Origin of the sequence: Nocardia coubleae NBRC 108252 (genome assembly GCF_001612805.1) — a bacterium.
Lineage (GTDB): Bacteria > Actinomycetota > Actinomycetes > Mycobacteriales > Mycobacteriaceae > Nocardia > Nocardia coubleae.
Genome location: NZ_BDBD01000011.1, coordinates 56,304 through 113,400 on the forward strand (window position 1 = coordinate 56,304; position 57,097 = coordinate 113,400).

At 66.7% G+C, this 57,097-nt stretch carries 54 protein-coding genes, 1 pseudogene and 1 riboswitch (2 of these 56 only partly in view); of the genes and pseudogenes, 24 read left to right on the forward strand and 31 right to left on the reverse strand.

Going from position 1 to position 57,097, the window contains the following annotated elements:
- Positions 1-307, reverse strand: the start of a protein-coding gene (locus tag NCO8_RS09260; protein ID WP_067638135.1) for a TetR/AcrR family transcriptional regulator. The gene continues 395 nt to the left of window position 1, outside the view; 307 of the gene's 702 nt are visible here — the first part of the coding sequence; its start codon is at positions 305-307; the stop codon falls past the left edge of the window.
- A 91-nt stretch (positions 308-398) separates the two neighbouring features.
- Here NCO8_RS09260 and NCO8_RS09265 point away from each other — a divergent pair, with 91 nt between their 5' ends.
- The 4 genes from NCO8_RS09265 (at position 399) to NCO8_RS09280 (ending at position 6,895) form a co-directional block, all read left to right on the forward strand.
- Entirely contained in the window at positions 399-1,829 is a 1,431-nt protein-coding gene (locus tag NCO8_RS09265; RefSeq protein ID WP_245655290.1) for an MFS transporter, read from the forward strand.
- A 79-nt stretch (positions 1,830-1,908) separates the two neighbouring features.
- A riboswitch (cobalamin riboswitch) is annotated at positions 1,909-2,087 on the forward strand.
- A gap of 17 nt (positions 2,088-2,104) precedes the next feature.
- The gene (locus tag NCO8_RS09270) at positions 2,105-3,697 is read left to right on the forward strand and encodes an ABC transporter substrate-binding protein (protein ID WP_067638138.1); all 1,593 of its coding nucleotides are present in this window, start codon (positions 2,105-2,107) and stop codon (positions 3,695-3,697) included.
- A 10-nt stretch (positions 3,698-3,707) separates the two neighbouring features.
- On the forward strand, positions 3,708-4,682 hold the full coding sequence (locus NCO8_RS09275) for an ABC transporter permease (RefSeq protein WP_245655291.1): 975 nt from the start codon (positions 3,708-3,710) through the stop codon (positions 4,680-4,682).
- A gap of 23 nt (positions 4,683-4,705) precedes the next feature.
- A complete protein-coding gene (locus NCO8_RS09280; RefSeq protein WP_067638140.1) occupies positions 4,706-6,895 on the forward strand; it encodes an ABC transporter ATP-binding protein/permease in 2,190 nt (729 codons plus the stop codon).
- A 136-nt stretch (positions 6,896-7,031) separates the two neighbouring features.
- On the opposite strand, the gene NCO8_RS09285 is transcribed toward NCO8_RS09280, so the two are convergent.
- From NCO8_RS09285 to NCO8_RS09295, 3 genes are all read right to left on the reverse strand, one after another.
- Positions 7,032-7,430: a hypothetical protein gene (locus NCO8_RS09285; protein WP_067638142.1), complete on the reverse strand. Its 399-nt coding sequence runs from the start codon at positions 7,428-7,430 to the stop codon at positions 7,032-7,034.
- A 3-nt stretch (positions 7,431-7,433) separates the two neighbouring features.
- Complete coding sequence (locus NCO8_RS09290; protein ID WP_157104848.1) at positions 7,434-8,090, reverse strand: hypothetical protein; 657 nt, start codon at positions 8,088-8,090, stop codon at positions 7,434-7,436.
- Between the two features lie 346 nt (positions 8,091-8,436).
- Positions 8,437-8,994 carry a CGNR zinc finger domain-containing protein gene (locus NCO8_RS09295; protein ID WP_167353260.1) on the reverse strand — a complete coding sequence of 186 codons (558 nt, stop codon included), beginning with the start codon at positions 8,992-8,994 and terminating at the stop codon, positions 8,437-8,439.
- A gap of 87 nt (positions 8,995-9,081) precedes the next feature.
- On the opposite strand from NCO8_RS09295, the gene NCO8_RS09300 reads away from it, so the two are divergent.
- Together NCO8_RS09300 and NCO8_RS09305 are read left to right on the forward strand one after the other, a co-directional pair.
- A complete protein-coding gene (locus tag NCO8_RS09300) occupies positions 9,082-10,536 on the forward strand; it encodes an MFS transporter (RefSeq protein WP_084456821.1) in 1,455 nt (484 codons plus the stop codon).
- Positions 10,537-10,574: 38 nt separating this feature from the next.
- Positions 10,575-10,904 (forward strand): carboxymuconolactone decarboxylase family protein, encoded by a 330-nt coding sequence (locus tag NCO8_RS09305; RefSeq protein ID WP_157104850.1) that lies wholly within the window; start codon positions 10,575-10,577, stop codon positions 10,902-10,904.
- 457 nt (positions 10,905-11,361) lie between these two features.
- Here NCO8_RS09305 and NCO8_RS09310 read toward each other — a convergent pair whose 3' ends face one another.
- Together NCO8_RS09310 and NCO8_RS09315 are read right to left on the reverse strand one after the other, a co-directional pair.
- Entirely contained in the window at positions 11,362-11,796 is a 435-nt protein-coding gene (locus NCO8_RS09310; protein ID WP_067638149.1) for a DUF4189 domain-containing protein, read from the reverse strand.
- A gap of 177 nt (positions 11,797-11,973) precedes the next feature.
- Positions 11,974-13,131 carry an MFS transporter gene (locus tag NCO8_RS09315; protein ID WP_067639901.1) on the reverse strand — a complete coding sequence of 386 codons (1,158 nt, stop codon included), beginning with the start codon at positions 13,129-13,131 and terminating at the stop codon, positions 11,974-11,976.
- Positions 13,132-13,188: 57 nt separating this feature from the next.
- On the opposite strand from NCO8_RS09315, the gene NCO8_RS09320 reads away from it, so the two are divergent.
- Positions 13,189-13,926: a helix-turn-helix transcriptional regulator gene (locus NCO8_RS09320; protein WP_067638151.1), complete on the forward strand. Its 738-nt coding sequence runs from the start codon at positions 13,189-13,191 to the stop codon at positions 13,924-13,926.
- Positions 13,927-14,214: 288 nt separating this feature from the next.
- Here the strand turns inward: NCO8_RS09320 and NCO8_RS09325 are convergent, their stop codons facing one another.
- From NCO8_RS09325 to NCO8_RS09350, 6 genes are all read right to left on the reverse strand, one after another.
- Complete coding sequence (locus NCO8_RS09325; protein WP_067638153.1) at positions 14,215-14,592, reverse strand: hypothetical protein; 378 nt, start codon at positions 14,590-14,592, stop codon at positions 14,215-14,217.
- Between the two features lie 855 nt (positions 14,593-15,447).
- A complete protein-coding gene (locus NCO8_RS09330) occupies positions 15,448-16,671 on the reverse strand; it encodes a Dyp-type peroxidase (protein ID WP_067638155.1) in 1,224 nt (407 codons plus the stop codon).
- Entirely contained in the window at positions 16,634-17,152 is a 519-nt protein-coding gene (locus tag NCO8_RS09335) for a copper chaperone PCu(A)C (RefSeq protein ID WP_245655292.1), read from the reverse strand. The genes NCO8_RS09330 and NCO8_RS09335 overlap by 38 nt, the downstream gene beginning before the upstream one ends.
- Before the next feature lie 98 nt (positions 17,153-17,250).
- A complete protein-coding gene (locus NCO8_RS09340) occupies positions 17,251-17,802 on the reverse strand; it encodes a hypothetical protein (RefSeq protein WP_067638158.1) in 552 nt (183 codons plus the stop codon).
- Positions 17,803-18,075: 273 nt separating this feature from the next.
- Entirely contained in the window at positions 18,076-18,828 is a 753-nt protein-coding gene (locus NCO8_RS09345) for a nucleotidyltransferase domain-containing protein (RefSeq protein ID WP_067638160.1), read from the reverse strand.
- Between the two features lie 167 nt (positions 18,829-18,995).
- Positions 18,996-20,246, reverse strand: a complete 1,251-nt coding sequence (locus tag NCO8_RS09350) for a flavin-containing monooxygenase (RefSeq protein ID WP_067638162.1) — start codon at positions 20,244-20,246, stop codon at positions 18,996-18,998.
- Positions 20,247-20,486: 240 nt separating this feature from the next.
- Between NCO8_RS09350 and NCO8_RS09355 the strand changes: the two genes are divergently transcribed.
- The 5 genes from NCO8_RS09355 to NCO8_RS09375 all read left to right on the forward strand — a co-directional run bounded on the left by NCO8_RS09355 (position 20,487) and on the right by NCO8_RS09375 (position 25,223).
- Positions 20,487-20,921 carry a RidA family protein gene (locus NCO8_RS09355; protein WP_245655293.1) on the forward strand — a complete coding sequence of 145 codons (435 nt, stop codon included), beginning with the start codon at positions 20,487-20,489 and terminating at the stop codon, positions 20,919-20,921.
- Positions 20,918-21,586, forward strand: coding sequence for a DUF1028 domain-containing protein (locus NCO8_RS09360; protein ID WP_067638164.1), 669 nt, complete (start codon positions 20,918-20,920; stop codon positions 21,584-21,586). The genes NCO8_RS09355 and NCO8_RS09360 overlap by 4 nt, the downstream gene beginning before the upstream one ends.
- A 4-nt stretch (positions 21,587-21,590) precedes the next feature.
- Positions 21,591-22,763, forward strand: a complete 1,173-nt coding sequence (locus tag NCO8_RS09365) for a M20 family metallopeptidase (RefSeq protein ID WP_067638166.1) — start codon at positions 21,591-21,593, stop codon at positions 22,761-22,763.
- On the forward strand, positions 22,760-24,214 hold the full coding sequence (locus tag NCO8_RS09370) for an aspartate ammonia-lyase (protein WP_067638168.1): 1,455 nt from the start codon (positions 22,760-22,762) through the stop codon (positions 24,212-24,214). Before NCO8_RS09365 ends, NCO8_RS09370 begins: the two co-directional genes overlap by 4 nt.
- 91 nt (positions 24,215-24,305) lie before the next feature.
- A complete protein-coding gene (locus NCO8_RS09375; RefSeq protein ID WP_067639905.1) occupies positions 24,306-25,223 on the forward strand; it encodes a LysR family transcriptional regulator in 918 nt (305 codons plus the stop codon).
- Between the two features lie 3 nt (positions 25,224-25,226).
- Here the strand turns inward: NCO8_RS09375 and NCO8_RS09380 are convergent, their stop codons facing one another.
- Together NCO8_RS09380 and NCO8_RS09385 are read right to left on the reverse strand one after the other, a co-directional pair.
- The gene (locus tag NCO8_RS09380) at positions 25,227-26,660 is read right to left on the reverse strand and encodes a purine-cytosine permease family protein (protein WP_067639907.1); all 1,434 of its coding nucleotides are present in this window, start codon (positions 26,658-26,660) and stop codon (positions 25,227-25,229) included.
- A 232-nt stretch (positions 26,661-26,892) separates the two neighbouring features.
- Positions 26,893-27,531: a TetR/AcrR family transcriptional regulator gene (locus NCO8_RS09385; RefSeq protein ID WP_067638170.1), complete on the reverse strand. Its 639-nt coding sequence runs from the start codon at positions 27,529-27,531 to the stop codon at positions 26,893-26,895.
- A 100-nt stretch (positions 27,532-27,631) separates the two neighbouring features.
- Here NCO8_RS09385 and NCO8_RS09390 point away from each other — a divergent pair, with 100 nt between their 5' ends.
- Both NCO8_RS09390 and NCO8_RS09395 read left to right on the forward strand, forming a co-directional pair.
- Entirely contained in the window at positions 27,632-29,116 is a 1,485-nt protein-coding gene (locus tag NCO8_RS09390) for an aldehyde dehydrogenase family protein (protein ID WP_067638172.1), read from the forward strand.
- Positions 29,117-29,161: 45 nt separating this feature from the next.
- Positions 29,162-31,237 carry an oxidoreductase gene (locus NCO8_RS09395; protein WP_067638174.1) on the forward strand — a complete coding sequence of 692 codons (2,076 nt, stop codon included), beginning with the start codon at positions 29,162-29,164 and terminating at the stop codon, positions 31,235-31,237.
- Positions 31,238-31,496: 259 nt separating this feature from the next.
- On the opposite strand, the gene NCO8_RS31195 is transcribed toward NCO8_RS09395, so the two are convergent.
- Positions 31,497-31,781 carry a transposase gene (locus NCO8_RS31195; RefSeq protein WP_167353263.1) on the reverse strand — a complete coding sequence of 95 codons (285 nt, stop codon included), beginning with the start codon at positions 31,779-31,781 and terminating at the stop codon, positions 31,497-31,499.
- A 153-nt stretch (positions 31,782-31,934) separates the two neighbouring features.
- Positions 31,935-32,813, reverse strand: a complete 879-nt coding sequence (locus NCO8_RS09405; protein ID WP_245655294.1) for a class I SAM-dependent methyltransferase — start codon at positions 32,811-32,813, stop codon at positions 31,935-31,937.
- A gap of 259 nt (positions 32,814-33,072) precedes the next feature.
- On the opposite strand from NCO8_RS09405, the gene NCO8_RS31805 reads away from it, so the two are divergent.
- The gene (locus NCO8_RS31805; protein ID WP_167353264.1) at positions 33,073-33,213 is read left to right on the forward strand and encodes a hypothetical protein; all 141 of its coding nucleotides are present in this window, start codon (positions 33,073-33,075) and stop codon (positions 33,211-33,213) included.
- A 177-nt stretch (positions 33,214-33,390) separates the two neighbouring features.
- Here the strand turns inward: NCO8_RS31805 and NCO8_RS09410 are convergent, their stop codons facing one another.
- Together NCO8_RS09410 and NCO8_RS09415 are read right to left on the reverse strand one after the other, a co-directional pair.
- Positions 33,391-33,582 (reverse strand): DUF6011 domain-containing protein, encoded by a 192-nt coding sequence (locus NCO8_RS09410; protein ID WP_067638178.1) that lies wholly within the window; start codon positions 33,580-33,582, stop codon positions 33,391-33,393.
- A 62-nt stretch (positions 33,583-33,644) separates the two neighbouring features.
- Positions 33,645-33,839, reverse strand: coding sequence for a hypothetical protein (locus NCO8_RS09415; RefSeq protein WP_067638180.1), 195 nt, complete (start codon positions 33,837-33,839; stop codon positions 33,645-33,647).
- 399 nt (positions 33,840-34,238) lie between these two features.
- Between NCO8_RS09415 and NCO8_RS32025 the strand changes: the two genes are divergently transcribed.
- On the forward strand, positions 34,239-35,234 hold the full coding sequence (locus NCO8_RS32025; protein ID WP_174550312.1) for a hypothetical protein: 996 nt from the start codon (positions 34,239-34,241) through the stop codon (positions 35,232-35,234).
- A 192-nt stretch (positions 35,235-35,426) separates the two neighbouring features.
- Here NCO8_RS32025 and NCO8_RS09425 read toward each other — a convergent pair whose 3' ends face one another.
- From NCO8_RS09425 to NCO8_RS09450, 5 genes are all read right to left on the reverse strand, one after another.
- Complete coding sequence (locus NCO8_RS09425; protein WP_084456823.1) at positions 35,427-36,305, reverse strand: MEDS domain-containing protein; 879 nt, start codon at positions 36,303-36,305, stop codon at positions 35,427-35,429.
- Between the two features lie 3 nt (positions 36,306-36,308).
- Positions 36,309-37,301 carry an MEDS domain-containing protein gene (locus NCO8_RS09430; RefSeq protein ID WP_084456825.1) on the reverse strand — a complete coding sequence of 331 codons (993 nt, stop codon included), beginning with the start codon at positions 37,299-37,301 and terminating at the stop codon, positions 36,309-36,311.
- 1,098 nt (positions 37,302-38,399) lie between these two features.
- Positions 38,400-38,822, reverse strand: a complete 423-nt coding sequence (locus tag NCO8_RS32405) for a hypothetical protein (protein ID WP_067638190.1) — start codon at positions 38,820-38,822, stop codon at positions 38,400-38,402.
- Positions 38,823-39,119: 297 nt separating this feature from the next.
- Positions 39,120-39,623 (reverse strand): hypothetical protein, encoded by a 504-nt coding sequence (locus tag NCO8_RS31810; protein WP_067638191.1) that lies wholly within the window; start codon positions 39,621-39,623, stop codon positions 39,120-39,122.
- A 701-nt stretch (positions 39,624-40,324) separates the two neighbouring features.
- On the reverse strand, positions 40,325-40,753 hold the full coding sequence (locus NCO8_RS09450) for a DUF6892 domain-containing protein (protein WP_067638193.1): 429 nt from the start codon (positions 40,751-40,753) through the stop codon (positions 40,325-40,327).
- Between the two features lie 675 nt (positions 40,754-41,428).
- Between NCO8_RS09450 and NCO8_RS09455 the strand changes: the two genes are divergently transcribed.
- The 3 genes from NCO8_RS09455 to NCO8_RS09465 all read left to right on the forward strand — a co-directional run bounded on the left by NCO8_RS09455 (position 41,429) and on the right by NCO8_RS09465 (position 45,021).
- Positions 41,429-41,647, forward strand: coding sequence for a hypothetical protein (locus NCO8_RS09455; protein ID WP_067638194.1), 219 nt, complete (start codon positions 41,429-41,431; stop codon positions 41,645-41,647).
- 141 nt (positions 41,648-41,788) lie between these two features.
- Positions 41,789-42,475 (forward strand): PAS and ANTAR domain-containing protein, encoded by a 687-nt coding sequence (locus NCO8_RS09460; RefSeq protein ID WP_067638196.1) that lies wholly within the window; start codon positions 41,789-41,791, stop codon positions 42,473-42,475.
- Between the two features lie 956 nt (positions 42,476-43,431).
- On the forward strand, positions 43,432-45,021 hold the full coding sequence (locus tag NCO8_RS09465; protein WP_067638198.1) for an ABC-F family ATP-binding cassette domain-containing protein: 1,590 nt from the start codon (positions 43,432-43,434) through the stop codon (positions 45,019-45,021).
- A 37-nt stretch (positions 45,022-45,058) separates the two neighbouring features.
- Here the strand turns inward: NCO8_RS09465 and NCO8_RS32415 are convergent.
- A pseudogene (locus NCO8_RS32415) lies at positions 45,059-45,246 on the reverse strand (alpha/beta hydrolase); the annotation flags it as partial.
- A gap of 210 nt (positions 45,247-45,456) precedes the next feature.
- Here NCO8_RS32415 and NCO8_RS09470 point away from each other — a divergent pair.
- The gene (locus NCO8_RS09470; protein WP_084456829.1) at positions 45,457-46,332 is read left to right on the forward strand and encodes a nitrilase-related carbon-nitrogen hydrolase; all 876 of its coding nucleotides are present in this window, start codon (positions 45,457-45,459) and stop codon (positions 46,330-46,332) included.
- A gap of 300 nt (positions 46,333-46,632) precedes the next feature.
- On the opposite strand, the gene NCO8_RS09475 is transcribed toward NCO8_RS09470, so the two are convergent.
- Positions 46,633-47,097 (reverse strand): pyridoxamine 5'-phosphate oxidase family protein, encoded by a 465-nt coding sequence (locus NCO8_RS09475; RefSeq protein WP_067638202.1) that lies wholly within the window; start codon positions 47,095-47,097, stop codon positions 46,633-46,635.
- A 403-nt stretch (positions 47,098-47,500) separates the two neighbouring features.
- Between NCO8_RS09475 and NCO8_RS09480 the strand changes: the two genes are divergently transcribed.
- Together NCO8_RS09480 and NCO8_RS09485 are read left to right on the forward strand one after the other, a co-directional pair.
- Positions 47,501-48,247: a helix-turn-helix domain-containing protein gene (locus NCO8_RS09480; protein ID WP_067638204.1), complete on the forward strand. Its 747-nt coding sequence runs from the start codon at positions 47,501-47,503 to the stop codon at positions 48,245-48,247.
- A 56-nt stretch (positions 48,248-48,303) separates the two neighbouring features.
- Positions 48,304-48,726, forward strand: a complete 423-nt coding sequence (locus NCO8_RS09485) for a VOC family protein (protein ID WP_067638206.1) — start codon at positions 48,304-48,306, stop codon at positions 48,724-48,726.
- 150 nt (positions 48,727-48,876) lie between these two features.
- Here NCO8_RS09485 and NCO8_RS09490 read toward each other — a convergent pair whose 3' ends face one another.
- From NCO8_RS09490 to NCO8_RS09500, 3 genes are read right to left on the reverse strand one after another with little or no spacing between them, the layout of a single operon-like run.
- On the reverse strand, positions 48,877-49,368 hold the full coding sequence (locus tag NCO8_RS09490) for a pyridoxamine 5'-phosphate oxidase family protein (RefSeq protein WP_067638209.1): 492 nt from the start codon (positions 49,366-49,368) through the stop codon (positions 48,877-48,879).
- The gene (locus tag NCO8_RS09495) at positions 49,365-50,939 is read right to left on the reverse strand and encodes an MFS transporter (RefSeq protein WP_067638211.1); all 1,575 of its coding nucleotides are present in this window, start codon (positions 50,937-50,939) and stop codon (positions 49,365-49,367) included. The genes NCO8_RS09490 and NCO8_RS09495 overlap by 4 nt, the downstream gene beginning before the upstream one ends.
- 26 nt (positions 50,940-50,965) lie before the next feature.
- On the reverse strand, positions 50,966-51,460 hold the full coding sequence (locus tag NCO8_RS09500) for an NADPH-dependent FMN reductase (protein WP_084457105.1): 495 nt from the start codon (positions 51,458-51,460) through the stop codon (positions 50,966-50,968).
- 76 nt (positions 51,461-51,536) lie between these two features.
- On the opposite strand from NCO8_RS09500, the gene NCO8_RS09505 reads away from it, so the two are divergent.
- Positions 51,537-54,581: an AfsR/SARP family transcriptional regulator gene (locus NCO8_RS09505; protein ID WP_067638215.1), complete on the forward strand. Its 3,045-nt coding sequence runs from the start codon at positions 51,537-51,539 to the stop codon at positions 54,579-54,581.
- 77 nt (positions 54,582-54,658) lie between these two features.
- On the opposite strand, the gene NCO8_RS09510 is transcribed toward NCO8_RS09505, so the two are convergent.
- Both NCO8_RS09510 and NCO8_RS09515 read right to left on the reverse strand, forming a co-directional pair.
- Positions 54,659-54,967, reverse strand: a complete 309-nt coding sequence (locus NCO8_RS09510; protein WP_210739942.1) for a transcriptional regulator — start codon at positions 54,965-54,967, stop codon at positions 54,659-54,661.
- A gap of 5 nt (positions 54,968-54,972) precedes the next feature.
- On the reverse strand, positions 54,973-55,428 hold the full coding sequence (locus NCO8_RS09515) for a hypothetical protein (protein WP_167353265.1): 456 nt from the start codon (positions 55,426-55,428) through the stop codon (positions 54,973-54,975).
- Between the two features lie 400 nt (positions 55,429-55,828).
- Here NCO8_RS09515 and NCO8_RS09520 point away from each other — a divergent pair, with 400 nt between their 5' ends.
- Positions 55,829-56,713, forward strand: a complete 885-nt coding sequence (locus NCO8_RS09520; RefSeq protein WP_210739943.1) for a zinc-dependent alcohol dehydrogenase family protein — start codon at positions 55,829-55,831, stop codon at positions 56,711-56,713.
- A gap of 127 nt (positions 56,714-56,840) precedes the next feature.
- Here NCO8_RS09520 and NCO8_RS09525 read toward each other — a convergent pair whose 3' ends face one another.
- A protein-coding gene (locus NCO8_RS09525; protein ID WP_067638224.1) for a DUF6196 family protein crosses the window boundary here: on the reverse strand, positions 56,841-57,097 show its 3' portion. It continues 178 nt past the right edge of the window; only the last 257 of its 435 coding nucleotides appear in the window; its start codon lies off the right edge, out of view — the gene reads right to left on this strand; its stop codon occupies positions 56,841-56,843.

Sequence of the window (57,097 nt, forward strand, 5' to 3'; positions counted from 1 at the left end):
ACGGCAATTGGTCCAGGGTGTCGACGAGGTAGCAGACGATGGCGATCAGGCGGTCCCTGGGTGCATCGGGGAGTTCGGGGCGCTGCAGTTCGTCGGCGAGCGCGCCGAGTATCACGGTGAAAAGGGCTGCCTTGGTGGGGAAGTGATGGTAGATCGCGGCGGTGCTTGTCCCGAGTTCATCGGCCAGCCGACGCATGCTGAAGGCTTCCGCGCCGCCCGTGGCGAGCAGCCGGGTGGCAGCGGTGACGACCGTCTCGCGCGGTAGCCGGATCGGGCGTCCACGTCGGGGGCTCGGGATGTCGGGCATAGCGGTGATTCTTCGCGCGACGACTCTCGACATTCGGGTAAGGGTGTGCTTACCTGATTAAAAATACGCGTTACTAAATAGGAGGCACGTGGTGTCCGAACCGCCGACCACACACCGAGGCGCCACATCGGCCGTCGTGTTCTTGACGATGTTCCTGGTTTCACTCGACCTGTCGATCGTCAATGTCGCGCTACCGGCCATGGACGCCGCACTCGATCTGGGAACTGCAGGCCTGGCCTGGGTGATCAACGCCTTTCTGCTGCCTTATGCGGGATTGTTGCTGCTGGGCGGCAGGCTCGCCGACCTCGTCGGGCGTCGCACGCTGCTCCTCGGCTCGCTCGGTGTCTTCGCCGTGGCCAGCTTGTTCGGTGGTGCCGCACAGCAGGGTTGGCAGCTCATCGCGGGTCGCGGTCTGCAAGGTGTCGCCGCCGCGGTGCTCACGCCGATGTCACTGGCGCTGGTGACCTCGGAATTCGAGGAAGGCCCTGCCCGCAACAAGGCGATGGCCGTCTGGGGTGGCGCGGGTGCGGCGGGTGGCGCACTCGGGGTGGTGCTGAGCGGGCTGCTCACCGACCATCTGAACTGGCGTTGGGTGATGTGGGTCAACGTCTTGTTCGTGGTCGCTGCGATGGTCGCGGTGCTGCGCGGTGTGGACAACCGGGTACCTGCGCGTCATCGACGGCCCGACATCCTCGGTGGCCTGCTCGTCACCGCGGGTGTCACAGCCTTGGTGATGGGTGTGATCGAGACCAGTGAGCGTGGCTGGGGTGCACCGCAGGTATCGGGTTGGTTCGGCGCGGGTGTAGTCGCGCTGCTGGTCTTCGTGGTCGTGGAAGCTCGCGTCGCGGATCCGCTGGTACCGTTGGCATTTCTGCGACGGCGTTCACTGATCGGTGCTTCGGTCTTCGGGTTCCTGCTCACCTCTGCCCAGATCGCCAGCTTCTTCTTCGTCTCCCAGATCATGCAGCGCGTCTTGGGCTACAGCCCTACCGAGACCGGCCTGTCCTTCCTACCGTTCTGTGTCGGCATCATGATCGGGCTGCGTGCCGCCCAGGTCGTGGCCCGCGACCTCGGCCCCCGGCCGGTGCTGCTCGCCGGCGGTCTACTCGGCGCGTTGGGGCTGTTCTGGTTCGGATTCGCCGGGCCGACAAGCGGTTTCGTCACCGCGATCCTGGGGCCGTCGCTGGTCTGCAGTATCGGCGTCGGAGCCGCGATGGTGGCGATGGGCTCGGCTGCTTCCTCGGGTGTGCCCGTCGAACAGGCCGGGCTCGCTTCGGGAATCCTCAGCAGTGCTCGCCAGCTCGGTGGTGCGTTGGGCTTGGCGGTCCTGGTCACCGTGGCCAGTTCGGTCACCGGCGGCGGGACAACGCCGGACGCGCTGTCCGACGGTTTCGCCACGGCCCTGTGGGTGGCTGCGGGCCTGCTCGCCCTCGGAGCTGTCGCGGCGACCGTGATCGTTCCGGCCTCCCGCCCGAAACCGCCGGTATCGGAGGTCGACGGGGCATTGCCGCATATCGCCTGAGTAGCCGGATGGTCGCGACACGTGGCCGGCGCTCGCGCGATCCGGCGTAAAGCCCGAGACCAGCGGTATTCGGTGCGGGACGAGATCGTTGTAGGGTCGTATCCGGCGTAGGGAACACCGGTGTGAATCCGGGGCTGTCCCGCAACTGTCACCGGGGAGCAATCCGCCGATTAGTGGTCACGACCTACCCAGGTTGGAAGGCCGGCGGAGGTGCGTCGATCCGGGAGCCAGGATACCTGCGCCCGAAGTATCGGGATCCACCCACGAGGATGGCAATGAACAACTACACATCGGATCGGCCCGGGCTCGGCCGCCGGAAATTTCTGCTGGGCAGCGCGGGAGCGTTCGGCGCTGTCGTGCTGGGCGCGGCCATGACGGGCTGCGGCTCGGAAGCCGGCCAGGCGGGTTCGCAGCTGGGACCGTCACGGCCGGGCGGACGTTTGCGTTCGGTGATCGCCGGAAGGTCGGCGAGCGCGGATGTCCTCGACCCGCACGAGGCCGGTAGCTCGGCGGGTGGCGCGGTGTCGAAGAACGTCTGGGACAAACTGGTTGCCTACAACAATGATCTGACCCTGCGCTACCGGCTCGCGCAGTCGCTGGAGCCGAACGCGGACGGCAGCCAGTGGCGTATCAATCTGCGCCCGGGGGTGGTGTTCAGTGATGGAACCCCGCTGACCGCGCGGGATGTGCTGTGGAGCTTCGAGCGGATGCTCGATCCGACGAGGAACTCCTCCGGTGATCTCTCGATGGTCGATATGTCGCGCACCCGTGCCGACGGTGATCTCGGTGTCGTGGTGGCGATGAAATCTCCGCTGGCGGACTTCGGTTCGGTGCTGGCGGGCTGGTACTGCTACATCGTCAAGGCGGGCACCGGCGTCATCGACGGGTCGGCGCTCCCGGTGGGCACCGGTCCGTTCGCGTTGGCCCGCTGGTCACCAGGTGACCGAACCCTGTTGCGTCGTAACGAGCGGTACTGGGACGGACCGGTACCGCTCGATGAAGTGGAGATCATCCAGATCGCCGAGACCGAAGCGCGTATCAATGCCTTCCTTTCCGGGGAAGCCGATGTGGCGCACGAGATCTCGTACCTGCAGGCGCGGACGCTTTCCAGTGATCCGAACACCACGGTTGTGGTGCCGCCCGCCGGGTTGATGGGTGCGTTCCAGATGCGGGTCGACACCGCGCCTTTCGACGATCCGCGGGTGCGGCAGGCCATGCGGTTGGCGGTGGACCGCCAAGCCATGGTCGATGCGGTGTACTACGGCTACGCCGAGGTGGGCAACGACATCTACGGCAAGGGCGCACCGTTCTATCACGGCGATCTGCCGCAGCGGTCCTACGATCCGCAGCACGCGCGAGAACTGTTGCGCGAGGCCGGAAAAGAGAACTTGACGGTGACCCTGCCCACGGCGGACGGGATGCCCGGCATGCTAGAGGCCGCGACCTTGTTCGCTGAGCACGCCAGAGCCGCGGGCATCACGATCAAGCTGGAATCGGTCCCTGCGGACACCTACTTCTCCCAGGTCAGCGGTAAGGCGCCGCTGTCCCACGTGGGCTGGTGGAACTACAGTCTCGACTACTTCTACGGCCAGACCATGACCAGTTCGTCGCCAAGCAACGGCACCGGCTGGCGACGACCCGGCTGGGATGCCGCCTTCGCCCAGGCCCGCGCCGCGATGGATCCGCAGCGACGGAGCGAGCTGTATCGCCAACTGCAGGAAGAACTCTGGAACGACGGCGGCTACATCCTGCACAGCTTCGCCAAACGCCCCGACGCGGCGAAGAACTATGTGGGTGGAGTGCGAAACGGCGTGTCCGGCACCGACGACTGGGCCAACTACGCGACCACCTGGCTCGCCGAGCAGTGACCCGCCGCTCGTGATCGCCTACGTCGCGCGGCGCATCGGCGGCGGCCTCGCAGTGCTGCTCGCCGTCGCGCTGGTCGTCTTCATGCTGTTCGAGACACTGGACTCCGATGCGGCCACGGTCATCCTGTCACGTACCGGTGGTGGCGACCCCACCCCCGAGCAACTGGCGGCACTGCGTGCCCAACTCGGTCTGGATCGGCCCGCGCTCGTGCGCTTCGAGGACTGGCTGATCGCCTTCATCCAGGGCGATTTCGGGCATTCGCTGATATCCGGTCGGCCGGTCGGCGATGTGCTGCTCGGACGCGCCACCAACAGTGTCGCGCTCGCGCTGATCACCGCCACGCTGCTCGTACCCGCGTCGCTCGCGCTCGGTCTCCTTGCCGGTGCCCGTGCGGGGTCGCGGACCGACCGGGTCATCAGCGTCGGTGCGTTGGCGGCGGAATCGGTGCCCTCGTTCGTTTTCGGCGTCCTGCTGGTGGCGACGGTGTCGTTGTCGCTGCGCCTGCTGCCCGCTGTCTCGCTGCTGCCGACCGGCGCGAGCGTGTGGGACCGCCCGGAAATCCTGGTCCTGCCGGTGACGTGCCTGCTGATCGGGTTGGCGCCGCATCCGGTACGGATGGTGCGCGCGCAAACCGCCGAGGTCATGGCCAGTCCGTACATAAAGACGGCGCGGCTCAACGGGATCGCGGGTGCGCGCCTGATGCTGCGACAGGTCGCGCCCAATGCGGTATCGGCGTCGATCCATCCGCTCGCGGGCTCGGTGGTCGGGCTGATCGGCGGTGTCGCGGTGGTGGAGACACTGTTCTCCTATCCGGGTCTGTCGCAGGAGTTGTTGCGGGCCATCGAATCCCGTGATTTTCCGTTCGTCCAATCGGCCGCGGTGCTGCTGGCGGCGGTCGGGATCGGCATCTATCTGCTCGCCGATCTGCTCACGCTGCTGGTGAGCCCGCGTGCGCGGCAGGTAGCGATGGGAGGCCGGAGATGAGGAACCGCGGCAGGATTCGATCCGTGTGGCTCGTGGTCACCGTCGCTGTGCTGCTGCTGGTGGCACTGGGTCCGCTCCTCGCGCCCTACTCACCGACCGCAGTGACGGCACCGCCGTTCCAACCGCCGTCGGCGCGGCACCTCCTCGGTACCGATGTGGTCGGACGGGATGTGGCCTCGCGAGTGCTGCACGGCGGTCTGCCGTTGCTGTCGATCGCCGGGCCGGCGCTGATCGTCGCCTATGCGTTGGGGCTGAGCCTCGGCCTCCTCGCCGGGTTGCGCCGCGAATGGGACCACTGGGTCATGCGGCCGGTCGACGCCATCACCGTGGTGCCGTGGTTTCTGCTGCTCGCGGTGATCGCCACCGCGATGGGGGCGGGGCCCGCGGCGATCATGGTGACCGCGGCACTGGCATCGGTGCCCTGGATCATCCGCACCGTTCGCACTGGTGTGCTCGAACTCGCGTCGACCGGTTATGTCGAATCCGCCCGAGCTCGAGGGGAACCGCTGTGGCGGCTGGGGCTGGTCGAGGTGCTGCCGAACCTGCGGGCCGTGGTGCTCGCCGACGCGGGTGTTCGGATGTCGGAGACCATTTCGCTGGTTGCGGTGAGTGGATTCCTCGGGTTGGGACTGCGCCCGCCCGCGCCCGACTGGGCGTTGATGATCACCGAGAACCGACCCGGATTCGCTCTGCAACCGTGGTCGGTGCTCGCGCCGGCGCTTGTGATCATGGTGTTGGTGGTTTCGGTCAATATGGTCACCGACCGAGCCTTCGGCACCGATCAGCCCAGCGCGGCGCATCAGCCGGTGCGGGATTCCGAAGCGGGACCGGGCATCGCGGTGAATGGTCTCTCCGTCCGGAATTCGAGCGGAGACCTTGTACTGGAGGACATTTCGCTCCATGTGCCGCCCGGCAGCGGCATGGCCGTGGTCGGAGCGTCCGGTGCCGGAAAGACAACGCTGGCGCTGGCGGTGCTCGGCGCGCTACCGCCCGAACTGACCGCCGTCGGCTCGGTCGGCATCGGCCGATCCGCTGGTCGCCGCACGGTCGGCTACGTCCCGCAGGACCCGGCGACCGGGCTCAACCCAGCGCTACGCATCGGCACCGCCCTGCGTGAAATCGCCAGGCGGTATGACGCATTCGGGGTCGGCAACGGTGTAGCGGAGGCATTGCGGCGGGTCGACCTGCCCGATGATCGCCGATTCCGACGCCGATTCCCGCACGAGCTGTCCGGCGGCCAGCAGCAACGGGTATTGCTGGCCATGGCGCTCCTCGGTGATCCGGCACTGCTGGTTCTCGACGAGCCGACCACCGGACTCGACGCGCACACCCGAGACCGACTGGTGCGGACACTGCGCCGGATCCGGTCGGACAACTCCACCACGCTGCTCGTGATCACCCACGACTCGGCGGCGCTGGAACCGCTGGTGGATCACGTGCTCACCCTGGACCGGGGCCGGGTCGAATCGATAGCTGCCCCCCGAACATCGAGGGCGACACCGGTTGCGGGGGTGTCCCGCATCGAGACCGCGACCTCGCCGATACTCAGGGTCGAGAACCTGTCGATGACACACCGGCGTGGCCGCAACCCCGAGCCAGTCGTCGACGGGTTGTCGTTCAGCCTGCACCCCGGTGAATGTCTCGCCATCACAGGCAGATCCGGGGCGGGCAAGACCACGCTGGCACGCGCCCTCTCCGGCCTGCACGCGCCGATGGGCGGCATTATCGAACTGGACGGCACAGCACTGCATCCGCGCGTGGACCGGCGCCCGCCGGCGCACCGCCGCGCCATCCAACTGATACCGCAGAATCCCGCGACCTCACTCAACCCGTCCTATCGCATCGGCGGCCAGATCAGCCGACCGCTGCGCCACCTACACGGCATGAACAGCGCCGCCGCCTCGGCACGGACCCGAAGCCTGCTCGACGGGGTAGGCCTCGATTCCGAACTGGCGACACGGCGTCCCGACCAGCTGTCCGGCGGCCAGCAACAGCGCGCCGCCATCGCCCGGGCCCTCGCCGCCGCACCCCGCATCCTGATCTGCGACGAAATCACCACCGCGCTCGACCCGAATTCCCAGAACATGGTGCTCGACCTGCTCGAAGACCTGCGCCGAAACGGAATGGCGCTCATCGTGATCAGCCATCAGGACGCCGTAATCAACCGTCTCGCCGACCGGGTGCTAGGACTTTCGAGCAGGATGCGGCAATGAGCTGGAAGAGCAGGCAACCGGGGGTCATAGCCTTATGATCCGGTCGGATCACGCAGGCCAGGCGGCGCGGCCCTGGTCCGCACGTGTGGCGCGGTCGGCCTGCCGGGCTGAACTCCTTCGCCCATTTCCATGAGAATCAGCTGTCGCTCGTGCCCGTTGGTGCGACCGTTCCGTCCTGCGGGCGTAAGGATCTGACCGGTGCGCGCCGGTCGCGTGACCGGCCGATCAGCGCGGTCGACAGCACTATCACCGCGAGTATCGCCAAGTGCCCGGCGAACAGGGTCAGCAGCGGCAGGGCGAAGCCCTCGTCGGTGAGTTCACCGCGCTCGCCTACGCAGTAGAGCGTGTAGTTGATCGAGGTTCCCTCGCCGTCGTAGAACTTGTCCGCGACGACCAGGGGATCGGTGGCCGGGGCAGAACAGAACAGGGGTGCGGTGAGTTTCGCTTCACCGGGCCATACGCCGACGGTCAGGGCCAGGGTGAGGAAGGCGGCGCCCACGGCGGTCGACACCGCGGCGATCATGAATGCGCGCATTGTCTAGACCTGCCGCACCCGCAGGAAGGCGCCGGTGCGGTCGAATTCGACGACCGTCTCCGCGCGTGGTGACAGCACGTTGGCGACCATACGGATGTCGGGGCCGAAACGGCTCACCACCAGCACGGTGAGCTGGCCGTCGGGAAGGTCGCTGCGCACGAGGGCGGTGTCGACGATGTCCTCGAGGCGCGACAGGCCGGGCACCTCGCTGACGGAGAAGTTCTCGCCGTCGAGATCGTGGCGAGCCGACACGCGCACCGGGCGGGGTGCGCTGAGGTCACCGAGGGTGAACGAGTAGTCGTCGAGTTGGCGGGGTCGGTCCGGTGGACGGACTCGCAAGTGGACGGTGGGCGTCCGCGCTGACAAGTCGTGGTCGGTGGTCATCATCCTGGTGACCTGGTCGGGTTGGTCGACCAAGGTGAGCCGGAACTGTGTGGTGTTCGGCGGGGAGACGACGATGACATTCGCCTCGACGTCGGTGGCGCCGATACGCCGACCGAGCGCGGCGACCGCTTCGAGAGGCAGTGCGCTCACCAGCCCGCCGCCGCGGGAACGCACCTGGCTCTCGAAATCGGGGCGATCCACCGCACCGAGGCATCCACTCGTACTGCCGAGCACGGCACAACACACCATGACTCGAAGCCATCCACCGCGGCGCATGCCCGAATGCTAAGGGCCGCGCGGCGATCGTGCTCATCACCACCCGCGCCGGTGAGTATCAGTGCCCGCGGGGTCTGCGAGATCCAGGTCTTCAATGGCCTTGATGAGCCGGTCGAAGGTCGCACGTACATACGGCTGGGCCGTGGACGCGGCGGGTGCTCGCCGGACCGCTAGTGAACGGCGCGGCTCGCCCCCTCCCAATGCGGTGCGCGAAGGTCGCGTTTGAGGACCTTGCCCGCCCCGGAAACCGGTAGCGGCATCGACAGGCGACGCTCTCGGCGTCGCCCGTGCCCTGGACGGCCACATGCCGCGAGTCGGCGGCTGGTGCTTCGCGAGTGCATCGGGTCTATTTCCCGGCTTTGTGGCGCTGGTAGTGCCGGGCCACGCGCATGCGGTTGCCGCACAGCGCGGCCGAGCACCAGCGTCGGCGTGGGTTGGTGGGCAGGAACCAGATCACGCAGTCGTGGGCGTCGCATTGCCGGATGGTGGTGACCGCGGGATCGGCCAGCAGGTGGGCGGTGGCCTCGGCGAGTTCGGCGGCCAGACGCTGTCCGGGGGTGCCCGTGCGCTGACGGGCGGCGGTCACGCCTGAGTCTTCCCACCTCAGTCGGGTGATTGCGGGGGCGCCACGTTGGGCGTCTTCGAGTGCGTGTAGGTCGAGTTGGCGTGGGCGTTGCCCGCGGTGGGCGCGTTCGAGGGCAGACGCGATGTGGGCGCGGATCGCGCGAACAGCGCTGACGTCGGCCACGTCGATATCAGCGCCGAGTTCGGGGAGCCGGTGAGCCTGAGCGGTGCACCAGGCGCGCAGGTCGTCGGGGGTCTGTAGCAGATCGCCGAGTGACGGGGCGGTGTTGATCAGATCCAGTGGCAACGGCTCGCCGAGCAAGGGGAAACGTCCGGGCACAGCACCTAATGCTACACACTGGATTGACACATTAGCCTGGCGTATATACCTTACGGGGGTACCGAATAGTGGAGGAGGGGTTGTTCCATGCCCGAGGTAGTCGGCGCCGAGGCAGACGAGGGCGCGAAACCGTCGCCCGCGTTGGTGGCTTCGTTGTTCACGATCGCGACCGCCCAGTTGATGCTGGTGCTCGACGACTCGGTGGTGAATGTCGCGCTGCCGAGCATCCAGCGAGAATTGCACGTGAGCCCGGTGCATTTGTCGTGGGTGGTCAATGCCTACATCTTGGCGTTCGGTGCGTTGCTGATGCTCGGAGGCCGGATCGGGGACCTGTGGGGTCGGCGCCGCACCGTGCAGGTCGGTTTGATCGTGTTCGTGGTCGCCTCGCTCGCCGGTGGTTTGGGGCAGACGGCGGGCATGCTGATCGGGGCGCGCGGGCTGCAAGGGCTGGGCGCGGCCCTCATAGCACCGAACGTGCTCGCCCTGATCACCACAACCTTCGCCGAGCGGAAGCTACGTGACACCGCGTTGTCGCTCTACGGTGCGATGTCGGGTCTGGGCATCGTGATCGGCCTGCTGGTGGGCGGTGTGCTGACCGGCACGCTCGGGTGGCGCTGGGTCTTCTTCGTCAACGTCCCGATCGGGCTGCTCGTACTGCTGGGTACCCGAACGCTGATCGCGCCGCAGCCGCATCGCGGACAGCTCGGAACCATCGGGGCGGTGCTCGGCACGGCGGGCACGTTCGCCCTCGTCTTCGCGATCACCCGCTTCGGTGAGGACGGCTTCACCGATTCGGTCGCATTGATCGCCGTGGTGGTGGCCATCGTTGTTCTGGCGGGTTTCGTGCGCACCCAGGCACGCAGCCGCAACCCACTGATCCCGCTGAGCCTGTTCCGGGACAGAAACCGCACCGGCGCTTACCTGACCATGCTGCTGTTGGCGGTGGGACCGATGGGGTCGCTGTACGTGCTGACCCTCTACCTGCAGCGGGTGCGTGACTATTCGCCGATCATGACCGGTCTGGCGTGGCTGCCGTTCGCGGTCGGCATCATTCTCGGTGCGGGCCTGGCACCGAAACTGCTGTTGGCCGTCGCCCCGCGCCTCGTCGCCGGTGTCGGTGCTCTGCTCAGTGCGCTTGCGGCACTGTGGTTCTCCACGATCACCACGACCAGCGGTTACTGGACGCATCTGGCACCACCCATGCTGGTGTCGGCACTCGGCTTCGGTCTCGGAGTCATGGCACTGACGCAGGCGGCGGTCTACCACGTCGACAGCGACAAAGCCGGTATCGCCTCCGCGCTGCTCAACTCCGCCCAGCAGATCGGTGTCGCGCTCGGTATTGCGGTCCTGGCTGGTGTCGCCGCCACTATCACCAGCCATTCGTCCGAGGCCGAACCCGCCGCCCTCACCGACGGCTACAGCGGCGCCCTGCTGGTGGCGTTCGCGATGCTGCTGACCGCCGCCGTGGTCGCTGTGTTGTTCCTGCGCGGCAACACACAAGAGCCGAAGCCCACGGGCCGGTCCGCCGACGCCCTGCACTGAACACCCCCGCTTGCCGGGGCCGACTCAAAGGATCAACGATGCACTCGCACAACGACGAAGCGAAGTTCATGGCCGACATCAAGGAAGCCGCACCGGAAATGGTCTCGGCCTTCTTCGGATTCGACAAAGCCGTATTCGACAAGAACACCGGGAACCTGGACCTGGCCACCCGCGAACTGATCGCGGTCGGCGTCGCCGTGACCACACAGTGCCCGTTCTGCATCGAAGACCACGCCAAGCGCGCCGTCAAGGCGGGCGCGTCCAAGGCCGATGTCGCCGAAGCGGTCATGGTCGCCGCCGCCCTGCGCGCCGGCGGCGGCATCACCCACGGATGGAAGGCGATGAAGAGCATCGCCGACGGCGAGTAATCCGACCGACAGATCGTTCACCAGCGGAAGTACTCCCCTGGGAAGGTCCGAGCACGCGCACGATCCGAACACCTTTCCAACCGGTCCGGCGGGCCTTGCCGCAGCCACCCCGACGAAGTCCTGCACCCGCAAGATGGTGACGAGATCGAAATCCCCTCCAGCCCATCACGTGCCGAACACCGCCGCCGTAGCGGCGTGTTCGGCCACGGCACATGCAGTGCTACGAGCAGTGCCCCCGATAATGAGCTCCAGTCGCTCACCGAAGCCGTCGCCCACTTGAGTGCTGCTCGCGCGAGTGGCGAGCAGTCCACACTCTTGTTGAAGCCGGGGTGCCGATGATGTGTTCCCCGCGTGAGCGGGGATCCTCGGCTGCTGCCCCACCTGGAGCCGAACCGGAACCTCTACACACCAGGGCCCGGACCCACGCGAGGATCCGGGCCCGAGTGGTAGGCGGTGATCAGCGCGCGTTGGCCGTGCAGACCACGTCGATGACCTTGGTGCCGCTGAGATCGGACGACCCGAAGTTGGCCAGCTGTGCGACCGGAACGCCCTCGGCCAGCTTGTCGATAGCCCTGCGCACAGCCTCGCTGCGGTTGGCTGCCGCCGCGGCGGCGACCCAACCTTGGTCGTTCCAGACCAATGCCCCGCAGCCGTTCGCCCACGTGACCATCACCTCGCAGTCCTGCCCGCCGCCACAGTTCTCGATCGCGCGATCGCGCGCCTGCTCCTCGCTGGAGTGGTTCGCGGTGGTGAAGCCATACCATTGCGGCACGCTGAACACGATCGCTCCCCACTGGTCGTCCGCAGCGTCTGCCGGACCTGCGCCGAACACCGACCCAGCCGCAAGACCGAGCGCCGCAACGGCGAAGCCGGCCTTACCCATGAAACTCATTCGAAAGATCTCCTCTGGAAACTGATTCCGGAAGTCCGGAACGTTCCAGATAATCACCGAAGACCGGTCACAGCCAACTCCACAGGAAAACGTCATACCGGATTGGTCACCCGCGACGAAAAGCTGTGTGTGGCAGTGCTACTGGGATAGGTAGCGGCGGTGGCGGTCACGGCGGGATCAGCTCTGGCACCGCCCGCCGAATCCGGCAGGATCGCGCAGGGTGCCGAACAGCAGCCAGCTGAGCACCGGCATGAGCACCAACGGGATCAGTGCGATCTGCAAGGTGGTGGCGTCGGCGAGCGAGCCGAGCAGCGGGCCGGCCAGACCGCCGATGCTGACGGTGAGCCCCAGGGTAACGCCACTGGCGGTGCCGACCCGGGTGGGCAGGTAGTCCTGGCCGAGGGTGACCTGCAGGGAGAACGGCACGTAGAGCCCGATCGAGGTCAGTGCGACGAACGCGTACACCGCCGGTCCGGGGGTCCACACCACACCGGCGATCGCGGCCGCGGCCACCAGGTAGGACCGACGTGAGACCAGCACCCGGTCAAAGCGCTCGGCCAGCGATCCACCGAGCACCGACCCGATGACCCCGCCCAGGTAGAGCACGAACAGCGCGACCGTGCCTGCGGTGGTGCTGCCGCCCAGGCGCTGGGTGATATAGAGGGAGATGAAGGTGCTCAGCCCGACGAAGGCGATCGAACGGAAGATCACCGCTGCCGACAGCCGCAGGAACGAGGTCATGTCGTCGGGACCGGGCGGGGTGAACCCGCTGTCTCCGGCCGCCTGGCGCTGCGCCAGGGCGCGCAGCACCGGCAGCGTCAGCGCGGCACCGGCCAGGGCGGGCAGCACCAGCAGCGGGGTCCAGTCCAGCCCGCCGACCGATACGGTGGCAGCGACCAGCAGCGGCGCCAGCGCGAAACCGATGTTGCCGCCGGTGGAGAAGTAGGCCATCCGGGTGTGGCTGCCGCCGCCGACCGCCCGCGCGATCCGCGCGGACTCCGGATGGTAGGCCGCCACTCCGATCCCCGAGATCGCCACGAACACCAATGTCAGCGCGTAGGAGCTGCTCAACCCGCTCATCGCGATCCCCGCACCGCCGACCACGGTGGCCACCGGCAGCAGCCACGGCATCGGCCACCGGTCGGTCAACGCCCCGAACAACGGCTGTACCACCGCTGACAGCAGCGACGCCGCGAGCACGATCCCCGAGGCCGCGGCGTAGGTGTAGTCGCGCTCGGCGACGAAGAACGGCACGAGTGCGGCCACCGCGCCCTGGTAGACGTCGACGCATGCGTGTCCGGTCGACAGCAGCAGGGTTGAGGTATTCCGTCGCATCCAACGATGCTGCGCGAGCATGTCTTTGACGCGCTTCCGATAAACTGACAGACAATAATGGAAATCCGCCACCAATCCGTCGCGCCGACTCGCGCCCAGCTCCTGGCCCCCGGCGAGGAGATCGACGCCCACAGCCACGACGATCACCAGATCGTTTACGCGGGCCGGGGTGTGCTCTCGATCAGCACCAGCGCCGGAACCTGGGTCGCGCCCGGTACGCATGCGATCTGGGTGCCCGCCTGCACCGTTCACGCTCACCGCGCCTACGGCGAACTCGAACTGCACCTGCTCGGCCTGCCCGTCGCCGACAACCCCCTGCGCCTGAACACTCCCACCGTGCTGACTGTCGGGCCGTTGCTGCGAGAGCTGATCATCGCCTACACCCGTGACAGTGCCGACACCCCACAACGTGCCCGGATGCGTGCGGTCCTGCTCGATCAGCTGCACGCCGGCCCGCAGCAGCCCCTGCACCTGCCCATGCCGACCAACCCCGTGCTGCGCGCGGTCTGCGACATCCTGCGCGCGGACCCCGCCGACCCCCGCACCCTGGCCGAACTCGGCCGCGAAGTCGGCGCCGGCGACCGCACTTTGTCCCGGCTGTTCCGCAACGATCTGGGGCTGACCTTCCCGCAATGGCGAACCCAGCTGCGCCTGCACCACGCGCTGATCCTGCTCGCCCACAAGACCCCGGTCACCACAGTGGCCCATCGTTGCGGGTGGGCGACCGCGAGCGCGTTCATCGATGTCTTCCGCACCACTTTCGGCCACACCCCGGGCACCCACCTGCACCAGTGACGCCCCGAGCCCCGGCGGGGCCGGCAAGACCGCGCCGTGCTGAGGCGCACCGTCAGTCCGGCATCAGCGGCTCGGCTGTGCTGTGCGCCCTGCAACATTGCCCGACCTGATCAGCGAGGTCTGCCGACCTCGTGTGCGAGGTCCGAGACCCGCCGGTCGTGATCGCACAGCAGCCGCTTCCTCCCCGGCCTCCCAGCGCCGCAACGGCAACGGCGCGAATCACCAGCATCTGAATCCCACACGCCCGGCACATCCCGGCATGCCGCCGGCGCCGGGTGTGAAGCCGAATCAACTGCTCGACACCGGATCCCACGTCATTGGCTGCGTCCTGTTTGCGAGCCACATGGTCAAGAAGGGAAACACAACCCCGACCACCAGGGCGGTCAATGCGATCTCGGACGGAATCGACGGCGGCCCGCTCTCGGCAGGGAGCGTGCGTGGGCGATCGGTGGTAACGCCGTACAAGACGAGCAGCAGGACGAAATCCGTTACGAACAGCCAGCATCCACCGACGATCACCGCCGGACGCGCGATAACCGCGCCGACCGCCAGCGCGACAGCCCCGATTCCGACGGTGATCGCTTTGACGACCAGAAGCTCGTTCACACCCGGCGCGACCTGCGCGTCGGGTGCCCCGCCCACCAGCCACGCAAAGCCGTAGACCAAGACGAGTCCAGCACCGGTCGAACTCCCCAATCCAGCAAGTACCCTCGCCCATATCTGTGCCGATCCCACAAGATGACTTCAGCACAGAAATATGGGGATTCAGTGAAGAAACCGGTCAGAAACGCAGCACGTCTGGTCGATGTAGACGGTTGCACGTCGGCAAGACACGGATCCGCGGAGCCACACCGTGACCGGCCGGCACATCAGCGGCGGATCCACTGGTCTGGACCCAACGCCACCTCGGCCGAGAGATCCAGTGCCCGCAGCTCAGCGTGCCGAGGTCTGCTCATCGGGGTGCAGGTCGGACTGCGGTTGGCCTCACGCAGGAGCGCGGCGGCTCGCTCGCTCGAAAGCTGTTCTCGTGCCCATTGGTCCGTGATCGCCTGCGGAGCTTCTCCCGCCATCTTGATGTCTTCGCAGGTTGGCGAGCGCGGCGCCTTTTGCGTCATGGCACCGGATGCGATCCGCGTTGGGCACCAAGCAGCACGCGAGGTGAAACGCCGCGGCCGAACGCTACGGCGACAACAGACCTGTGCCGCCATGAGGAACCGCGCGCCACGCTGACCCCTGTGGCTGACGGGTTCGAACAATTTCTGTACCGATTCTGAGTCCACTACAAGCGGGACGAGAGCAGCTTCTCAGCACCGGTCTGCGACTACCTGGTGTCTCTCGCACGATAACTGTGCGCGACGGCGCCATGACACGATGATGGCGTTCTTCGATTCCGCCCCGTGAACCCAGCGGCTTCTTCGACGATCCGCCATCATCGGGCGACCCGGCGTCTCATCAGCAGCCATGGGTCCCGGGCGGCTGTGCCGGGTCCGGCCGGACCCCGACAGGTCCGGCCGGACGTGCTCAGCTGTCGAACAGCTGCTGGCCCAGGTAGTGCCCAGGACCTGGGACACCCGGTGGGATCACGAAGACGGCGGAGCCGATCGGTGTGGTCCATTCGTTGAGCGCGTCGACCTCGGCCAACCGGGTTTGTACCGGCAGGAACTGGGTGTCGATGTCGCGTTGGTAGGCGACGAACAGCAGCCCCGAGTTCGACACCTGCCCGGGTTCGGGTGGTTCGTCGTAGTTGAACCCGCGGCGCAGGAACCGTTCGCCGTCGCTGGTGTGTCTGGCTCGCGCCACATGCGAGGACGGCGGGATCACCGGGATTCCATGGCGGTCGAGGGCGGCCAGGTCCGGCTCGTCGAACTCGGTGGTGCCGGTCAGCGGAGCACCGTTGGACAGTCGTCGCCCGACGGTCAGTTCCCTGGCCTCGACGTCGAGCTCGTCCCAGCGATCGAGGTCCATCGCGATGCGCCGCAAGACCAGTGACGTGCCACCGGCCAGCCACGGCACCGACGCACCGTCTTCCCAGACCAAACGCTCGAAATCGGGCGCGGCGATGGTGACCGTTCCGTCGACCTGTCCCATGAGGTTGCGCATGGTCGCACCCGACGGTGGGTCCCGGAAACCCCGCTGCACCCACCGCACCCGAACCAGCGACTTCACGTGCTTGCACAGCACCCGAACCGCGTGCGCGACGGTGGTCGACTCCTCGGCGCAGACCTGTATCAGCAGATCGGCGCCGGTATAGGCGGGGTCGAGCCGGTCGATGGGGAAGGCGGGCAACGGTCGTAGCCACGAGGGCCGCCGCTGTGGCAACCCGGCGATCGTGAACAACTCCGGCCCGAATCCGACGGTGATCGTCAGCTTGCCGGGCCGGGCGGCCAGTTCCGGTTCGGTGTCGGCCAGCGCGGGCAGACCGCTCGTCAGACGAGCCGCGTCGTCGGTCCAGATGCGGAGCAGGCCGATGATGTCGTCCCGACTGGTGCCCGGGGCGAGGTCGAAGCCGACGAAAGCGACGTGCCGCTGTGGGGTGGTCTCGATACCGGCCTGGTGCTTGCCGTAGAACGGCACGGTGTCGAGCGCCCAGTCGCGCGCTGGCTCGCGATCGGTGAGACCGGCTGCGCCCCAGCCCGCTGCTGTCGCGCCGACCACGCCCGCCGCTGCTGCTCCTCCGCCGAGCAATCGTCGCCGGGAGAGTCGCGGATCAGCCACTGTGCGACGGGCTTTCGGTTCCGGGGGCATAGTTTTCCTTGCCACCCGCGAAGTCGCGGACCTGCGCGGTGACGACCAGTGTCTGCCCGTCGGCGAAGGTCAGCGTGATCGTGGTCTGCGCGCCGGTACGCAATGGCTGAACCAGGTCCATGAACATCAGGTGGTCGGCGCCGGGTTTCAAGGTCACCTCCCCGTTTGCGGGGATGGTGATGCCCCCTTGCTTGGGTCGCATGGTCTTGGTGCCGGTGCTGTCGGGCACGACTTCGTGGATCTCGACCCGCTGCGACGCGGGACTGGTCGCGGCCACCAGCGTCACCGGGGCGTCACCGGTGTTGCGCAGGTTGCCGAAGGCCGCCGACATGCCGGACTCGGCGGCTTTGATCCACTGATCGGTCATGCTGACCGGGGCGGCGTTCGGCGCCGTGCCCGCCGAAACGGATTCGGCACCGGAACAGCCCGCGGTGAGCGCGGCCAGTGTGGCCATGGCGACGGCAGCGCCGAAACCTCGCACGACACGAGGTGAGCGCAAGCGGGTACGCGGAGAGAAGGACATGACGAACTCCGATCATCAGGTGAGGGGGACCCGGACCGGTGCGTGGATTCGAACCGCTATACCGGTGCGGGGTGAGGTGCGCGTAACCCGTACCGCGGCGGGCCGCGCAGGCTGATGACGGGCCGGCGAAGAAGTTGTCGAACGATCGCCCGTTCGGCGTCCGGCATCGGGACTGTCGGGCGAGAAGGCACACCGACGACGCCGACCAGCGCGATGACAAGCCGACACACGCTGCTGATCGCCCGCCCGAGCCCGACTTCGGCACCGCGGATCGCCAAGGCGCCCAAGGGGATCGCCACCAGGTGCGCGATCACCATCGCCACGGTGACGCCGTGATGGGAATGGCCGGGGCCGAGGGAAAGCGCCGTGTGCCCGACGTATTGCCCCACAGCCAGAACCGCCATGGTCGACACCGCGTGGGCGCCGCGCGGGAACGTGCCCGCGACGACACCGACGAGGGCGCAAGCAGCGAACAACAGGACAAGCGAAGAGCTCGCGGGCACCCCGCTCGCACCACCGAGTCCGTGCGCGAGAATCGCGACCGCCCCGGACGCCGCACCCACGCTCACACCCCGGACACCCGCGGTCTGATCGGTGGGGGAGCGCACCAGGTCATCCTACGACGACGTGTCGTTGTTCTGAATACAAGGGCAGGTGAGCAGCTTTGATGCCAGTCGCCATCTAACGCGCGTTGCGGTCTGCGCCACTGGGTGGGGTCGAGACCGATCGCGACGGGTGCCGACAGTCAGCGTGATCGTTGTTGCCGGGAGCGTCAGCGAGGCGAGGCGGGGCGGACGCGTCACGAGCGCGCTATCGGCGGCGATTTCGGTGGCGAAGCGCCGCCGATAGCACGGTCGACCTGTCGGGTGAGGCGGTCGGCGCTATTCAGCTGAACGCAGCAGCAGTTGTTGTGCGTGCGACAGCATCCGGTCCAGCGTCTCCGGTTCCGGTCGGAGTCCGGCGATGATTTCGTCGAGCTCACGCAGTCCCGCCCGATGCAGGAGTCGCTTCTCGTTGGTGACCCACTCGCCGCGTGCGGCCAGCACGGCGTGCGCGGCCTGCATGCCCGCGGTGGCGAGCGCACCCGCGACTTCGGTGACCTGGCCGCGTGCGGCGTAGGCGCTGCGGGCGTATCGCAATGTCAGTTCGGCTTTTTCGCGCCAGATCGGTGGGGCGGCGTCGCGCAAGGCCTGCGGGAACTGCGGGCGCGGGAGCTGCCCACGCAGGACCTGGTTGACGGCCAGTTCTGCGACCAGCAGATAGCTGGGGATCCCGGCCAGGTGGAACATCAGCGGCTCCCAATGGAACCGGCCCTGGCGTGCCTCGGCGAGTTGGTGTTCGACGACATCGAGATCGCGATAGTGGATATCGGCGGTTCGGCCGTCGATGGTGAGCCACGCGCCGCCGTTGAACACCCCGCCGCCCCACGCACCGATCTCGGAGACCGTCCCGGACCAACCGACCTCACGTAGGTCATCGGGAGAGAAGGGTCCCCGATAGTAGACGGCGAAATCCCAGTCGCTGTCCGGGGTGTGGGTGCCGGTGGCGCGGGAACCGCCGAGTGTGACGGCTTGCACGGTGGGCAGGGCAGCCAGGCGTGCGGCGACCAGATCGCAGAATTGTTGGTCGGTCATGAAATCTCCATGGCGGATGGTCGACGAAACAGCACCGGAGCACGAGGCTCGAACGATGCCGTAGGTAATCGGAGTCGTCATCACGCCATGGCTCGACTATAAGTCACCAACCACCGGTCGCCGCCGCACGAATGTCCTGATCGGCTCACCGCCGACCCGCACACATGTCAGGCGCGGTCGTACGCGAGGTAGCTGCGCTGGGTGGCGATATGCCCGGCGACGTATCGGGCGTCGTGCCACACCCCCCAGATGAAGGAGGATCCGCGACGGGACAGCCAGGGCAAGCCGACGAAGTAGAGGCCGGGCTCGGCGGAGACTCCGCGGCGGTGCTCGGGCCGTCCGTTCTCGTCGAACGCGTCGACCTTCAGCCAGCTGTAGTCGGTGGCGAAGCCGGTGGCCCACACGATCGATGTGATGCCGGCGGCGGCGAGGTCGAGCTCCATGATCGGGTCGGTGACCGAGGCCGGGTCGGGGCCGAGGACGCGTGCCTCGGGCTCCTCGGGGAGGTCGGCGTTGTTGCGTTCGGCCCAGGCATCGGCCTGGTCGAGGAGCTCGAGGTAGTTGGCATCGCCTGCGGCGATGTTCTCGGCGAGGTCCGGCGCGAAGCGCAACACGCCGTCGTCGTACGACTCGGCCCTGCCGACGAGATGGATTCCCTGCGCGGCGAGTTCGCGGAAGTCGACCGTGTGCCCGCCGCGAGCGCCGCTGACCGCGATGGTCACGTGCTCGGCGCCGGCGGCGGGGGTCTCCATGTCCCAGAGGCCGAGGACCCCGAGCCACCAGCAGAAGTCGCGGCCCCGGTAGCTGCGTGGAGGCCGGTCGTGTGGGCCGACCGAGAGGTACACCTCGCGCCCGGAGCGCTGGAGCTCGTCGGCGATCTGCACGCCGGACGACCCGGCGCCGACGACCAGCACGGCGCCCTCGGAGAACTGGTCGGGGTTGCGGTAGCCGCTGGAGTGGATCTGCACCGGTACGGCTCCCTCGGGCACGATGGGCGGGATGATCGGGCGCTGGAACGGTCCGGTCGCGGCGACAACGAACTGTGCGTCGATGACGCCCTCGGAGGTCTCGACCCGGAATCCGCGCTTTCCGACGTGCCGCCGCACCGAGGTCACTTCCACGCCGCATCTGATCGGCGCGGCGATCTTCTCGGCGTAGGCCTCGAAGTACTTCGCCACCTGGTCTTTGGACGCGAACGCCGAGGGGCTGACGTCGTCGAACTCGAGGCCGGGGAAGCGGTCGTGCCAGGCCGGTCCGTTCGCGACGAGTGAGTCCCACCGCTCGGTGCGCCACCTCTCCGCGATCCGGTGTCGCTCCAGCACCAGGTGCGGAACGCCACTGTCGCTGAGGTGCTCACTCATCGCGACGCCGGCCTGCCCGGCGCCGACGACGAGGACCTCGATCTGCTCGCTCGCCACTCCAAACCTCCACACTCTCGACGGCTACCAGTTCGGGTGTGCCGTGCTTGTCCGCAATCCTCAGCCCTGGACTTACCGGTGTCCAACAGATGTTGTTGTCGCTCTAGTTCTGTTTTGTAGATGCAAGCGATGGCGCTGTCTATCGGATCAGCTGATGCAGATGCTCATAAACATCTGTTGGACATATCGCTTTAGGTGCAGTGGACTGGGGCAGTCACCTGTCCAGGAGTGAGGAATCACGTGAGCATCGTCGCCGGGGGCCACACCCGCATCCGTCCGTTCAACACCCGGGAGACCTATCCCGAGCAGAACCTCGACAACGACCTGTGCCAGGCGGTGGTCGCGGGCAATACCGTCTACGTCCGCGGCCAGATCGGCCAGGACCTCGACACCAGCGCCTCGGTCGGCATCGGGGACGTCGAGGCCCAGACCGAGCGGGCGATGGCCAATATCGACATGCTGCTCACCGAATCCGGCGCCCGCATGGAGCACCTGGTCAAACTGACGATCTACATCGTCGACCCGCGCTATCGCGAGACCGTCTACCGCACCATCGGACGCTGGACCAAAGGCGTGCACCCGATCTCGACAGGGCTGGTCGTCTCGGCCCTCGCCCGGCCGGAGTGGCTGGTCGAGGTCGACGCGATCGCCGTGATCCCGGGAGCCGAACAGTGACCTTCTCCCTGCTCGCCATCGACGGCCACGGCGCCATCGGCATGGCGGTCACCTCGTCCAGCCCGGCGGTGGCCGCGCGCTGCATCCACCTGCGGGCTGGTGTCGGTGGCGCCGCCTCCCAGAATGTCACTGACCCCCGTTTGGGCACGGCCCTGTTGGATGCGCTCGATACGGGCCTGGATGCGCCCGGCGCGATGGCCCGTGTCGTGGCGGATCGCGACCACATCGACTTCCGCCAGCTCACCGTTCTCGGTCTCGACGGCGCGGGCGCCGCCTTCTCCGGAGCCGGTGCGCTGGGCATCCACGCCGATCGAGTCGGCCCGGGTGTGGTCGCGGCGGGTAACCTGCTCGCCCGATCGGAGGTCGTCGACGCGGTCGTCGACGGTTTCGCCGCCGCGACCGGTGAGCTCGAGCAGCGTCTGGTCGCCGCGCTGGTCGCCGGTCAGGCGGCGGGCGGCGAGGTGGACCCGGTCCGCTCGGCCGGATTGGCCGTCGTCCGCGAAGTGCCGTGGCGGGTCACCGACCTCCGGGTGGACTGGAGCGAGCAGCCGATCGAGGACCTGGGTCGCCTGCTCGACGTGTGGCTTCCCCAGCGCGACGACTACGTGACGCGCGGGCTGAACCCGACGGCGGCGCCGTCCTTCGGCGTCGGCGGAGACGAGTAGACCGATGATCCGAGACTTCAGCACGACGTCCAGGTCCGACGGTGCGGCACGTCGCAGCGCCGCGGGCACCGTGGCGGCGGACGCCGACCGTCTGATCGCGCTCTCCGAACTGCTGCACGCGAACCCCGAAACCGCCTGGGAGGAACACCGCTCCTCGCGCTGGGTGGCCGAGGCGCTCGCCGAGGCGGGTTTCACGGTGACCACGAACTATCTGGGACTGGAGACCGCCTTCCTCGCCGGCTACGGCAGCGGCCCGTTCCGGCTCGGCCTGTGCGCGGAGTACGACGCGCTGCCAGGACTCGGACACGCGTGCGGGCACAATCTGATCGCGGCGATCACTGTCGGCGCGGCACGCGCGCTGGCGCCGCTCGCCGATGCGGCGGGCCTCACCATCGAGGTCTACGGGACCCCGGCAGAGGAGGGCGGCGGCGGCAAGATCGAATTGCTGGAGCGCGGCGCCTTCGCGGGGCTGGACCTGGCCATGATGGCCCACCCGGCGCCCGTCGACGTCGCCGAGGCGCAACCGTTCGCGGTCTCGCACTCCCACGTCTCCTACCGGGGCAAGGCGGCGCACGCCGCGGCCTACCCCGAGCAGGGTGTCAACGCGGCGGACGCGTTCACGATCGCCCAGGTCGCGGTCGGACTGCTCCGTCAGCAGTTGCCGCCGACAGTCCGCGTGCACGGCGTGATGACCAATGGCGGCGAAGCACCCAACGCCATCCCCGCGCACACCGAAGGGCGCTGGTACGTCCGTGCGGAGAGCCTGGCCCAGCTCGCCGAGACCGAGGAACGGGTGTGGCGCTGCTTCGAGGCGGGGGCCATCGCGACCGGCGCCACTCTCGACATCGCCGCCGAGAGCAAGCCGTACGCCGAGTTCCGCACCTACCAGGCGGGGCTCGACGCCTACGTCCGCAACGCGCAGCGGCTCGGACGCGTCTTCGACACGGACTCGCCTGCCCGCCGAATGAACAGGGCCTCCACCGACATGGGCAACGTTTCCCAGGTGGTGCCCGCGATCCATCCCTACATCGGCATCAATTCCCTTCCCGCCCTGAACCATCAACCCGAGTTCGCTGCCGCCTGCGTCGGCGGTGACGCCGAGAAGGCAATTCTCGATGCCGCGACCGCTCTGGCCTGGACGGCGCTCGACATCGCCGAGGACACCGTCACGCCATGAGCACCGCGCCCTTCCGTACCGAGCACGATTCGCTCGGCCCGCACGACGTGCCCGCCACCGCCTATTGGGGTGTCCACACCGCCCGCGCACTGACGAACTTCGCGATCAGCGGCACGCCGGTCGGTGCGCACCGTGAGCTCGTCGCCGCTCTCGGGGCGGTCAAACTCGCTGCCGCCCGCGCCAACCACGATCTCGGCCTGCTCGACGATCGGCGATTCGAGGCCATCGCGGCCGCCGCGGACGAGGTACGCATCGGCGCCCTGGACGGACAGTTCGTCGTCGATGTGATCCAGGGCGGGGCCGGTACTTCGACCAATATGAACGCCAACGAGGTCATCGCCAACCGCGCGCTGGAGATCCTCGGACTCGCACGCGGTAGCTATCACGAGATCCATCCACTCGACCACGTCAATCGCTGCCAGTCGACCAACGACGTCTACCCGACCGCGGTGCGACTCGCGCTGCTGACGATGATCGAGCGGCTGAGCGAGGCCGTCACCGCCCTAGCCGATGCGTTCGCGGCCAAGGCGACAGAATTCCGCACGGTGTCGAAGATCGGACGCACCCAGCTGCAGGATGCCGTCCCCATGACGGTGGGCCAGGAACTCGGGGCCTACGCCGTGACTCTTCGCGAGGAACTGGCCCGGCTGGCCGACTCGCGCACACTGCTGTGCGAGATCAATCTCGGAGCCACCGCGATCGGCACCGGCATCACCGCCCACCCGGACTACGCCCGCCGAGCCGTCGCGCATCTGGCCGAGATCGTCGGCCGGCCGGTCACCGGGGCCGGTGACCTGGTCGAGGCCACCAGTGACACCGGCGCGTTCGTCCAGGTCTCCGGCGTCCTCAAACGGATCGTGGTCAAGGCCTCGAAGATCTGCAACGACCTGCGTCTGCTCGCGTCGGGACCACAGGCCGGTCTTGGCGAACTCCAACTGCCCGCGCGCCAGGCCGGATCGAGCATCATGCCCGGCAAGGTCAACCCGGTGATTCCGGAGATGGTCAATCAGGTCGCCTTCTGGGTGATCGGGAACGACCTGACGGTGACGATGGCCGCGGAGGGCGGTCAGTTGCAGCTCAATGCCTTCGAGCCCGTCATCTGCCACGGGCTGCTCCAGGGGTTCGCGTGGACGGCCGCGGCCTTCGACTCATTGCGTGAGCACTGCGTCGACGGCATCCGCGTCGACGCTGTCAAGCTCGCCGCGGCCGCGGCAGGCAATGCCGGTCTGGCCACGGCGCTGACGCCGTTGCTGGGTTACGCGCGCTCCGCCGAGATCGCCAAGGACGCGCTGCGCGGGGTCGCGGATGTCCGCACGCTCGCGCTCGCCATCCATGGCGTCGAGGCCGAGGCCCTCGACGCACTGCTGCGCCCGGAGCACCTGGCCAATCTCCTTCCCGAGTCGGCCGACGACAACGCCCGGATCGCCTCGCAGAGCAGTCCGCCGCACTGACCGGACCGTGGATCGAGCTCGCCTACCATCACTACTGATCGGGCCCATCCGGCCCTCGACTCCTGGTAGCGGAATGGACAAGGACGCCCGCGTGACGAACTACGGTTTCACCCTCGTGCAGTTGCGCTATTTCGCCGCCGCCGCCGAGCTGGGCAGTATGACGGCAGCCTCCCGGAAGCTGATGGTCTCCCAGTCCGCTGTCTCGACCGCCGTCGCCCAGCTCGAGAAGGAGCTCGGCGTGCAACTGCTGCTGCGCCAACACGCGCGAGGGCTCACGCTCACCGCCGCCGGCGAGGAGTTCTACCGGGAGCTACGCAATTATCTTGTGCACACCGCGGAGCTGGCCGAGGTCGCACGTACCGCGGGCCGGGCGCTGATCGGAGATCTCACCATCGGTTGCTTCTCGACGCTCGCCCCTTTCGCGTTGCCGCAAATGCTGGCGGCCTGCGAGCAGGAGCATCCCGGTATTCGCGTGTCGGTGGTGGAGGACGAGCACGCCGTACTGAAGCAGGCCCTGCGCAGTGGCCGGTGTGAGTTGGCGTTGATGTACGGCTACGACCTCGAGGAGGACATCGACCATGTCCGCGTCGGCGTCGCGTCGCCGTATGCCCTGGTCGCGAAGGGGCATCCGCTCGGGCGTCGCAAGCGGATCACGTTGCGCGATCTCGCCGATGAGCCGATGGTGCTGCTGGACCTGCCGCACAGCGGCCGGTACTTCGAACGCCTCGTGGAATCGGCTGGCTTCCAGCCGGTGATCCGACATCGCACGTCGGGGTTCGAGACCGTCCGGGCGCTGGTCGCCAACGGCCAGGGGTGGTCGGTGCTCAACCAGCGCCCGGCGAGCAATACGACCTACGACGGATCCGAGGTGGTCGCGCTCGAGATCACCGATCACGTGGAGCCCCTCGACGTTGTCCTCGCATCGATGGCGGGCACGCGCCGTACGGCGCGTGCCCAAGCCTTCATCCGATCCTCGATCCGCGCAGCAAGGAGCCGAGCGGAACACTGAACCTCAGTGTGTACCGGCCGGTGGGGTGAGGGGCGCCTGCGACTTCTCCGGGGCACCCGCCGCTTCGGAGCTCGAGAAGCGAACCAGGAGCAGGTACACCACAGCGGTCACCGCGAACCCGACGAGCCACGCGAGATCGAGGTTGTGCAGCGGTGCCGCGAGCGGGCCGGTGAACAGCGGTGTCACCATGAAGGGCAGCTGCGCCGCCAGGCCCACCGCGTAGCTGATCAGCCCGACTCGATTCCATCGGCCGTACTGCCCGCCGTCGCGCATGTAGAGGTCCGCGACGACGTAGTGCCCCTTGCGGACGATGAAGTAGTCCGCGAGGTTGATGGCCGACCACGGGATCAGGACGTAGAGCAGCAGCGACAGGAAGCTCTCGAACGTGGTCATGAAGTCGCCCTGCCCCAGGAGTGCGACCAGGGTGGCGATCGCACCGCACACCAGGGTTGTCAGCACGCGGGTACCGGCCGTCACGGTGATCTTGAACATCGACTGCAGCACGGTCAGCGCGTTCATGACCGCGGAGTACAGCTCGACGCTGTTGATGAGAGCCGAGGTGACCGCGAAAACGATGAGCGCGATGACCCCGATCCAGCCGAGGTGGTCGGAGAGCGCGGCGAGGGGGCTGGCGACATTCGCCGCACCGAGCAAGACACCCAGGGTCATGACGAATACGGAGCTCCCGACGAGTCCGAGATAGGTGCTCCAGAACGCCGATTTGGGTCCGGTCTGCTTCGGCAGGTAGCGCGTGTAGTCCGAGACGTACGGCGCGTAGGCGAGCTGCCAGACGATACCGATGGCGAGCATTCCGAACAGGCCCTCGAAGCTGAAGGCAGCCTCCGCGCGCTCCGCGGTGACTTCGGGCTTCATCCAGAGCAACGCCATCGTCACCGCGACCGTCACGCCGATCAGGACGGACATGTACACCATCGTTTTGCTCAGCAGGTCATAACCGAACACGCACAGCACGACGCCGATGACAGCGAAGACGACGATGACCAAAGAGCCGTTCAGCTCCGGAAAGACCACGGCGAGAGCATCTTTGGCGACTATCAGGATGCTGGCGAAGAAGCCGAGGAACATGACGAGCGCGATGACCGCGAAGAGGCTGCCGCCCTGGAACCCGAACTGGGCGCGGGCTTGCAGCATCTGGGGAATGCCGAGGTGCGGTCCCTGCGACGCGTGGAGCGCGGCGCCGATGGCCCCGATCACATTGCCCACCAGGATGGCGAGGATGCTCCAGCCGATGGTGAGGCCGTAACCGCTGCTCGCGACCGCGCCGGTGACGACGGCCAACGGCATCATGTTCAGCCCGACCCAGATCGCGAACAGTGACCACGGGGTCCCGGTGCGTTTGTTCTCCGGGATGGGCAGGATGTGCTCCTGCTCGAACTTCGCGAATGTCGTGGTGGCGACCTGTGGTTCGTGGGTCATGATCACTCTCTCTCGGCGCATCACCGCGCGGCTCCGAAGTGGTGCGGATCACGCCATCTTCCCGACGAATCAGCCATCTGTACACTTCACAAAACTGAACTTCGGCATCTGGAAAACAGATGAAGGGCCCGCCTCGAGCCATTCGTTTCGTAAGAACGTCGCGCCGTGGGCGGGTAGCAAAGCACCGCACGAAACCTCGGTCGTCGGTGATTCCTTGCCGTTTAGGGCAAAGTTAGGCGCCGACGACGCTTGTCTCTCCGGGAGCCACGGGGGCGATTCGGACGCCCGTCGCCGAGTGTGCGTAGCTGGCCAGCTGCTGCTCCGCGCGAGCCAAGGTCATCGACGAATTGTGCGCCAGCAAGTGCAGTCCGAGGGCATCCTCGAGGGCCACGAAGTTACGCGCGATCACGTCGGACCCGTCGGTCAGGTCGAACTCGCCCAGCGCCCGACCGACCTCGAGGACCGAGGCGTAGAGCGAGACCTCACGGTCGAAGAGCAGCGTCATCAGCGTGGCGTGGATCGGACTGCGGCTCGCGCTCACCGAGATCTCGTCGAGCACCTGGCTGAGCAGCAGGTCCTTCCCGCGTGGAAGACCCGAGTACATCAGGCGTGCGAGCTTGACGGTCGGGCTGTGATCGCCCTCGATGTCGCGTTGCCGCGACCAGTAGTAGCGGTCGGTGGCCGCCCGGTGAGCGGCCTCGATCAACTCGTCGAGCTCCGGGTAGTAGTACGCGATGAGACGGGACGAGACGCCGGCCTCCTCGGCGATGTTCTTCATCGTCGCGCCGGCCAGTCCATGGCTGGCGATGGTCGTGAGAGTCGCCGCGATCAGATGCTCGCGGCGACCGGCCTGGTCCTTGAGTCGCGCCATGGAGTCACCGTAGCGCTCCCGCCGCAGGGGCGGACACCGAGATTGACAGCGGGTGTGTTCCACGGCATATTTGCGGTCCAGCGCAAAGAAAGGTTCGCTCGTGAGAACTCACCAGGACTGGATCGAGCTGGCCGCCGAGGCCACGCTCCACACCCGATCGTTCATCGGCGGCCGCTTCGTGGAGACCGGCGAGGCAGCATTCGAAAACCGCAACCCCGCGACGGGCGCGCTCCTCAGCGAGGTGGCCGACGCCGGACAGGAGGGGATCGACGCCGCTGTTCGCGCCGCCCGCTCCACCTACGAGTCGGGGGTGTGGAGCCGCGCCGGTGTGGCCTTCCGCCGTGAGCGGCTGCTGCGCTTCGCCGATCTGCTGGCCGAGCACTCGGCCGAACTCGCGGTCCTCGATTCGCTCGACATGGGCAAGCGGGTCGTCGATGCCCACGATCTCGATCTGCCGTTCTCGGTGAACCTGTTCCGCTACTACGCGGAGGCCATCGACAAGATCAACGACGAGGTCGCGCCGACGCCGCCGGGCACCCTCGGCCTCGTTCGGCGGGTGCCGCTGGGCGTGGTCGGCGCGGTCATCCCCTGGAACTACCCGGTCGACATGCTGGCGTGGAAGGCCGCGCCCGCGATGGCGGCGGGCAACTGTGTGGTCCTCAAACCGGCCGAGCAGTCGCCGTCCTCGGCGCTGCGGATAGCCGAACTGGCGGTCGAGGCCGGAATCCCCGAAGGCGTCCTCAATGTGGTCCCCGGCCTCGGCGAGACCACCGGGCGGGCATTGGGTCTACACCCGGACGTCGACGTGCTCGCGTTCACCGGCTCCACCCAGGTGGGACGCTTGTTCCTGCAGTACGCGGGCCAGTCGAACCTCAAGCAGGTGTGGCTGGAGTGCGGGGGCAAGAGCCCGCACCTGGTTTTCGCCGATGCCGAGGACCTCGCCACCACCGCCAAGCAGACCGCACTCGGCATCTGGTTCAACCAGGGCGCGGTGTGCTCGGCCCACTCACGCGTGCTCGTCGAACGCTCCGTGCACGAGGAGTTCGTCTCCTTGGTCGCGGCCGAGGCGGCGGCGTATACGCCGGGGGATCCGCTCGACCCGGCGGCCGGTATGGGCGCGATCGTCTCCACAGAACAGACCGATCAGGTGATGGCGTTCGTCGACGGGGCCCGCGCCTCGGGCGCGCGCCTGGTGACCGGAGGCGAGCGTCTCACCAGAGGCGACAGCGACTGCTACGTGCAGCCCACGGTGTTCGACGACGTCGACCCGACTTCCGCGCTGGCTCGCGAGGAGGTGTTCGGCCCGGTGCTCGCCGTGACGCCCTTCGACAGCGAGGAGCAAGCCGTCGCGCTGGCCAACGACTCGGCCTACGGGCTGGCGGCCTCGGTCGCCACAAGCAACCTCTCCCGCGCGCATCGCCTGACCGACCAGATCCACGCAGGCACGGTCACTGTCAACGGTGTGGACGCCTTCAGCGCGTGGACCCCGTTCGGTGGGTTCAAGGGATCCGGCTTCGGCCGCGACCTGTCACTGCACGCACTCGACAAATACGTCGGTCTGAAGACCGTGTGGATCAACCACTGAGCCGCGCCGGCACCACTCACCCAGCCTGACCTAGGAGAATCTCCCATGACCGAGCAGCCGCCCGCCGTGGCCGCCCCGTACGACATCCTGTTCGAGCCCGTCAAGATCGGGCCGTTCACCACCAAGAACCGCTTCTACCAGGTGCCCCACTGCAACGGCATGGGCTATCGCGACCCCAGTGCGCAGGCCGCGATGCGCAAGATCAAGGCCGAGGGCGGCTGGTCGGTGGTGTGTACCGAGCAGGTGGAGATCCACGCGACCTCCGACATCGCCCCTTTCATCGAGCTGCGGATCTGGGACGATCAGGATCTCCCCGCGCTGAAGCGGATCGCCGACGCGATTCACGAGGGCGGCGGCCTGGCGGGTATCGAGCTGGCGCACAACGGTATGAACGCACCCAACCAGCTCAGCCGCGAAACCCCGCTCGGCCCCGGACATCTGCCGGTGGCCCCCGACACGATCGCGCCGGTCCAGGCGCGGGCGATGACCAAGCAGGACATCGCCGACCTGCGACGCTGGCACCGCAACGCGGTCCGCCGTTCGATCGAGGCCGGCTACGACATCGTGTACGTGTACGGCGCTCACGGCTACAGCGGCGTCCACCACTTCCTGTCCCGGCGCTACAACCAGCGCACCGACGAGTACGGCGGCTCGCTGCTCAATCGGATGCGGCTGCTGCGCGAGCTGCTCGAGGACACCCTCGAGGAGTGCGCGGGCCGGGCAGCCGTCGCGTGCCGGATCACCGTGGAGGAGGAGATCGCCGGCGGCATCACGCGCGAGGACATCGAGGGCGTACTGCGGGAGCTCGGGGAACTTCCCGACCTGTGGGACTTCGCGATGGGCAGCTGGGAGGGCGACTCGGTCACGTCCCGGTTCGGTCCGGAGGGCAGGCAGGAGGAGTTCGTCGCCGGTCTCAAGAAGCTGACCACCAAGCCGGTTGTCGGCGTCGGGCGCTTCACGTCACCGGACGCGATGGTCCGCCAGATCAAGGCAGGCATCCTCGACTTGATCGGCGCGGCCCGACCGTCGATCGCCGATCCCTTCCTGCCCAACAAGATCCGTGACGGCCGGTTGAACTTGATCCGCGAGTGCATCGGCTGCAATATCTGCGTCTCCGGAGACCTCACCATGTCGCCGATTCGTTGCACCCAGAACCCGAGCATGGGCGAGGAGTGGCGGCGTGGCTGGCACCCGGAGCGGATCCGGGCGAAGGGCAGCGACTCCCAGGTCCTGGTGGTCGGTGCCGGGCCTGCCGGCCTGGAAGCGGCCCGTGCGCTCGGGGTGCGCGGGTACGACGTCGCGCTCATCGAGGCGCGTCGAGAGCTCGGCGGCCGGGTGCGCCAGGAGTCGCGACTGCCTGGCCTGTCGGCGTGGGGGCGCGTCCAGGAGTACCGCGAGGCCGCGATCGCCGAACTCCCGAACGTCGAGGTCTTCCGCGAAAGCCCGATGACGGCCGCCGACATCATCGAGTTCGGCTTCCAGCACGTGCTGGTGGCCACCGGTGCGACGTGGCGCACGGACGGTGTCGCCCGCTTCCACACCACACCGCTGCCGATCGCCGAGGGTGCGCAAGTGCTCGGGCCGGACGACCTGTTCGCGGGTCGACTCCCGGAAGGCAAGACGGTCCTCGTGTACGACGACGACCACTACTACCTCGGTGGAGTCGTCGCGGAACTGCTCGCCCAGCAGGGTTACGAAGTCTCGATCGTCACCAGCCAATCGCAGGTTTCCGCCTGGACGAACAACACCTTCGAGGTCAACCGCATCCAGCGCCGTCTCATCGAGAACGGCGTCACCCGGATCACCGACCACGCCGTGACCCGGGTCGGTGTCGGAGGGGTCGAGGTGACAGACGTGTATGCCGGCGCCGTCCGCGAAATCGATTGCGACGCCGTGGTCATGGTGACCGCCCGCCTGCCACGCGAGGAGCTCTACCTCGAACTCGAGGGGCTCCGCGCGCAGGGCGAGCTGCGGTCGGTGCGCGGCATCGGCGACGCCTGGGCCCCCGCTACGATCGCCGCGGCCGTCTGGTCGGGCCGCCGCGCCGCCGAGGAGTTCGACGCCGAGCTACCGTCCAACGACGAGGTGCCCTTCCGCCGTGAGGTGACCCAACTGGCCTGAGGTGTCGGTCGACCGGCGCTGTCCACAGGGCGGTCGACCCCACCCCGCGTGTTCGAGCGGAACCGGATCCACCGTCGTCGATCGACACTGCGCCGCCGAGTCGGCCGGTGGATTCAGCTCTCGATCGTCAGCCATTCGCGGACATCAGGTTTGGCTTCATGGTCACGCTCCAGACGCCGTGGACGAGGGGGATCGATGGTTGACGTCGACGCGGCTCAGACACCTGCACCGCCCACGGCGAGTATGAACGCTCGCTCGACTACATTGCGGCCCTTGCACGCATTCGAATCAAACCCCGGCGGGCGTCCACCGCAAACCCCACGGCGTTTCCGGTAGGCGACTTGGTCGGATGTTGCGGAATCACCATCTTGATCCTCTTGCCTCGCAACAACTCCCGATTCGCCGCCGAGGAATACGCCTTGTCGGCCGAGACGCGGTCCGGGTTGCGGCGCGGTGAGCCACCGGCCAACCGCGGGACCGCGATCGCATCGAGCACTTTCGGCAACATCGGGCAGTCACGGGCCTGGCGCGCGGTGATCAACACCGTCAGACCACGACCGTGATGCCCGACCCGACGGCCTACCGGCCGTGAGCTGGAAATTCGATTGGGAGGCATGACCTAGCCGAATCGTCATCGGCCCGGTCGCCGCAAATAGCCCCGAGACGAACTCGTCGGGAAAGCAGCAGGGTTTCAGCATTAGACGGCCTCCAGAACGAAGAACAGGAAGCTCAGGAACGCCCCAGAGGAGGACTTCGCCAGCGCGTCCGGAAAGAGTTCGCGGGCGCCTGGCGCCGGAGGCGGTTCGCTGATGACAGTTGTGCGGAAGCCAGCCATGGCGAAAGCGTCGGTCATCGCATGCAGCGGCCGATGCCAGTAGGTGAGCACGGCCTTCTGACCGTTGAAGGTGTATTCATCGGAGTGCTTGACGGTCGCGAAGTAGTCGGCGTCGCGATGGAGCAACTTGAAGACGAGTGGGTGATTGACGGACATGATCAGCCGGCCGCCGGGCTTCAGGACGCGCCGCAACTCGGCCAACGGCGCAGTCCAGTCCTCCAAGTAGTGCAGCACCAGGGACGCGATGACATCGTCGAACGCACCGTCGGAAAACGGCAGCGGGCTGCCGATATCGGCGACCAGCAGGGCCGCGTCGGCGCCGAGTCGGTGACGAGCCAGCTCAACCATCTTGGCGCTGGCGTCGAAGCCGGTCACAATGGCACCCCGGTCACGCAGCGCCTCGAAAATGGGGCCGGAGCCGCAGCCGGCGTCGAGCATCTTCCTGCCGGTCACGTCTCCGGCAAGGTCCACGACCGCGGGCCGCGCGTAATAGCCGTTGATGAGGTTGGTTTCGGTTTCGGCCGCATACCCCTCAGCGAAGCTGTCGTAGTCGTTTTCCACAGCCACATCGGCTGCCCCGGCGGAACTCTCGGAAATGGCAGGCATGTTGACCATCCTGCCGACCAACCGAGCAGGACGCCAGGAGATCATCCCGCCCGCCAGTCGCTCACTCGGGCAATAGGATCCGTCAGGGCAGGTCAAATGCTCGGCAAGGCACCCTTGCTGCAACAGGTCCGCCACCGATTGCAGATCAACAACTCAGTTCAGAGAAGCAGGCATGTTCGTGGATGCACGACGTGGCGGTCAGGCAGCCACACGATCCGAGTTCGACTTTGCGTTTTGTCGAAATGCTCCTGGAAATCAGCCCATTCCTGATCGGTGACCGAGCGGTACTCCTCATCTAGGCGGAGATCGCGGCGGCGCTGCGAGTGCGCCTGGTAGTCGCGGGTGACGTCTTCTCCGAAGACCGCGACGTAGCCCGGGTGATGTCGAGGGCGAGATGGCCGTGCAGGGCTGCGCCGATGTGGATGGGCAGTCCGTTGTTGACCAGATCGGTTGCGGACAGCCGCCGGAAATCGTGTGGGCGGAAATGGTGTCCGGCAAACCGCGGATCGGTCTCGGCCAGGTCCTTGCAGACTGATCACAGGATCGCCCCGATCGAGCCTGTGGTCATTACCTCGCGGCGCCGACGGATACGGCGCTGGAACATCCCCGCCTACGCGCTACGTCCGCGCCGCGACTGAGCGTAGCCCTGTACACGGTCGTGCGCGGCGAGATGGTTGGCTGCGGTAAACAGCATCGTCAGCGGCTCGGTGGGTTATGCGGCGATGTCGAACAGGGTGAGTGCGGTCGGCTGGAGTTCGGCGGCGGCACGCTGGTCGGCGGCCTCGCGGGCCGCGCATTGCGGGCCGATGCCGGCGCGCACCGACTCCGCTGAGACGAGCCACCCATTGCAGCGGCGGCAGTGCGCCACGAGTCGAACTTCGGGACGGTCACCGGTTGTGGCCATGCTTATCACCCCTCCAAGCACAATGCCGTAAGCCTGACATGGGGCACCGACAGATTCGCCTTTTACAGCAGCCACAACATGGCCGCCTCGAGCAGGAACCTGAGGAGTTCCTCGGACACCATGCCCGCGAGGGTGGTGGCAACGAAAAATCTGGCGTTGCAGCGCCATGAGGCGGCGCGGGAGCGCCGCTGGCCCTCGGGTGTGGGGGAGTGGCCGGATACGTGGGGCGGGTAGTTGCCCGCAGGGATGTCGGTCATGGCGCGAGACCGTGCAACGGCCTGGCTCGTCGGAATCGGTCGCTGTGCCAGACGAGCGAGGCCTAGGTGGGACGGGTTGTGCGGTAGCGGTTTCGTTCATGACCAACACCTCTCGGCACCAATTTTCGACTGTTGCAGTTCTATTGGTCCACGGTCGTGGGCGCCTCGGTATCAGACGATTCCGCGCTACTTCAGTGCGTTGTGCGGTCATTTTCGGGCCGGGCCGAGGGCGGCAAACGACCGCCCAGATCCAACAGTTCGCGGAGCAGGCTGTCTGGATCGACCGTGCGGGCCATGAGAATTAGTGGTTCTCATGGCTGCGGAAACCGCTCCTGATCGCTGGGTGCCACGGACCGGCAGATACCGCGCGTGCGTGGGCGGTTCGCTTAGTCTCGCGTCATGACAGCATGGATTGAGGTCCTGACAGCGCTGACGTCCGGTCCTGACGTACCTCTTCGAGGCACCGTTCGGGAGATCGGTGCTGCAGCTCGGGCGGATGGGTTTGTCGCGATCGGGTCGAGTCCCATGCTGGTCGTCGCCGATGACGGATGCCGGGTGTGGCGTCACGGAGACCGGCTTCGTGTCGAGCACGAAGATGGGCGCCCGATTTTCGTCACCGATGGCATCCACGCCTGGGACTTCACCGCAAATCTGCAACGCCCTCGCGTTGGCACACCCGACCGCGTGCATTATCTGGGCCCGACTCAGCTCCTACTGCGGCGAAAGGCCGCAGAGTGGGCCGGTGATGATTTCACCCGGCCAGCCGGTCCGGTGGAAGAGGTTGAGTTCGTCGGCCGGGCGTGTTGGACGGTCGAGTTGGCTCCGCCGCCCCGAAAGCCTGAGCCGCTGCGGATTTGGGTCGATAAGGAGTCTGGCCAGATGCTCGGATACCGGTCGGAGGCGGCGGGCGTCGGTGCGCAGTTCGTCGACCTCGTGGTTGGCGAGTCCATTGCCGACGCACAGTTCGTATGGGGCGGACCTGTGGTCACACCGGAGCAACACCAGCAGATCCTTCAGGATCGATTCGCGGCGGTCAAGCGTGTGCAGACTGACTGGTTTGCCGAAACCGTCACCGCAGCACCGATCCTCGCACGCGTGCCTATCGACTTCACCCCGGAAGCCGTTCCGTTCCGTGATCCGGATTCCGGGGCATTCGATGCGATGAACGAGCACACGATGCTCTCTCGGCGCCCGCGTAGCCAGGAAGGATGGACTCCTCGCTGGGGCGTAGCGCACTTCATCTGGTCCACGCCGCGCTGGGACTGGGCGGCCGCCGCCCTTGATGCGGACCTCGACGACGAGGCGATCCGGCAGCTCCAGCACGCTCTGCATCCCGATGAGCCAATCGCCAGGCAAAGACGAATCGTTCCCCCTGGACGAGGCCGGGTCGGGTAGGCCCGCCTCGATGCAGTGAGTTCAGGCCAGCGCCTGCCCTCTCCTGTGGCGACTGATTGGCGACCCTGATACGACCATCCGGCCCAGGTCGACACGTAGGCGAAATCGGCGACCCCCACCAGATTCGTTGCGGCGGTGGTGAAGTCGCGATCGAACCGATAGACCTCGACGGCAATCCGCACGGAAGCCGGCTCAGGAATCGGTGCGCTTGATCAACCGTCGGGGATCGAAATCCATCACGCTCCATACCCGCTCGACGACGGGATGGGCGTTGACCAGCCGTATCGACCGGTGTGCACGCTGGGACGGATCCATGCCAGCCAGTACCGCCGAGGCGCGCACACTCAGGAACGCCAGACCGCTGACGTCGAGGTCGGCGCCCTCGCTCGGCAAGACCTCGAGCGCGCCGATCAGGGCGGGAATGCTGAATTGATCGATCTCTCCCTCCAGGAAACGGTGGCCGTCTCGCCAGTACATCCCGAACGTCGTGGGGACCCGGGAGGGGCCGTGGCGCAACGGGTGTACGGCCATGACCGCGCCCAGATCCTGGCCGGTCGCGGTGAGGTCGTAGGCACACATCGCGGCTACCGGGTTACCGCCGGCCATGAACGCGTCGGCGACGTGTTCCCACCGGACGTGACCGGGACGGCGTGCGGGATCGAGGTTCAGGGCGGTGATGTCGGTGAAGACGCGAATGCCCGCGAAACCCGCGTCGAGCGCCGATGCGACTTCGCCGCGGAAATGAGCAAGCTGGGCTTCGGCGTCGATCGGCGCGGACAAGTCGTAGACCTCCCCGAGGGAGGTATGGGTCAGCTCGTAGCCGGCATCGGCCGCGGCGAAAGCGGCTCGTAAGCGGTCACCGGCATCGTCGTCGTCGGTGACCGCGAGCAGCCGCTGCCCGAGCGCGGCACCCTCGAGCAGCCATTCCACGGCGATGCGGTCGCGTTCAGCGCGGGTGGTATACGCCACGCAGGCATGATCGTGGCAGCCGCCGCTTCGCTTATCGATCAGCGCACCAGCCGCCCTGGCCACCGAGGAACCGCGCGCGGGTGCGGAGAGATCGATCGACATATCTCAGATTCCTTCCCTCAGGTCAGGGGAGGGGATTTCGCACCACACGTTCTTGGCGTGCCCTGCCGGGTCCGGTTCGATGCCCCATCGGCTGCCCAGTGCCGCGATCAGGATCAAACCACGTCCACCGACCGCGCTTCCGCGGTCGGTGCCCATGACCGGTCGGCGCGGGCTGAGGTCCTCGGCCTCGATCTTCACCGTCCCCTCGGTCTGGGACAGACGGATCCGGAACGCGGTGTGCGCGTGGGCAACCGCGTTGGCGGCGAGTTCGGAAACGACCAGGGCGGCATCGTCGATGACCGCGGGGCCGTGCTGCCATTCCCCCAGCCTGCCGGTGACGAATCGGCGCGCGGCGCTGACTGCGCTGGGTACCGGCAGATAGGTTCGAAAATCGCTGTCCGGGTCGGCGCTCGGCCCGAGCTCGGGCTGGGCGGCGGTGTAACTCTCGGGAGCGAGGATCTCGGAATGATGGGCGCACACTTGCTGCAGGCGCATCAGATCGTCGGCGCCGGCGAGTATGTCACGCGGATATGCACAGTAGAGCAGGAACCGATGGCTCTGAGCCAACTCGTTCCACATCGCTTCGAGCTCGATCGCCGCGGCCGGATCGCCGTCGGCCCACAGCAGCGCCACCATCTCACCGAACGCGCGCACGGAACGCCCACCCGCACTCGCAACGGCGATGACCTCCCCGATCACTTCGGCGAAACGAGCCCGGTCGAGCGCGCCGTCGATGGTGAAGCTCGCCAAGGTCTGCGCGGCATCCAGGGCTCGATAGCGGCCGGCCGCGGTCAGGGCGGCCAAGTCCAAGCCGTGCTCGTTCAACCGCGTCGCGATGGCTTCCCGATGGGCGGGTGTGGCGATCACCACGGCCGCACCGTCGGTGTCCAACCCCTGTCCGAGGAAGTCGCTGACGTTGCGGGCCAGCTCATCCAGTCCGTCATAAATGCTCACGACGTGGTCGTGCGGTGGAACCACCCCAGCCTGGACACTCATAAGGACGAGGCTACGGTATCCGGCCGGTCACCGGGACCGCGATTCCGGGCGGATAGAGCTGCGTGGGCCCGGCTAGGCTGCCGACGCCTCGGGCCTGGGTGGTTGAACGTTGTGTCCGGAGGGCGATCGGTGACGTCTCCCCTGACCCGGCGGACCTTGCGGTGGGCGATGATCGGGTGATCGAGTCGAGGATCCGGCACTGAAACCCTCGATGCTACTCATCGCCACATATGGTCGGTGTATCGAAATTCTCATATGCTCCGGCAACACGGTGCGCCTTTGACTCGACGTACGGAACGATCCGGCCCGCGCACATCAGCGGAGGTGGCCTCGAAAGTTGCTGTGGGCTAAGGAGAGCGAGGGTATGACGATGATGACGCCGGTGGAAAACTTGGATGCGGGTGTGCGGTGAGGCAGTCACCGACGCCACGCCCGATGGAATCGGTTCAGAACCACAGTGTGGGGTTCGCTCTGCTGCGCTATGCCGCGATAGGGCTGGTCCTGGGCGGATGCCTTGCCGCCGTCCTCGGGGTGATCTTGACGATGCTCGTTCTGGGAGGCCCTTCCTGCGAGTCGTTTTGCGAGGTCCGTCAGTCAGGTAGCCATGCCGGGGTCGTCACTCGTGAGGAGTCGTTGCGGGCAGTCGAGCGTGACAAGCGCGTCGCGATGGGTAGTTTCGTCGCGGCGGGGGTCATGATCGGCACAGGGCTCGCCATGGTTGCTGGTGTTCGGCGCGCCGGCCGGTCCTGAGCAGTCCGACCGTACTGCGATCTTCCGAACAAGGCCAAGATCGGACTCGCGGCTACGACACCACCGACCGTGGCAGGCAGCCAGAATGATGGCCTGCTGGCCAGAAAATCACGAACGCGAGCGAGCGATGTGCGCGGCACGCCATCGGCTTTCATCGGTTGGGCGATCGGCGGCTGATTCTGTCCGGCGTATACGGGTTCGCGCCGGTAGGTGGATCTCGGGCTGATAGCAGTAGAATTTATCCGGGCAGGTGGTTGGGCCGACGACGCAGTTACATGTCTGGCGACAGAGCTCGGCGTGCCGAGAGGGGCGCCTAGGAACTGAGGGGCGCTGGTCTCGTTTCAGCTCCTAGGCATCACTGGCGCCTTCCAACTCGATGATCACGCGATCCTCGGTGATATCGACGACGGTCACCGAGGTGTAGGTGTCGGTAATTCCACCGTGCACGGTGGTTGCCTCGGCGGCGCGCACAGTACTGGTCACCCACCCGAACAGCGCCTTGATCTCCACTACCGCGGTATCGCCCTCGACCGCGACCAGGCGCACCGGCTTGCCGTACGCCGTCGCCGACGAATCTTCCACGCGCCGGTCGAAGACCACCGTGCAGACCATCGGAACGCCGTTGTCACACGAGGCTTGTCCACCTGGACCGTTCTCCGTCGGGGTGGTGTACCACGCGCCGAAGATCACGCCGCACGGGCAACAACACAACATCACCACGATCAGCACATGTGGACCGAATTCGCGGAAGAAATCGCGCACCCACCCCATGTATCCGATCGTCGCACAGATTCGTTTCTCGGAAGCTCGATCCTGCTGCCGCTCTGTGTATCCCGCGTGCGGCCTGGGTCGTGGAGGAAATTGTGCGGCCAAGGCTCCATCGATGGCTCTGTGGTCGGCCGACATGGTCAGGTCGAGGGTTTGCGGGCCACGACTTCGTCGCCGGACAAACGGAGTTCATCTCGTGCCGCGCCGACTGCGAAGATCGCGACTTCCGGGGAGTGATGACGGCGGTGAAGTGTCGGATGCCGTACATGCCGAGGTTGGAGAAGGCGAATGTGTTTGCGTTCATTTCGTCGGTGCGGAATTTGCGGTTTCGGGCGCCTCGGGCCGGTGCTGCCGTTGGCTCAGTACGAGCGCGCCTGCTGCCAGCAGGTAGAACGGCGACGGCAGCAGCAAATCCCATCCCGCCGTGTCGTTGTGCTCGAGCGCCTTCATCCCGAGATATCCGTCTACCGTGCCGAGAACGGCCAGAATCACTGCGGCCCAGCGTGTTCCGCGCCGGACATGCCTGCGCGGCAGTGCAAAGACGACCGCGGGTATCAGCATCACGAGGCCGGACTCTGCGACGAATACGAGCAATTGCTCGAGCAACGGCCTCGCCTGCGGGTAGTCCGCTCCGGCGACGGTCTCTGAGACGACCACCGTGGCCTCGCTGTGGTCCGTCCCGGCGTCACTGTGGGGCAGCTCCGGGAAGTCCGCATATAACACCTGTGGTAATGCGACCAAGACCAAGGTCACCACGCGCCAGCAGGTGACACAGCGCCACCACCGCCCCAGTGACACCACCATGCTTGCATCCCCTCCGACCGAGCTCTGCGCGGGCGACGCTACTCGCGCAGACCATCCGCAGCGAAATCAGGCCGCGCCTTCGGTTGGAAACCTGAAGGTCGACAACGGATCCCGTCTGAAGGCATGCCGGGATGACGAAGATGCGTGCTGCAGACCGCGAACGCCCGGGACGCCAGAGCTACGTCATTTGCCGGATTTCGGCGTGCGGTGCGGGTTCGCTGTCACAGCGTCGCTTTGGTGACCGGATCGGGGAAGGGTAGGACATGCTGTGGATCAGCTGCATACGCTCCCATTCATGACCGAGCAAGAGCCGAAACAGGTACCTCGATGATTCGAAGTGCTTGTCGCTATTGGTGAATGGATCGCCCCTCGGGTTCAGCCGGTCTCGGTTCGTGCGCCCCCCAGTTGTCCGAGGCAGCCGTGGCCGCCTGGAATCGAGACGAAACCGGCGAGATCGGGGAGGAAACCGCAGACCGACACGTTCTACGTGACCGCGCTGCGGAGCTGGCCCTGATGGGTTGGCAGTCTCCGAACGTGGCCGCCGAGACGGCGAAGACGTGGTGGTCGATCTCCATGCTTCATCCATCGCAGCCGCGATACACGCAGCGCAATCCTCAGACGATCGGTGACGGCGCACGGAGGCGCCGAACAGACAGGAATGTTGTGGCTCAGCAGGTTCGATCGCGCCGACTGCGATGAGGTTAGTGGATCAACTCGATGTCTCGGGACCGCAAGACCGTCCTGAGGTGAGGTGCGAGCCATTCGGCACCCAGAACGCGCTTCAGATTCGGGAGCAGATGGAGGTCGTCGAGACTGACGACGTCGAACTGCTCGCCCTCGCCGTCCCAGTGCGGGCAGCATTCGAAGTAGACCTGGCTCCCACCGCAGAAGGCGAGCTGCTCGATCCCTGTGAGCAGTTCGGCAGGAAGCTCGAGGCCTTCGAAGTATGCCTGAGCTTGCGGTATGACCTGGTCGTAGTAGTTGTCGGCGGAGTACTCCCAGAGATCACCATCGAAGCCCTGAGCTTCCAGCGTTTTCTCGAGGGACCATGGCTCGAGCTTGGGGGACTCGCCATACATGAGTTCTTCGATAACTGCCAGTTTGAGATTGAAGTCCACGAACTTGGTCACACACCCAAACTAGCGTCCGGCTACGACAACCGTGTCGTGACGATCCTAGAACCCTTCGATCTCGGGTCATCAGCGTGGTGCCGTGCGCCGCCTGCGCCCCGATTGCGCTGTGTCCGTGAGTGATACAGGTCAACCCGGCTTTCATGGGTGAGCCCGCCTGGCCAGGTCCGCGTCAGGCCCATTCGATCACTCGACGCACCGACGCGATCCTGCTTGTGTTTCGGCCCGAGGAGTGCAGAGTCGACCCAGCGAGCACCCGCAGTTACCGATCTCGGCATTACCGGATTCGATGGCCATCTCCGGATTAGCTTCTGCCCCATGAAGTCCCAAGTTCGTGCGGAGTTCACGAGCCCACGTGGTCAGCTGTCAAGCCCGTCGAGCCACTTCGCGAAATCCACCGTCGGCGCAGCACGGACGTGCCGGGAGTAGGCGGTGGCGTTGTCAGAATCTGCAGCGTGGCACCCGCGCTCCGGCGACGGCACCTGAGCCACACACCGGGCGCACCTGCTCGAGCTCGAAAACCTTGGGGGTCCAGGCGATCACGACATCATGTGCCATGGCGCGGTGTGAAGGGTGATTCAGGCACGCAGGAATGGGCATACCCGCCGCACGACGAGGGGCAGCAGTTCTGAGCTTCGATGCCCCACCCAGGCTATCCCGAATTCGGAGACCTTCATGGAGCACCTGTTGCGCACCCCGCCCTTCGCTGCGGCCGCCTCTGGCCTGACCGCACCCGACGATCACCTGGTGTTGCGTCTGCGCAACCGCCGCCTGCGCGCGTTGCTGACCACCGCGTCCGGCCTCTCTATCCAGAACCAGCTTCGCCTGGGAGCTGTCGCGGAAACTCTGAGCGAGACCGAAGGCCTGCACCACCCTCACACCGCCGAACTCTGACCAAGTACTCCAACCGCGAGGCCAGCGGCGAGATGGCCGGTTGAGCCACCTCACGCACAGACGACCCACAAGCCGGTGGCGTCCGTCGGGCCGAGGCGGTCTTGGAGCGCTGTCGGTGGTTCCAGGTGGAATGATGAGTCGATGACAAGCCCTGATCCAACCGAGAGCGGACCTGACGAGGGATCTCGTACGGTCGTGACGCGGCCCGCCTCGGTTGGATCGTTCACGTTCTGGTTCGCCAACCAGCGTTGGGAATGGTCTGCGGAGGTGTACCGGATGCACGGGTACGCCCCCGGTCAGATCGTGCCGACCACCGAGCTGTTGCTCTCGCACAAACACCCTGAAGACCGGGATCTCGTCGCCGAACTGATCGAACGCACCCTGGCCCAGGGTGAGCCGTTCTCGAGCCGTCACCGTTTCCTCGACACCAGTGGCCGCGTACACACGGTGATGGTCATCGCCGACCAAGTCCTCGACGACGACGGCGAACCGGTCGGTACCACCGGCTATTACCTGGATCTGACCGAGACTGTCGACGCGGTGGCCGAGGCTGCCGCGACGGAGGCGATCGGTGGTGTGGTGGCGGCGCGGGCGGTGGTCGAGCAGGCCAAGGGTGTGCTGATGCGTATGTACGGTATCGACGCCGAGCAGGCGTTCAAGGTGCTGGTGTGGCGTTCGCAGGAGACCAATGTCAAGCTTCGTGACATCGCGGCGTGTGTGATCGCGGGCCTGAAATTGATCCCTCGGCCACCGGTACAGACCGTGACCGCGTTCGATCATCTGCTTCTGACCTGCCACGAACGGATTACCAGCACCACCGAGGCGTGAAACAACCGGTGATCTGCGCTGGATCTCCGGTCGTCTCTGCCGCCGTGGGCCAGGAGCGGACCTAGGTCGTGGTGGTATCCACGATCGCCGCGGCGGCGACGATTGATCCTTCACCGCAGTTCGCACAGCCCGCGTCACAGAGGTAGGGGTCGAACGCGCCGACTACTCGCCTGAACCGGCGCGTTCTCAATCGCCGCGACTTCCCGGGTAGTCGCAGGATCTGTCGGGGGCTTTACGCGCTACAACTTGTCTAAACGGTGGAGTCGGCTCCGTCGCTTCGGATTGTCCAGAGGAGTCGCCTGAGTATTCTGACGAGAGGACGGTGGGATGACCTCAACGCTTGCACGGGGTGAGGTTCTCACCCACTCGGTCCTCGGCTCGTCCTCGGAACCCGACGCCGGTGGGCGCGGCACGCCAAAGGCGTGCTGATGCGCATGTACGGCATTGGCGCCGAAGCCGATTCACCCGTCGAGCAGGTGGGGTAGGCATGTCCGATATCGGTCGGCGTCGGGGTAGACAGGTTCAAGCCCGTGATAACTACACCGGTGTCTTGCCTGGCGAAGCTCGAGTCAAGGCATGCGTCGATTGCGCTGACTAGCGATTTGTGGCATTCCGGGCCTCGGAGATCACCGCCACCCCGGCTCGGCCACCGTCGACATCGAGCACACGGTGCCGGCGGCATCGGTCGCCTGACGCTGTAGGTGACGGAATCCCGGCCGCTTCAGCTCGGTGGTAACGTGGCGATGTGCTCATGGAAGAGGTCGACAGACTGTAGCCGCCCTCTCGAAGGCGGCGCTCTCGACGACACGTTCCCTCAACTCTGGAATGTGCCTTCTGCCTGTGCTCAGTGCGCTGGCGCGCACCCTCGGCCGCGCCGCGTCGCTTTCGACGGCATCCGCAAACATCCGAGTCCTTTGCGGTCGCTCGTTTTCACGAGCAGGAAGAGTCGAACATCCATGTCTACATCCACGCCCTCGGCGATCACTTTGCACGACCTGTCCTTCGAATGGCCCGACGGAACCGTCGCGCTGTCCCGGATCAACGGAGCATTCGGTACGGGTCGCACCGGTCTGGTCGGCCGTAACGGCGCCGGTAAATCAACGCTGCTGCGCCTGGTCGCCGGGCTCCTCACGCCCACCTCCGGGCGCATCGACATCACCGGGGAGGTGGGGTACCTTCCCCAGACACTCACCCTCGGCCGCGACGCCACTATCGCCCAATTGCTCGGCATCGCAGACAAACTCGCCGCCCTACGGGCCATCGAGTCCGGTGCGACCGGCGAGGAACCCTTCGAGACGATCGGCGACGATTGGGACATCGAGGCTCGCGCCGACGAGGCCCTGCACGAGATCGGCTTCAGCGCAGCCGATCTGGACCGCCGCGTCGGCGAGATCTCCGGGGGGCAAGCTGTTCTCGTCGCAATCACAGGGCTACGTGTTCGGCGCACCCCGATCACCTTGCTCGACGAGCCCACCAACAATCTCGACCGTGGAACCCGGGCCGTGCTTTCCGGATTCGTGGATTCGTGGCCCGGAACCCTTGTGGTGGTCAGCCACGACCTCGAGCTGCTCGAGCGTATGGATGCCACCGCGGAACTGCACGGTACGACCCTGGAGGTGTTCGGTGGGCCCTACAGCGCCTGGAAGCAGTACGTCGAGCAGGAACAGGCCGCAGCGCAGCAGGCCGCGCGGACTGCCGAGCAGGCGTTGAAAGTAGAGAAGCGGCAACGCGTCGAGGCCGAGACCAAGCTGGCCAGGCGGGAACGCACGGGAAAGGCTACGCAGCGCGACGGTGGCATTCCCCGGATCCTGGCAGGCAATCGTGCCAGTAGGGCGCAAGCGTCGGCGGGGGCGATGCGTTCCACGCTTGATGCGAAAGTGTTAGCGGCCCAGGGTGTTCTGGACCAAGCGGCGAGCCGGGTACGGCGTGAGGAGCACATCCGACTCGATCTGCCCGATCCCGACGTGCAGCGCGGCAGGCGCATCGCGGAACTCCGCGACGGCGACCGGGGCGTCATCGTTCAAGGGCCCGAACGCGTCGCCATTGTCGGCCCCAACGGCGCCGGGAAGTCGACGCTGATCGAGAACTTGCTGCAAGGTAGCGGATCCGGCACATTGTTCACCGATCGGGTCGGTTACCTCCCGCAACGCCTCGATGGCCTAGACGACCAGGTCAGCGCACTGGAGAACGTACACGCGGCGGCCCCGGCCACGCCGCCCGCCACCATCCGCAACCACCTGGCTCGAATGCTGTTACGCGGCACCAGCGTCGAGCGACCGGTCTCGACGCTGTCGGGCGGTGAACGGTTCCGAGTCTCCCTGGCGCGGTTGCTGTTCGCCGATCCGCCGCCTCAGTTGCTGGTCCTCGACGAGCCGACGAACAACCTGGATATCGCCAGCGTCGACCAGCTTGTCGACGCGCTGGTCGCCTATCGCGGCGCTGTGCTGGTCGTCAGCCACGACTACCCGTTCCTGCGGCGCCTAGGCATCGACACCGTCATCGAACTCGATGCCGATGGCCGCTTCCGAGACCGCGGATCTTTGTGAGGCGATACCGAAGCCGCCGGACCGGTAAGCGCTACCGGCCCGGCGGCCCGGGGCCGTCGAAGTCGCTGGCCAGGGGTGATGGTGGGCACGGTGATCACCGGGCCGGTGGCGAGTTGCTGTTCGTAGGCGTCGTACTGCGGTTCGCCCCGAGCCAGGCTCAGCCGCCACCGGTAGTTCGAGACGACGCTCTCTGGTTCAGATGGAATCTTTCGCAGCTGCGGTCCGTGCGGGTGTACATGCCGATTCGTCGATCGAGTGGTGCGCGCCCGCGTTCATTCTCGACGTCCTCGAAAGGGCCGCGATCAGGACTTGCGGAACTCGGTTGTGCGGTGGCGGCGGCTCGGGTGACTGTGATCTCAGCTGTCGGTGCGTGAGGACCGGCGGTGCCCCGTGTCCTTTCTCGTGAAGGTGTCACAGCTGGATCGAGGAGAGACGATGACGAGCAGGGTGCGAGTGGCGGCTGTGCAGGCCGAGCCTCGGTGGCTGGATGTGTCCGCCGGCGTCGACCAGGTCATCACATTGATCGAGGCCGCGTCGGAGCAGGGCGCCCGGTTGGTCGCTTTCCCCGAGACGTTCATACCCGGTTTCCCATGGTGGATGTGGTTGCGCGCGGTCGAGTGGGACGGCGACATCCTCGCCAGGTACCACGCCAATTCGATGACCGTCGACGGCCCCGAGCTGCGCGCGATCCGCTACGCCGCACGCCGCCGAGGCATCCACGTCGGCCTCGGCTTCTCCGAGCGAGCCGGGAACCGCGTGTTCATGTCCCAGGCGCTGATCGACGATCAGGGCGACATCACCGTCTCCCGCAAGATGCTGCCCACCGCCCTGGAACGCAGCGTGTTCGGCACGGCGGACGGGCCCGCGCTGCTGCGTGAGACCGCACTCGGCACGATCGGGGCGCTCGGTGGCGCCGACCATTTCCTGTCCGGCGCGTGCGAGGCAATGCAGCGGGCGGGTGAACACATCCATCTGGCGTCCTGGCCCGGCTTCATCTTCTGCCGCGGTGACACCCGGATCGACGCGGCGGAACTGAGCACCGCTGCCAGCCGCAGGTACGCGCGGGCGGCTCGCAGCTACCTGCTGGCCCCGACTGCGGTAGTCCCGGTGCGCGGATGGCAGGCCGCGGCGGAGGGCCGCGCCGACGTGCTGCACGGGGGCAGCGGTGTCGCCCGGATCCTCGGCCCCGACGGTCACGACCTCGCGATCCCGATGAATCCCGACCAGGAAGGGCTGCTCGTCGCCGACCTCATCGTCGCCACCGCGCGCTATCGCCCTGCCTTGCCGTGCGCCGACCGCGCGCTCGCCTGACAACTCCGCGACACGACTAAAGAAGTTGTCATGGTCGGCCCCGGATGGGACCGACGAATACCGATAACTTCCGGGTCGGACTGCAGCGCCGTCCATCGATGCGGCGGGTGACACCGGCACGGCGGGAGAGATCGGTGCGCGAGACCGGCCCGATGAACCCGCGAGGCCGGTCGATCGGGAGGTCGCTGTGCTGCTGTTGGTCGGCCCCGATTCGGAGTTGTCATCCGCCGAGGAAGTTTCGCTAGTAACCGTGGCGAGGATCGGTTGGTTGGCGTGGTCCCGGTGGTGCCGGCGAGCGTTCTACTCCATCGGAGATCGTCGTGCGTCGGAAAGGGGAGTCCGCCAAGCTGCCGGTTCGGCAACGGCAAATCTGCGACCGGTCACTGAGGTCGGTACGAGCCGGATGAAGAAGTTCTTCGCGCCACCCTGCCACGGGAACAGGGGGAGATCCACGGTGTCCATCAGGTCACCGATTTCACGAATCCCTTCGGCGCGGCCCTTGATTACTACGCTCCAGGCTTCGTGGGGCTCGGGAAGGTAGCCGTCGACCTCCAATGCGACGCGCGGATTCGACAAGGCGGCGGACATCTTCGTGCCGGGCGCGGATCTGAACACGATGGTTCCATGGTCGACCACGTAGTTGAGCGGGAAGATGTCCGGGTCGTCGTCCACCGACACGGCGAGGCGGCCTATCTCCTGGGTACGGAGTAAGGCCCAGCAGTCGTTGACAGCGAGTTCTTCGACTTTCGGGTTGTCGTTTTCCATTCTCAGCCTTTCTGTCGTGAACGCCGGCCGATAATCGTCTTCCCTAGGAACCACCTCACAGTGTGCTGGATTCATTCCGGATGCAAGACCATCACCGACCACTCGGCCAGCCGTTCGCGTGGCCCGGACACATCGACGCGGGCGACCCTGCCCCGCCGACGCCGAGACGTTGGTATGACGGTGGCTGCTGAGGGCGTGTGATGGGGTGGTGTGTATGTGGAACCGGATGCTGGTCTGCCGTGTTGGTGATTTCGGCTTCGGCGCGGTCGAAGGTGAATGTCGTGCTCGATGAATTCCTTGTTGCTGCGGGTGGTTCGGTTGGTGCGCTGGGCTGTCGCAGTCCCGACAGAATTCTCGGACGCTCGGACACTCATCAGGCGACAGCCAGTGTTAGTTTTCGGTCGTGAGTCTCGAGCTGGCCGGTGGAGTCGAGCAGCGCCTGTCCGATTCTGCCTACGTCGAGCGGGTCTATCGGGCTGGATCGGTTGCCGGGCCCGTAGCGGCGCGGATGCGGTCTGTGGCGAATTCGAATTGGGAGCTCGTCGTCTGGTGCGACCGGGGTGAAACGCACGTTTCGGTCCGCGGCCCGGAGACTGGACCCACGGTGCTGGAGCTGGGGCCAGGTGCGGGTGAGACGCTCGGGATCATCTTCAGCCATGGCGCGTTCCTGGCGCCGATGCCGGTGCCGGCACTGGTCGACACCGTGGTGTCCAGTCCGCACACCACGGCTCGCTCGTTCGTCCTGCAGGGCGAGGAATGGGAGATTCCGGGATACGACAATGCGGAGGTTTTCGTGGACCGCTTGGTCCGCGCGGGACTGCTGGTGCGTGACCCGCTGGTCACCGATGTGCTGCGCGGGGACGGGACCGCTCTGGTCACTCCACGGTCGGTGCAGCGGCGGGTGGTCGCGGCGACCGGGCTGACGCAGGGCGCGATCCGCCAGATCGAGCGGGCCAGACAGGCTGTGCTGCTGGTGCAGCAGGGTATGCCGTTGATCGAGGTCGCGCAGTCGGCGGGATATCACGACCAGCCCCACCTCGCGCGTTCGCTGACCCGGTTCACCGGCCGCACAGCGTCTGAGCTGCGGCGTGGCGACGGCGACGAGATGTTGTCGCTCCTGTACAAGACCGATGTCGAGGTACGCCCCTAGGTTCGGGGTGTCGCCGGGAACACCCGGGGCACCACCACCGTCCTTGGAGGCACGTCATGGCATTCACCCAGATCTACGTCAACTTGCCGGTCACTGACCTGGAAGCGAGCAAGAAGGTGTACACGGCGATGGGCGGAGCCATCAACCCGGACTTCACCGGGGACACCTCCGCGCAGGTGGTTCTCGCGGAGGCGATCGTCGTGCAGTTGATGACACGCGAGACTTTCGCGACTTTCACCAAACGCGACACCGCGGACGGTCCGATCGAGTTGATCAACGCGCTGGCCGCCGGGTCGCGCGAAGAGGTGGACCGACTTGCCGACGCCGCGCTCGCAGCGGGCGCCACCGAACCGCGAGAGGCACAGGACATGGGATGGCTCTACAACCGCGCCATCGACGCCCCGGACGGCCACAGCTGGGAGCTGCTGGCCTACAACGCGGACGCAATGGCTGACGCCACCACGCCCGGCCAGGACTGACGTCGGCGGCTGCGGCACATCGTCGCGCGGCTCTGACTTCAGCACAACGCGGATTCCCGTTCCGGCCGGCGCAGTTGCCGACGGCCCGCCCAGGCACACAATTCCCGACGGCTTCTCGAGGAAGCCGTCGGGCATTGTGCTTGCCGCTCATCAGTTTTGCGCTGTGGACTTCCATATCTTGCTGCGTAGGTCGCGACCTCGGATAACTTGGATCCGCCATGGTGACAGGCGGAGGATGCGCAGCTTCGGGTCCTCGATGCCGTTCCAGAAATTGCCCAGGGGGTACCCCGCGCCTTTGGGGCTGGTCTGCTCGTACAGGTCCCAGACGTGCTGCCTGGTCGTGCGGTCTTCGAACGGCACCCAGTCGGCGAGCGTGTCCGCGTGCACCTGGTTCTGTTTCCTGGTCCAGTACGAGAAGGTCGTGTGCGGGTTGGCGGCCAGGTGCGCCTCCTTGATCGGGGTCGAGTAGGTGGCCAGCCAGCCGACCGGGTTTCCTTCGACGAGCTCCCACACCGGGATCAGGACCCTGGAGCGTGGGCGGCCCTTACTGTCGACAGTGACCATGGTGGAGTAGACGATGTCGCCGACATAGGCGTCGAACTCGTCGCGGATGTCGTTGAAAGACTGCACTGTGGTGGTCATTTCGATGCTCCTGTCAGACCCTGTGTGAGTTCGGTGGATGCGGCGGCAGTCGCGAGCTCGTGTTCCGGCGTCGGCTCTGCCGCCTCGGCGGGCTTGCGCAGCAGCGTCACGGAGACGATCGCGCCGGTCAGTGCGAGGACGGCGGCGGCGACAGCGGCGACGTTCAAACCGGACGTGAATGCCATGCGGGCGGTAGCGATCAGCGCTTCGCCTACGGCGTCCGGCAGGTTCTGGGCAAACGCGAGCGCATCGGTCAGGCTCTCGTCGGCTGGTGTGCGCTCCGACATCGTGCCGCGGTAGACGGCCGTGCCGATGCTGCCGACGATCGCGATCCCCAGCGAGGTGCCGAGATCCGCGGCGGTGCTGTTGACCGCCGACGCCTCGCCCGCCTTCTCCGGCGGGGCCGCGCCGATCAGCATCCCGGGAACGAGTGCCATGGCCGGCGCGATACCGGGGTAGAGGATGTAGAAGCCGGTGAGGAGCACAGGCAGTCCGGCAACGCTGTCCACTTGGGTGAGCATCAGGTAGCCGATCGCCGAGAGCAGTAGTCCCGCTGTGATCAGGTAGGCGGGCTGCACGTGGCGTGCGAGGGTCGGCGTCACGGTGGAGACGATGATCAGCAGCAGCGCCGCGGGCAAGATCGCCAGTCCCGCAGTGAGCGGCGACAGCCCCGCCACCTGCTGCAGATACTGCGTGAACAGCAGGTAGATCCCGCCTAGGCCGATCGCCGCGAGCAAGAAGACTCCGACCGCGCCGCTGAAGGTCCGGTTTGCGAACAACCGCACATCCAGTAGCGGGCTGTCCAATTGGCCCTGCCTGCGGACGAACACCACGCCGAACGCGAGGCCGGCCAACAGGGCGACGACGGGGACCGGTCCCAGGCCCGCCTTGGCGAACTCCTTGATGCCGTACACGATCGGCAGCACCGCGGTCATCGACAGCACCACACTGAGCAGGTCGATCCGTGCGGCGTTCGGCGTCCGATACTCCGGGATCAGCAGCGGCGCCGCGATCAGCACCAGCAGCGTGACGGGCACGCCGATCAAGAAGGCCGCACCCCATCCGAACGCCTCCAGCAATAGGCCGCCGACCAGCGGACCGAGCGCGACACCTGCGGACACCGCGGCGGCCCACATGCCGATTGCGGTTGCTCGCTGCTTCTCGTTCCCGAACATGGTGCTGATCAAGGACAAGGTCGACGGCATCAGCGCGGCGGCGCCCAATCCCATCAGCGCCCGAGCGCCGATCATCGATTCGATGGTGGGTGCGAACGCGGCGAACAGCGATGCGGCGCCGAAGATCAGCGAACCGGCCATCAGCAGCCGGCGGCGGCCGATCCGGTCGCCGAGGGTGCCCATGGTGACCAGTAGTCCGGCCATGACGAAGCCGTAGATGTCGTTGATCCACAGCACCTCGGTACTGCTTGCCCCCAGGTCGGCGGCGATATAAGGGGTGGCCAGGAAGAGCACGGTCATGGCCAGGAACAGGAGCACGGTCGGCAACAGCAGGACCGTCAGGCCCAGCCATTCGCGCGTTCCGGCTCGCACTTCGGTGGAAACACCGGTTGACATTTCTTCTCCTAGAAGGTTTTTCGAATTCACGAGATGTAAGGGCGGGCGGCGCGCAGGGCGCGGCCCCACCACAGGAGCTGGTCGGTCATTCGTTCAGCGGCCTCAGCCCGGAAGGGATCACCGACGACATCGGGGACGGTCATGGCATGCAGGCTGGTGAAGACCGCCCGGAGCTGTTCCACCGCGGCCCGGCCCCCGGTCGGCGACCCATAGGCGATGAATCCGACCGGTTTGGCTCGCCATTCCGCCGCGAAGCAGTCGATGGCGTTCTTGACCGCACCTGGATAGCCGCGATTGACTTCGGCCGTAGCCACGACGAAGGCATCGGCCCCGGCCAGCCAGGGCGCGAGATCTCGCACGGCGTGCCCGTCGCCCGGCACCGCGGGGAGACAGGCCAGCGAAAGATCGATGACGTCGGTCTCGAATTCGGTTCGGCTCGCCGCATATTCGGCGAATCGCTCGGTGGCGGCGACACCGGAGCGTTCGGTGAGGATCGCCATCCGCAGTGGCTCTTGGTTCATGGTGATCACAGTGCGGGCACGGCCTTCGGATTCACTCCGGATGAACTCCAGCCGGACTCCGGGTTACCGTTGCGGCATGCGTTTCGGGGTGCTCGGTCCACTCGCCGTGTGGACATCGGAAGGGCGCCCGGTCCGGGTCGCGGAGCTGAAGGTCCGAATTCTGCTCGCCCATCTGCTGGTCAGTGCGGGCGAGGTCGTTCCGGCAGACCGGCTGATCGACGACATGTGGGGTGACAAACTCCCGGCCAACCCGTCGGGGGCGCTGCAGACCCGCGTGTCGCAGCTGCGGCGCGCGCTCGAGGACGCCGAGCCCGGCGGCCGGGACCTCATCGTCTCCCGCGCCCCCGGCTACGCGCTGTCACCGGCGGCGACAGTCGATGCCACCCGCTTCCAGCGGTTGATCAGCGATGCCGCACGAACGGCCGACCCGAGTGCGGTCGCACGGATGCTCGGCGACGCTCTGACCCTCTGGCGCGGCCCGGCCCTGGCCGATTTCGCCGACGAGGAATTCGCGCGTCCGGTGATCGCCCGCCTCGACGAGCAACGGTTGACTGCCACGGAACTGCGTGCCGAAGCTCGGCTGGAGCTGGGCGAGCACGGGTTACTCGCGGACGAGTTGAGCGATCTGGTCGCCCAGCATCCGCTGCGCGAACGACTACGCGCCGCCCACTTGCGCGCGCTGTACCGGGCGGGCCGCCAGGGCGAGGCCTTGGCGAGCTTCCATGATCTGCGCACCCGCCTGGCCGATGAGCTCGGCGTGGATCCCGGTCCGGAGCTGGCCGCATTGCATCAGGCCATCCTGGAACAGGACAACACGCTGGGCCCGGCGCCAGCCGTTCGCGCCCGGACGAACCTACCGGCCCCGGTGAACGAACTGATCGGCCGGGACGCCGCCATGGCGCAGGTGCGTGATCTGCTGGCCGAGGCTCGGCTGGTCACTCTGACCGGGCCTGGTGGTGTCGGCAAGACCCGGCTGGCCATCGAATGCGCGCGCACGGTGTCGAGCGGATTCCCCGACGGGACTTGGCTGGTGGAGCTGGCCGTGGAAGGCCCGAGCACCCGGGTCACCGACGCCGTTCTGGCGGCGCTCGAACTGCGCGACGACACGGTCACCGTGGGCGATCGGCTGCCGGAGACGCTGCGGGATCGCCGCCTGCTGCTGGTGTTGGACAACTGCGAGCACGTGATAGAGCAGGTGGCCACGCTCAGCGCCGAGCTACTGCGGGCGGCGCCCGGCTTGCGCATCCTCGCGACCAGCCAGGAGCCCCTCGACATCAGCGGCGAGCGGCTGTTCGTGGTCCCGCCGCTCGACCTCGCGTCGGCGGCAGTAGAGCTGTTTGTCGCGCGAACGGTTGCGGCGGTACCGGACTTTCGCCTCGACGCCGGCAACGCCGCCGCCATCGCCTCGATCTGCCGGAGGTTGGATGGCATCCCGCTCGCTCTGGAACTGGCGGCGAGCCGGGTGCGGGCGCTGGGGGTGCACGAGCTGGACCGGCGGTTGCACGACCGGTTCCGGCTGCTGGGTTCGGGGCCGCGCGATGCGCCGCCACGGCAACGGACACTGCGCGCGATGATCGACTGGAGCTGGGAGCTGCTCAGCGAGCCCGAGCGAATCGTACTGCGCCGTTTGGCGATTCACGCGGACGGCGCCACCCTGGACGCGGTCGAGGCGGCTTGTGGTCTCGATGCCCTCGACTCGCTCACACGGCTGGTCGATCGGTCGCTGCTGACCGTCTCCGGCACCGACGAACCCCGCTATCGAATGCTCGAATCCGTGGCCGCCTACGGCATCGAACGACTTCGGGAAGCCGATGAGTTCGATGAGGTCCGGCATCGGCACCGCGAGTACTACACCGAGTTCGCCGAGCGCGCCGACGCCCATCTCCGCGGCCCGGAACAGCGACAGTGGCTGCGCCGCTTGGACGCCGAGGCTCCCAATCTGCGGGCCGCGCTCGATGATTCCGACCCCGAAACCGGTAGCAGGCTCGTGGACGCTCTGGCCTGGTACTGGGTATTGCGCGGACGTCTCGGCGAGGGCGTTCGAGCAATGTCGGCTTTCCCTTCGGACCGGCGCGCGATGCTCTGGCGGGCCGGGTTCGCTCGGCGACTCGGCCAGCATTCCGACGAGCCCGTGACGCCGACGGGACAGCCGGAGAACGGGCGAGCGGAATGGTTCGTCGCCTTCGCGCAGAGCCTTATCGGCGAACGAAACGACGAGACTCCGGCCGTGCGCAGCCTGGCCGATTTCCGGGCGACCGGCGATCAATGGGGCGTTGCCGCCGCTCTTGTCACCCGCGCCCAGCACGCGCTGATTCGCAGTGACCTGGCCGCCCTGGCCGAGTACGGCGAGCAGAGCATGGCGATGTTCACCGAGCTCGGTGACCGCTGGGGGCAGGTGCAGGCGACCCAGATGCTCGGCCGCCATGCCGAGATCGTCGGGGACTACGACCGGGCGAGACGGCTGCACCGGGACGGATTACGGATGGCAGAGGAGCTCGAGCTGTGGACCGAGTTATCTGACAAGCTCTCCGCGCTCGGCCGGATCGCCCTGCTGAGCGGCGACCTCGCGCACGCCGACGAACTGCACCGCCAAGCAATGCGATTGGCTTCCGAACACGGCTACCAGCTGGGGGAGGAGTTCGCCGAGCTCGGGCTGGCCATCGCTGCCCGGCGGCGCGGTGACCTGGATGCCGCCGAAACGCACTTGCGTCGCTGGTTGTCATGGGAGGGACAGCTCGACTCCGATTTCGGGATCGCCTTCATCATGGCCGAACTGGGATTCATCGCCGAGTTGCGCGGTGACGCGCAGGCCGCGCGCGCCCTGCACCTGTCCGGCTTGTCGGCCGCACGGCAGACCGGTGATCCTCGCGCGGTCGCGCTCGCCTTGGAGGGCTTGGCCGGCGCGGAGGCGCTGACCGGCAGACCGGAGACGGCGGCCCAACTCCTCGGTGCGGCCGAAAGGACGCGGACCGCTGTGGGGGCGCCGCTACCGGACGCGGAACGCGGCGATGTCGTGCGGATCATTGCGCTGGTGCGCGCCGAACTCGGCGAAACGGCGTTCGAGGCGGCGTTCCGAAAGGGTGCTGACGACCCGGCGGCGACCATCCCGAAGGAGCTCTGATCCGTCAGGTTTCCACCGATCCGGCACTTGGTGCGCCGGTAGACCAGTCGATCCTGGTGGCTAACGGGTAGGCGGGTTCACGTCTCGGCAGGGGGTGGCCGGTTCGAAGCCGCGGTCTGTTGTGCCATACGCGTGAGCGCTGCCAAAGCGGCCTGGTGTTCGCGATAGGCCAGCCGACCGTGATCGGTCAGCGCGAGCCAGGTTTTCGGCCTGCGCCCGAGATATCCCTTGCGGACCGCGACGTAGCCGGCGTCCTCGAGCACGGTCATCGCTTTCGACAGTGTCGACTTGTTCAAATCGCACAAATCCGCGACGGTGCCGAACTCGGCCTGCTTGCAGCCTTCCAAGAACGCGACCAGCTTCAACCGTGGCAGCGAGCCCAGCACATCGCTCAGCTCAGGCATGTAGCCCGCCGCTGCCGTTCCAGCACCCACCACCCGATGCCGCCGAGGAGAACGGCAGAGATGACATGAGCCCATCCGTCGAGAAACCCTTGCGCCACGCTGGACACCAGCACCAACACCAGAAACAGCGAAACCCGTTGCCAGCGCCGCCGAGGCAGGTCGAGCAGATACCGCGGAGCCACTCCGTTGCTGCGTTGTCTGTGCCATACCCAGGTCATCAGGGCAAGGAATACACAGAATATTGCGCCCCCGATCGACATGACCGCCCAGAAGTCCGCATCGTCGGACTCGGGGCGGGCAAGGCCTACCACGAGAAGGCTGGAGGCTCCCAGCAGTGCCGCCACCGGTGGAACCCATTGGGGCACAGGCGTCGCGGTGCGGGCTCGCATGGTGGCCGAGGCGGCGATGTCGAGCTGGTCTTGCGGGGACGGTTCGCCTTTCACGATGGTTACTGTATGCCAATAGGTTTCCATGTAGCAACCTATTTCTTAGCTGGCTCCAAGCCGTCGTCGGCATTTTCGTGCGCTCGCGAGGTCCCCTCTGACCAGCCGAATCGCGCGCCTAGCGGCAATTCAGTGCGCTGGAGTGGAATGTCGAGGTGTGTTCTGAGCTGCAAGGCTTCCGCGACGGCGGCGCGGGCCCGACGAGAGGCGGGCATGACCTTGACCATGAGGATCTCTGGTCGACATGGCTGCCAGTATCGGCGTATTACAATGCAGCGCAACGCGAGTCGGCTGACAGACTGGAGGAGGAGTGCGCAGAGCTACCGTCACCCGATTCGGACCCGCCGCCGATGTAGTGGAAGTCGGTGACTATTCCCCCGGTGCGCTCGAGGCGGGGGAGGTGGCTGTGCGCATGACAGCGGCCTCGATCAACCCCTCGGATCTGGTGACAATCGCCGGAGCCTATCCGTCGCGAACGCCTCTTCCGCTTGTACCCGGGTTCGAGGGGGTTGGACGTGTCATCGAGACTGGGCCCGGGGTGGACATCGTCTCGATCGGTGACCGCGTGGTCCCGATCGGTAGCTCGGGAGCCTGGCAGCAGGTCAAGACAACCGCCGCACGATGGTGTTTCCGCGTGCTGCCCGAACTGACAGACGAACAGGCTGCCCTCTCATATATCAACCCGCTGACCGCGTTTCGGATGGTGGAGGATTTCGTGAATCCCCGCGGTGTCCCGACGGTGGCGGTGAACGCCGCCGGATCAGCAATCGCTGGGATGGTGGCCAGGCTCCTGCACCAGCGAGGTGTACCGCCGGTGGCACTGGTGCGTGGCGCTGTCGATCGGGAGTCGACGTCGGGTCCCGAGTGGGCGGCCGTGCTGGACACTCGCAAACCGGACTGGGAACAGGAGTTGGTCCACGTGACCGACGGCGGCCCCGAGGTTGCCTTCGATGCGATCGGCGGCGAAGACGGGACGCGTCTGGTGTCTACGCTGCGCCACGGCGGGTCCCTGGTGCACTATGGGCTGTTGTCGGGCCGGCCGCTACCTGCCACCCTGCGCCAGCAGCGTCCCGATGTGCAGATTCACTTCTACCGACTGCGTGATTGGGTACATAGTGCCGGTTACGTCGACCTCCAGGACGGGCTCGACACAGCTGGTCGGCTTGTCCTCGACGGCACTGCGGTGTCCAGGCTGCGGCAGACATTTCCGCTGGAAGAGGTACACGCTGCCTTGTGTGCAGCACAGGAGCGTGGCGGACAGGGCAAAGTGCTCCTGCTGCCGTGAGTTGGAGGCTGTCAATAGCCTGCGCCGCAGGTGAACCACATCGCCCGCAGCGACCACCAACGGCTCGCTGTTGACTGGCTACTGCTCTATGCGTGGCCAACCGGTGCGGCAGCCGTATCTTTCACCATCAGCTGGCTCGTAGCATCTCGACGACCGCGACGGCTTGATCGAGCAAGTCGATCGGACAGCCCCAGTAATCATAGATACCGCCGCTCGCACGATTGCTGCCGCAGACAACGAAAACGCCTGTCCCCAACTCAACCTTGAGGTGCGTGGCCAGCCAGCCGACGAAACCGCTGTTATCCACGTTACCGGGGAAGTGAAAAGAGAATATTCCGAAGCGTTCAACACTATCGTCGTCTCGGTTGAACGGGACCAGGCGAC

Bases quoted from the DNA above. Each gene is read 5' to 3' on its own strand.
- NCO8_RS09455 (WP_067638194.1), top strand. From the start codon at position 41,429: ATGGAGCACCTGTTGCGCACCCCGCCCTTCGCTGCGGCCGCCTCTGGC.
- NCO8_RS09330 (WP_067638155.1), bottom strand. From the start codon at position 16,671: ATGCCCCCGGAACCGAAAGCCCGTCGCACAGTGGCTGATCCGCGACTC.
- NCO8_RS09430 (WP_084456825.1), bottom strand. From the start codon at position 37,301: ATGAGTGTCCAGGCTGGGGTGGTTCCACCGCACGACCACGTCGTGAGC.
- NCO8_RS09285 (WP_067638142.1), bottom strand. From the start codon at position 7,430: ATGCGCGCATTCATGATCGCCGCGGTGTCGACCGCCGTGGGCGCCGCC.
- NCO8_RS31805 (WP_167353264.1), top strand. From the start codon at position 33,073: ATGGCCGTGCAGGGCTGCGCCGATGTGGATGGGCAGTCCGTTGTTGAC.
- NCO8_RS09425 (WP_084456823.1), bottom strand. From the start codon at position 36,305: ATGTCGATCGATCTCTCCGCACCCGCGCGCGGTTCCTCGGTGGCCAGG.
- NCO8_RS09300 (WP_084456821.1), top strand. From the start codon at position 9,082: ATGCCCGAGGTAGTCGGCGCCGAGGCAGACGAGGGCGCGAAACCGTCG.
- NCO8_RS09465 (WP_067638198.1), top strand. From the start codon at position 43,432: ATGTCTACATCCACGCCCTCGGCGATCACTTTGCACGACCTGTCCTTC.
- NCO8_RS09380 (WP_067639907.1), bottom strand. From the start codon at position 26,660: ATGACCCACGAACCACAGGTCGCCACCACGACATTCGCGAAGTTCGAG.
- NCO8_RS09385 (WP_067638170.1), bottom strand. From the start codon at position 27,531: ATGGCGCGACTCAAGGACCAGGCCGGTCGCCGCGAGCATCTGATCGCG.
- NCO8_RS09395 (WP_067638174.1), top strand. From the start codon at position 29,162: ATGACCGAGCAGCCGCCCGCCGTGGCCGCCCCGTACGACATCCTGTTC.
- NCO8_RS09470 (WP_084456829.1), top strand. From the start codon at position 45,457: ATGACGAGCAGGGTGCGAGTGGCGGCTGTGCAGGCCGAGCCTCGGTGG.
- NCO8_RS09475 (WP_067638202.1), bottom strand. From the start codon at position 47,097: ATGGAAAACGACAACCCGAAAGTCGAAGAACTCGCTGTCAACGACTGC.
- NCO8_RS32405 (WP_067638190.1), bottom strand. From the start codon at position 38,822: ATGGGGTGGGTGCGCGATTTCTTCCGCGAATTCGGTCCACATGTGCTG.
- NCO8_RS09410 (WP_067638178.1), bottom strand. From the start codon at position 33,582: ATGGCCACAACCGGTGACCGTCCCGAAGTTCGACTCGTGGCGCACTGC.
- NCO8_RS09345 (WP_067638160.1), bottom strand. From the start codon at position 18,828: ATGACCGACCAACAATTCTGCGATCTGGTCGCCGCACGCCTGGCTGCC.
- NCO8_RS09320 (WP_067638151.1), top strand. From the start codon at position 13,189: ATGGAAATCCGCCACCAATCCGTCGCGCCGACTCGCGCCCAGCTCCTG.
- NCO8_RS31810 (WP_067638191.1), bottom strand. From the start codon at position 39,623: ATGGTGGTGTCACTGGGGCGGTGGTGGCGCTGTGTCACCTGCTGGCGC.
- NCO8_RS09370 (WP_067638168.1), top strand. From the start codon at position 22,760: ATGAGCACCGCGCCCTTCCGTACCGAGCACGATTCGCTCGGCCCGCAC.
- NCO8_RS09305 (WP_157104850.1), top strand. From the start codon at position 10,575: ATGCACTCGCACAACGACGAAGCGAAGTTCATGGCCGACATCAAGGAA.
- NCO8_RS09495 (WP_067638211.1), bottom strand. From the start codon at position 50,939: ATGTCAACCGGTGTTTCCACCGAAGTGCGAGCCGGAACGCGCGAATGG.
- NCO8_RS09490 (WP_067638209.1), bottom strand. From the start codon at position 49,368: ATGACCACCACAGTGCAGTCTTTCAACGACATCCGCGACGAGTTCGAC.
- NCO8_RS09460 (WP_067638196.1), top strand. From the start codon at position 41,789: ATGACAAGCCCTGATCCAACCGAGAGCGGACCTGACGAGGGATCTCGT.
- NCO8_RS09415 (WP_067638180.1), bottom strand. From the start codon at position 33,839: ATGACCGACATCCCTGCGGGCAACTACCCGCCCCACGTATCCGGCCAC.
- NCO8_RS09315 (WP_067639901.1), bottom strand. From the start codon at position 13,131: ATGCGACGGAATACCTCAACCCTGCTGCTGTCGACCGGACACGCATGC.
- NCO8_RS09290 (WP_157104848.1), bottom strand. From the start codon at position 8,090: ATGCGCCGCGGTGGATGGCTTCGAGTCATGGTGTGTTGTGCCGTGCTC.
- NCO8_RS09365 (WP_067638166.1), top strand. From the start codon at position 21,591: ATGATCCGAGACTTCAGCACGACGTCCAGGTCCGACGGTGCGGCACGT.
- NCO8_RS09500 (WP_084457105.1), bottom strand. From the start codon at position 51,460: ATGAACCAAGAGCCACTGCGGATGGCGATCCTCACCGAACGCTCCGGT.
- NCO8_RS32025 (WP_174550312.1), top strand. From the start codon at position 34,239: ATGACAGCATGGATTGAGGTCCTGACAGCGCTGACGTCCGGTCCTGAC.
- NCO8_RS09270 (WP_067638138.1), top strand. From the start codon at position 2,105: ATGAACAACTACACATCGGATCGGCCCGGGCTCGGCCGCCGGAAATTT.
- NCO8_RS09310 (WP_067638149.1), bottom strand. From the start codon at position 11,796: ATGAGTTTCATGGGTAAGGCCGGCTTCGCCGTTGCGGCGCTCGGTCTT.
- NCO8_RS09485 (WP_067638206.1), top strand. From the start codon at position 48,304: ATGGCATTCACCCAGATCTACGTCAACTTGCCGGTCACTGACCTGGAA.
- NCO8_RS09505 (WP_067638215.1), top strand. From the start codon at position 51,537: ATGCGTTTCGGGGTGCTCGGTCCACTCGCCGTGTGGACATCGGAAGGG.